Here is a 55,809-nt window from a genome sequence, read left to right on the forward strand (position 1 = left end):
CCGCCGCGAAGAAGGTCCCGGTCCTCACCATCGACCGCAAGCTCAACGCCACCGCCTGCAAGGACTACGTGTCCTTCCTGGGCTCCGACTTCGTGGAGCAGGGCAAGCGCGCCGCCGACGCGATGATCAAGGCGACCGGTGGCAAGGGCAAGGTCGCCATCCTCCTCGGCTCGTCGGGCAACGGCGTCACCACCGACCGCACCAAGGGCTTCGTGGACCAGCTCAAGGCCAAGGCCCCCGGCATGGAGATCGTCGCCCAGCAGACCGGTGAGTTCGCCCGCGACAAGGGCCAGCAGGTCACCGAGCAGCTGATCCAGTCCAAGCCCGGCATCACCGCCATCTACGCGGAGAACGACGAGATGGGCCTCGGTGCCGTCACCGCGGTGAAGGCCGCCGGCAAGAAGCCCGGCAAGGACATCAAGATCGTCTCCGTCGACGGCACCCGCAACGCCGTCCAGGCCATCGTCAACGGTGAGTACAACGCCGTCATCGAGTCCAACCCGCGCTTCGGTCCGCTGGCCTTCGCGACCGCCCAGAAGTTCTACGGCGGCGAGGAGATCCCCGAGAACGTCATCATCAGCGACCGCTCATACGACGAGTCCAACGCCAAGGCCACGATCGGCAACGCTTTCTGATCTCAGCCGGCCCCATCTGCCCGTACCGGCTCCGTCGGTTCACCGCCGCCGTGGCGCTCCCCGTCACGGCGGCCACCGGGCCCCCATCCTTGGAAGAGCGGAAGGCCAAGACCAGCCATGGCACCACCCGAAGCAGTACCGCAGCCGCCGGAGCCGGCCGCCGACGTGAAGGAGAGCAGCGCGACCGGAACGGCCCTCGCGGACGAGGCCGGAGCGGCACCCGCCGTCCTGGAGGCCCGCTCGGTCAGCAAGCGGTTCCCGGGCGTCGTCGCCCTCGACGGCGTCTCGTTCTCCCTGCGCGCCGGCGAGACCCACGCCCTGGTGGGGGAGAACGGAGCCGGGAAGTCCACCCTCATCAAGGTGCTGACCGGTGTCTACCGCCCCGACGAGGGCGCACTGCGGCTGGCCGGTGAAGAGGTCTCCTTCAACCGGCCCTTCGAGGCCCAGCAGGCCGGGATCTCCACGATCTACCAGGAGGTGAACCTCGTCCCGCTGATGAGCGTGGCGCGCAACATCTTCCTCGGCCGCGAACCCAAGAACCGCTTCGGCCTGATCGACTTCCAGCGGATGTACCGCGAGGCGAGCGAACTGCTCGACGGCTTCGGCGTCCGCGTCGACCCGAAGCGCCCCCTGCACACCCTGGGCATCGGCACCCAGCAGATGGTCGCCATGGCCCGCGCCGTCTCCGTGAACGCCCAGGTCGTCATCATGGACGAACCCACCTCCTCGCTGGAGCCGCGCGAGGTCGAGACCCTCTTCCGGGTCATCGAGGACCTGCGCGGCCGCGGCATCGCCGTCCTCTACGTCAGCCACCGCATGGACGAGCTGTACCGGATCTGCGACCGGGTCACCGTCCTGCGCGACGGCAAGCACATCCACACCGGGGACCTCGCCGACCTCGACCGGATGCAGCTCGTCTCGATGATGCTCGGCCGCGACATGGCCGAGGTACGCCGCGAGGGGCTCACCAACTTCGGCTCCGAGGGTCACGAGGCCGCACGCACCCCCGTCCTCACCGCCACCGGCATCTCCCGCGACCACCAGCTGCACGACATCTCCCTCGACCTGTACGCGGGTGAGGTCATGGGCCTCGGCGGACTCCTCGGTTCCGGGCGCAGCGAGACCGCGAAGGCCATCGCCGGAGCGCTCTCCCTGGACTCCGGCGAGGTGAGCATCGCCGGACGCGCCCTGCGCCGCCTCACCTCGGCCGGTGCCATCCGGGCCGGGATCAGCCTGCTGCCCGAGGACCGCAAGGCCGAGGGCATCGTGCCCGGCCTCTCGGTCCGCGAGAACATCGTGCTGGCGGCGATGCCCCGGCTCTCCCGCGCCGGCATCGTCTCCCGTGCCAAGCAGGACCGTATTGTCGACATCTTCATGAAGCGACTCCGGATCAAGGCGGCGAGCCCCGAGCAGAAGGTCGGCGAGCTCTCCGGTGGCAACCAGCAGAAGGTGCTGCTGGCCCGCTGGCTCTGCCTGGAACCCAAGGTGTTGCTGCTCGACGAACCCACCCGGGGCATCGACGTCGGCGCCAAGGCCGAGGTCCAGAGCCTCATCGACGACCTCGCCCGCGAGGGCCTGGCCGTCCTGCTCATCTCCTCCGACATCGAGGAACTGATCGAGGGCGCCGACCGGATCGTCGTCCTGCGCGGCGGAGCGGTCGCGGGCGAACTGGCGGGCGACGAGGTGGCGGAGAGCCATCTGCTCGAAGTGCTCGCCGACCACTCACCGGCTGCCGCGGACAAGGCGCCGGCCGCGAAGGAGGACCCCCGATGACCCAGGCCGCAGTCACCACCCCCGCAGCCCGGCCGTTCGCCCGGCTGCGCGACCCCGCCTGGTACCAGGAGTACGGCGTCTACCTCGCCGTCGCGGTCGTCCTCGTCTTCAACGCCCTGCTCACCGAGCACTTCATGACGGTGGACAACCTGCGCACCCAGCTCGTCCAGGTCGCCCCGATCGTCATCGTCGCCCTCGGCATGGCGCTCGTCATCGGCACCGAGGGCGTCGACCTCTCCGTCGGCTCGACCATGGCCGTGGCCGCCGCGCTGCTGCCGCTCTACCTCGGCTACGGGCTGGTCCCCGCACTCGTCATGGCGCTGCTCGCCGGCGCCCTCGTCGGAGCGGTCAACGGCACCCTGGTCTCGCTCGTCGGCCTCCAGCCGATCGTCGCCACACTCGCCCTGTTCGTCGGCGGCCGGGGCCTCGCCCTGGTCATGGCGGACAGCCAGCTCAAGCAGATCGTCAACCCCGACCTGCTGTCCCTGGGCACCGGCTCGTTCCTCGGCATCCCGCTGGTCGTCCTCATCGCCGGTGTCCTCGCCGTCGCCGTGGCCTTCCTCGTCACCCGGACCACGTTCGGCCGCCAGGTCGTCGCCATCGGCGGCAACCGCTCCGCCGCCGCCCTGGCCGGGCTGCCCGTGCGGCGGGTGCTCATCGGGGTGTACGTGCTCTGCGGGGTGCTCGCCGCCCTCGCCGGAGTCCTGGCCACCGCCCGGCTCACCGCCAGCGACCCCTCCTCGCTCGGCACCCTCATGGAACTCTCCGCCATCACGGCGGTCGTGGTGGGCGGCACCCCGCTCAACGGCGGCTCCATCCGGGTCCTCGGCACCGTCGCCGGCGCCCTGCTGATGCAGCTGCTGCGGGCCACCCTCATCAAGCACGACCTGCCCGACTCCACCGCACAGATCGCCCAGGCGGCCATCATCATCGCCGCCGTCTACGTCGCCCGGGAGCGTCGGTCCCGATGAACGAAACCTCACCTGCCCCGGCGCCCTCCGCCCCGGCCCCGCGCAAGACCTCCGGCGCCACCACGCCGGCGCCCGGTGCCGGATCACCGCGCGCGACCGGCGGGCGGATCGCCGAACTCCTGCAACGCCAGGGCGTCCTGGTCGTCCTCCTGACGGTCGTGATCGTCGCGTCCTGCATCTACCCGACGACGTTCTCCACCCTGGACAACGCCCGCGGGGTGACCGTCCAGGCATCGTTCCTGGCCGTCGTCGCGCTCGGGATGACGATGGTCATCATCACCGGCGGCATCGACCTCTCCGTCGGCTCCGTCTTCGCCCTGGGCGGGGTGCTCGCCGCCTGGGCCTCCCAATGGGGCATCCTGCCCGCCCTGTTGGTGCCGCTCGTGGTGTGCGGTGCGATCGGCCTGCTCAACGGCTTCCTCGTGGCGCGCGCCGGAATGGCCCCGTTCATCGTCACGCTCGCCACCCTCCTCGGGGCGCGCGGGCTGCTCCTCGCGATCACGGACGAGGGCGCCACCACCTACCTGGTGCCGAAGGACTCGGCCTTCGCGGAACTCGGCCAGGGCGCGATCTGGGGCTTCGGCTACCCGATCTTCATCGCCCTCGCGCTGTTCGGCCTCGGCGGACTCCTCCTCCAGCGCACCTCGTTCGGACAGTCGATCTTCGCCGTCGGCGGCAGCAGTGACGCGGCCACCCTGATGGGCCTGCCCGTCGCCCGTACGAAGATGCTCGTCTACACGCTCAGCGGACTGCTGGCCGGGCTGGCCGGCGCGCTCAACGCCGCCCGGCTCTCCTCCGGCGTCACCATCCTCGGCGTGGGCATGGAGCTCGACGCGATCTCCGCCGTCGTCATCGGCGGCACCCTCCTCATCGGCGGCGCCGGCTCCATCAGCGGAACGCTCTGGGGCGTCCTGCTCCTTCAGGTCATCCAGAACCTGATCAACCAGATCGGCTCGCTGAACTCCTCGTACCAGTCGGTCGTCAGCGGCGGCTTCCTTATCGTTGTCGTCGTGGCCCAGCGCTACCTGGCGCGCAGCCGCAGAACCACCTGAACCGGTGCCGGGGCCCCACGGCCCCGGCACCGTTCGAGCCGATCGAGCCGAACCGGCGGGAGCCGGGCCACCGCGCCTCACCGCGCGACAAGTCGATTCAGGGAGTGCCGTGGGCGTCAGCCTCAAGGACGTTGCGCAACGGGCGGGCGTGTCCATCAAGACCGTGTCGAACGTGGTGAACAACTATCAGCACGTCACACCGAAGATGCGCGCCAAGGTGCAGCAGGCCATCGACGAGCTCGGCTACCGGCCGAACCTCACCGCCCGTCATCTGCGCAAGGGCCGCACCGGGATCATCGCGCTCGCCGTCCCCGAGTTCGGCAACCCGTACTTCGCGGAGCTGGCCGGCGCGGTGGTCGACGCCGCCGCCCGGCACGACTACACCGTCCTGGTCGACCACACCGGCGGTCTGCGCGAGAAGGAACTCCTCGTCAGCCAGGGGTTCCGGTCCCACGTCATCGACGGGCTCATCCTCAGCCCGATCCACCTGGAGACCGAGGACCTGATGGCGCGCACCGAGACCGCGCCCCTGGTCCTGCTCGGCGAGCGCGAGTACGAGGCCCCGTACGACCACATCGCCATCGACAACGTCGCCGCGGCGCGCGAGGCCGTACGCCACCTCATCGAGCTCGGCCACCGCCGGATCGCCTTCCTCGGCTCCCGCACCGGCCGCGAACGCCAGCCCGCCCACCTCCGGCTGCGCGGCTGGCGCGAGGAGCTGGCCGCCGCCGGCATCGAGCCCGACGAGGCGCTGGTCGTCGTCACCGACGGCTACGGCCGCGAGGACGGGGCCTCCGGCATGGCCGCGCTCCTGGACCGGGGCGAACGGCCCGACGCCGTGTTCGCGTACAACGACCTCATCGCCGCCGGCGCCATGCGCACCCTCACCGAGCGCGGCCTGCGCATTCCCGAGGACGTCGCCGTCGTCGGCTTCGACGACATCGAGGAGAGCCTCTACGGCGCGACCACGCTCACCACCGTGGCGCCCGACAAGGAGGCCATCGCCCGGCTCGCCGTCGACAGCCTGGTCGAGCGCCTGTCCGGCGAACCGCCGGCGGAGCCCAGACGGCCCCGGCCCGGCTACCGGCTCGTCGTCCGCGAATCCACCGTTCCCCGGCCCGCCGCCGGACCGGCGGCACCGTAGCCACGGGCCGGACTCCCCGCCACCCCTGGGGAGTCCACCGCCCACGGCCCGCCCGTCCGGCCGCTCCGGCCTTCCGATCGCCCCAAGGATCATTGATGCCTCGCCCCACCGTGCACAGCAAACCGTTCGGCGCCCACGGACCCACGGACGTCGACATCTGGACGCTCGACTCCGGCACCGGAGTCCGGGCCGAGATCCTCACCTACGGCGGCATCCTGCACCGGCTCACCGTGCCCGACACCGCCGGCACCCCGGCCTCGGTGGTCCGCTCGCTGCCCGCCCTCGACCACTACACGGGCAAGAACCCGTTCTTCGGCGCCCTGGTCGGCCGTTACGCCAACCGCATCGCGCACGGCAGGTTCACCCTCGACGGCACGGAGCACCAGGTCCCCGCCACCGACCGGGGCCACGCCCTGCACGGCGGGCCCGACGGCTTCCACACCCGGATCTGGCAGGCCGAAGCCACCACCACGGACGAGGCGGCCGTCCTGCGGCTCACGCTGCACAGCCCCCACGGCGACATGGGCTTCCCCGGCGCGCTGGACGTGACCGTGACGTACACCCTCGACGCGGCCGGCACCCTCGCGCTCGACTACGAGGCCACCACCGACCGCGCCACCGTCGTCAACCTCACCAACCACGCGTACTTCGACCTGACCGACCGGGGCGACATCCTCGGCCACACCCTCCAGGTGGACGCCGGGCACTATCTCCCCGTGGACGACGAGGGCATCCCCGAGAGCCCCGCCGCGCCCGTCGCCGGCACCCCGTTCGACCTGACCGAGCCGCAGACCCTCGCGGACCGGATCGCCCTGCCGCACGAACAGCTGCGCCGGGCGGGCGGGTTCGACCACTGCTGGGTCCTCGACGGGCCGGACGCACCGGCCGCTCCCCGCCGCGCCGCCCGCCTCACCGCACCCGGCGGCGGGCGCGTCATGGAGGTGTGGACGACTGAACCGGGCATCCAGGTCTACACCGCCAACCAGCTGGACGGCACCCTCGCCGACCCCGACGGCGGCCACCACGAGCGCCACAGCGCCGTCTGCCTGGAGACCCAGCACCTCCCCGACTCGCCCAACCGCCCCGACCAGCCGGCCACCGTCCTGCGCCCCGGCGAACACTTCCGCAGCCGTACCGAGTACCGCTTCCCGCACCTGGCGGCCCCGCAGGGGTGAGGGGGCAGTCGAATTACGACGAGTCTCGTAGTATGGGAGCCCCGGACGGAGCGACGATACGGAGAGCGACCGTGACCCCTGCCAGCACCACCGACCCGGCAGCGGGCGCGCGCACCCTGCCCCACCCGGCCCGTGAGGAGATCCGGCTCGAAGCGGTTCTGCACGCGCTCTCGGACCCGGTGCGGCTGTGCGTCGTACGCGAACTGGCCGCCGCCGAGGCCGAGCTCACCTGCTCCTGCTTCGACCTGCCGGTCACCAAGTCCACGACCACGCACCACTTCCGGGTGCTGCGCGAGAGCGGCATCGTCCAGCAGACCTACCGGGGCACGTCCAAGATGAACGGGCTGCGCCGGGACGACCTCGACGCGCTGTTTCCCGGGCTGCTCGACCGCATCCTGGAAGCGGCGGCCTGCCAGGCGGCGCGCCTCGGCGAGAGCTGAGGGCGGGGCCCGGCACCGTACGGCCCGGGCGCATCACGGACCGTGATACTTCATTGACCGATCAGCCGCGACGGGACATGCTGTACCCCCGCCACGGACCGGTTCCGGCGACGCAGGGGATCGCCGGAACCGGGACGTCTCAGAACGTCGGCCGCTCGCCGCCCCCGGTCGCCGCGGCCCACTCGACCAGCAGGCGCTGGTACTGCTCCTCGTCCTCCGGGGACAGGTGACCGCCCGAACGCCGCCACAGGTCGCGAATGTCTTCATTCACCACTGCTGCGGGGCGCACGGAATCGGACGGGCACGGAGTCGGGGACATGTTCTCCAGGCTAAGGCCACGGTGTGACCATCCGACCCATTGCGCGTCAGGGACATCTCTCACATGTGTCTCAGGCAACCTTCTCGGTCAGTCCGAGCTCCCGAAGCCCGTCGGGCCGCTCATCCACCGGCAGATGGCGTACAAAACGCACCTCGCAGCCCAGCGCCGCGGCCCCGCCGTCGGCGTGCCGGTCGTCACCGACCATCACCACATCCGCCGGATCCTGTCCGAGAAGTGTGCACGCGGTGCGGAAGAGGCGTGCGTCCGGCTTCTGGACGCCGTGCTCGAAGGAGAGGACGTACGCATCCACGTAGCGGTCCAGGCCGTGCGCGCGGAAGACGGGGCGCAGGTCCCAGCCGATGTTGCTGACGACCCCGATCCGGACACCGGCCGCGCGCAGCCCGTCCAGCACCTCCGCCGTGTCCGGGTAGGGGCGCCAGGCGTCCGGGCGCAGATGCCGGTCGTACAGGGCGTCGTACAGACCGGGGTCGGGCAGCGCGACCTGGCGGGCCAGGCCGGTGTACACCGCGCGGTGCAGCTCGGCGCTCTCGTCGCGGTGCGCCCAGGCGTCCGCCAGCTCCTCGGGCATCCGCTTCGGGCCGGGCCCGCCCGGCAGCGCGCCGAACGCCTCCAGCTCCGCCGCGTACCGCTCGAAGGCGGCCCCGTCCACGCGCACCCCCCGCTCGGCGAGGGTCGCGGCGAGCCAGGAACGGACCGGCTCGATCCGGAACAGCGTTCCGGAGAAGTCGAAGAGGGCACCCTTGATCGGCATGGCACCGATCCTCGCCGAACCGGTGGACCCCGGGCAAGGGCGCCTGTCCGGCGGTGACGGCGCCCGGCCCGGTCAGAGCCGCCGGCGGGCGGGCGCGGCGGCGCACCAGCGGTCGAAGCCCCGGATCGCGAAGGCGGTCAGCGCGGCCCCGAGGAGCCACCCGCCCAGCACGTCGGACGGCCAGTGCACGCCCAGGTACAGCCGGGTCAGCCCGACCCCGAGCACCGAGACGGCCGCCGCGCCCACCGCCGCACGCCACACCCCGCGCCGCACGCCGGACCGGTGCAGCAGCCACAGCAGCAGCCCGCAGCTCACCGTCGCCGTCATCGCGTGCCCCGAGGGGTAGGCCGCGTAGTGGGCCGAGTCCACCGGGTCCGTCCACTGCGGCCGGTCCCGGCCGACGGCAGCCTTGACGCCCTGCTGGACGAGCGCCGAGAGCAACGTCGTCGCCACCACCCACACCGCGAGCGGCCGGGTCCCGCGCCACCACAGGACCACCACCGCGACGGCGATCAGCGCGCGGAACGTCCACGGGTCCCACAGCCAGTCCGTGAGCAACCGGTTGACATGGACGAGGCCGGGCTCGGTCACCGCCCGCCGGTGCAGCGCCTCCGCGATCCGCTCGTCCAGGTCCACGAGCGGCCGCCACCGGGCGACGACCAGCGCCGTCACCGCACCTCCGAGCACCGCGCAGACCGCGCCCGCCCGCGAGAGGCGCGAAGCGGCGCGGACCCGGCCGACGGGGGAGAGCAGCGGAATGTGCATGGCACGATCCTCGCCGACGGGCGCCCCCTCCGGCCGTTTCAGCGCGCCCGAAGAGCCCGTTCGCTACTTCAGGGCGCTGAGCCCCGGGACGAACGCCACCAGCAGCGGGACCACGGGCACCAGCGCCGCCGCCGCGGTCAGCCGCAGCCGCCGTCCTGCCGTGAGCCGGCCCGCCGGGGCCAGCAGCCGGTTCACCCGCAACGGCAGCTCCGCGTCCGCGGCCGAGGACGGGCCGAACACGCCCCGGTCCTCGTTGAGTTCGACCAGGGCGAGGGCGATCGTCAGCCGGCCGAAGCGCCGTGAGGCCACGTCGTCGGCCGCCAGCTCGACCAGCCGGTGCATCTCGTTGCGGAAGGCCGCGAACACCGGCACCTGCGGGAAGCCGGTCGCCAGCGCCCCCGAGCAGTTGAGCAGCCAGTCGTGCCGGGCCTGCGCGTGGCCCTGCTCATGCGCGAGGACCGCGTCGAGCTGGCGTCCCTTCAGCCGCCCCAGCGCGGCCGTGGTGATGACGAGTTGGGGCGCGGAGCCCGGCAGCCACCAGGCGTCGGGGCGCTCACCCTCCAGCACGACGAGGCGCCCGGACCCCGGCTCCTCACCGGGCATCAGCGGGGCGCGCACCAGGAGTTCGGTCCGCCGCCGCCTGCGCCGCAGCTGCGCCCGGCGGATCTCCCGGGCCAGCATGGCGGCCGTCCACACCCCGCCCAGGGCCAGCAGGACGGCCATCACCGCCGACCACGCCCCGTGGCCCGCGAGCGCGTACGCCTCCACGACGGCGTGCGGCGCGGGCGCGAAGACATGGCCGCGTACCGCCTGCCAGGCGGCTGCCGCGCTGAACGTCATGGAGAGGGCGAACGAGAGCAGCACCGCGGCCACCACGCACTGCCACACCCACAGCGCCACCACCGGCTCGCGCTCGGGCCACTCGGCCCGCGCCATCAGGCGCGGGGTCACGACGGCGGCCAGTGCACCGAGCAGCAGCAGCGCTAGGGAGACCCACATGGCATCAGCCTATGAGGGCCGCGCCACACACGGATATGGCTCCGCGCGCCAAGTGACGCACACCACGAAGGGCGGCCCTTCCCGTCTCACAGGGTGAGCAGCATCGCGAACATGGCTATGCCCATGGTCAGCCGGCACGCCAGCGCCAGCTCGGGGCGCGCCCCCCAGCCCCCGGGCGCGGGCCCCCCGGCGGTGGCCGCCGCGGCCACCGGCACCAGCCGGGCGCCCAAGCGCAGCACGTACACCGCGTAGTAGACGAGGAGCAGCCCCGTGAGCAGGGGTATGCCGCCCGCCCCGGCCATGCTGGGGGAGCCCATCGCGTGCGAGCCATGGCCACCGCCGTGCCCGCCCGCCCCGGCCCGGGCCATCACCACCGCCATGTAGACCATTGCGGAGGAGCCGACCAGATGGTGCAGATGGTGCCCGCTGCGCCGCGAGAACCACAGCGCCCGCAGCGCCGCGACCCCGAAGAACACCGCGTACACGCCCCACCCCCACGCGGGCGGTGCGACGGCGGCCGCCGGGACCGCCATCGCGGCCATGCCGAAGCCCATCAGCGCCTCGGCCCGCGCGGCTCTGCGCTCCTCCGCGCTCCCCGTACGGGTGCGCAGCAAGCAGTACGAGCCCGTCACCGCGCACAACGCCATCAGCAGCCATCCGGACATCGACGGTCCGTGCACAGCGGCCCTCCCCCCGGGCGAACGACATCGCCGTCGTCCAGTAGATGCCCGGGGCCGGACACCCGTACGCGGCGCACGGAGGTGCAGGGGGAGCGCGCGACGGGAGTGTTTCTGTGATGCGCGCGGTGTGCGCCCCCGCGCGCCCCGTGAGGGCCGCCGGGAGCCCCGGCGCCGCCCTCGGAGTTACGCTGCTCCGGCACCGCCCCCGCACAGAATCCGGAGACACCCCGCCATGGACACCGCCCCGCCCCGGGACACGGGAGAGCTGACGTTCCGCGACGCCACCGAAGCGGACATCCCCGCGCTCGTCGAGCTGATCGAGTCGGCCTACCGGGGCGACAGCAGCCGCACCGGCTGGACCACCGAGGCGGACATCCTCCAGGGGCAGCGCACCGACCCGCAGGGCGTGCGGGCGGTGGTCGAGAGCCCGGGCAGCCGGCTGCTCGTGGTGGAGCGCGACGGCGCGCCGGTCGCCTGCTGCCAGTTGGAGCACCGCGGCGAGGCCGCGTACTTCGGCATGTTCGCGGTCCGTCCCGCGCTCCAGGGCGCCGGCCTCGGCAAGGTGATCATCGCCGAGGCCGAGCGCACCGTCCGGGAGAGCTGGGGCGTGCGGGAGATGCACATGACCGTGATCTCCGTCCGCGAGGAGCTCGTCGCCTGGTACGAGCGCCGGGGCTACCGCCGCACGGGCAGGCTGTCCCCGTTCCCGTACGGCGACGAGCGCTTCGGCATCCCCCAGCGCGACGACCTGGCCTTCGAGCTGCTGGTCAAGGAGCTCGAAGGCTGACCGCTACGCGGGGGCGCCGCCCCCGCGCTGGATGTCGGGGTGGTCGGTGGTCACGCCGTCGAGCCCCAGCCCCTCGGCCAGCCGCAGCTGCTGCTGGGTGTTGACCGTCCAGCCGAAGACCGTCAGCCCCTCGGCGTGGGCCTTCTCGACCAGTTCCCGCGTGATGCGCCGGATGTTCAGGATCAGCCGGGTCGCGCCCACCGCCTTCGCGCGGTCCAGCAGGTCCCCGCCCCAGCGGCTGGCCACCAGCGCCGTCCGCACGCCCGGGACCAGCTGCGCGATCTCGGCGATCGCCTCGTCGTGGAACGAGATCACCTCGACGCGCTCCACGAGGTCGCGCTCGTGCATGACCCGGGCCAGGGTGCGGGCCGCGGCCACGTCCTTGATCTCCGCCTGGAGCGGGGACCGCACGGCGTCCAGGACCTCCTCGAAGACGGGCACCCGCTCGCCCAGACCCGCGTCGAGCGCGCGCAGCTCGGCGAGCGTCTTCTCCGCGATCGGGCCCTCGCCGTCGGTCGTACGGTCCACCTCCGCGTCGTGCATGACGGCCAGCGCGCCGTCCTTGCTCAGATGCAGGTCCAGCTCGATGAGGTCCACGCCCTCCTTCTCGGCACGGACGAACGAGCGCAGGGTGTTCTCCGGCTCGAAGCCCGGCGCTCCGCGATGACCGATCGTGAGAATGGACAAGGCCCGCTCGCTTCCGTCGACGCTCAGTTCCCGAGGCAGCCTAGTCGCCCCGGAACGTCGTACGGGGGAGGGGCGGGCCCAGCTGTGCAGCGTCCCGTGAAACCCCCGAAGAAGCCGCCTCGGCGGTGTATCACAGGAAAAATGACGGTGACCATGGGGGTCGGCAGGATAATTTCCACAATCCCACTTGTCCCAGGGACTCGCACGCGGATACGGTGGACAGACGCGAGGTTCTCCCGTGGAGGAAGTGTGATGACGGAAATTCTTGTGCACGACGCCGCATCCGGCGACATAGCTGCCGCCCCACGGGTGATCGAGCACCCGGCCTGGCCCGCGCTCAAGAACGCCGTGGAGGAGATCCGCCCCTGGCAGTCGAAGGACGGTTCCGTCGACTTCGACGCCGAGGGCGCGCCCGCTCCGGCGCGCGCCGAGGCCGCCGTGGAGCGGGTGATCGACGCCGTCGAGGAACTGTCCCCGCTGCTGCCGCACGACGCCGCGTACCACCGCGCCCTCGTGAAGGACCTGCGCGGCTGGGTGGGCGGCGGTTTCGACGTCCCCGACTTCCTGGACTCCCTGCTGGCCTTCCAGCCGGCCAAGGGGCGTGCCGACGGCCTCCAGCACCTGGTCGTCTTCGCCATGTACACCCAGAACGGCAACCCCGACCGCAATCTCGAAGCGGTCGTGCTGCGGATGGTCTGGCCGGACTGGCTCGCCGAGCTGGAGGCCGGCCGCTACGACAACCCGATGTTCTGCGGCATCACCTTCGAGGACTTCACCTCCGGCTACGACACCAACTCCGCGGTGCTCTTCCCGGAGACCATCGCCGTCCGCGAGGCCCCCGAGCGCTTCAGCTGGGGCGGCATCTTCTGCGACCGCGAGGCCGCCCGCTTCCGCCGCGTCACCGAGGCGGCCGTCGACCTCCTCGGCGTCGAGCTGCCCGACGACATCCGCGCGATGATCGGCGACCAGCAGCGCTGCGAGCAGGCGTTCGTGCTCTGGGACATGGTCCACGACCGCACCCACAGCCACGGCGACCTGCCGTTCGACCCCTTCATGATCAAGCAGCGCCAGCCGTTCTGGATGTACGGCCTGGAGGAGCTGCGCTGCGACCTCACCGCCTTCAAGGAGGCCGTGAAACTGGAGGCCGAGGGCAACCCGCACGGCCGCGACGTGCAGTACGCCGTGCTCTTCGACCGGATGTTCCGCTTCCCGGTCACCGGCGAGCGCGTCCGCAACTACGACGGCCTCGGCGGCCAGCTGCTCTTCGCGTACCTCCACAAGCACGACGTGGTCCGCTGGACCGACAACACGCTCCGGATCGACTGGGAGCGCGCCCCGCAGGTCACCAACCAGCTCTGCGCCGAGATCGAGAAGCTGTACCGGGACGGCATCGACCGCCCCAAGCTGGTCCACTGGTTCGCCGCGTACGACCTCGTCTCCACCTACCTCGCCCCGCACCCCGGCTCCCGCTGGGCCAAGGGCCCCGACGCCCTGGACCTCTCCCAGCCGCCGCGGAAACTCGTGGACGACGTGCTTCCGGACGAGTTTCCCCTGAGCATGTTCTATGAGGCCCTCTCCAAGAAGCTGAAGAGCGTGATCGCCTCGGCCAAGGGCATCACCGGCTCGGACGCGGGGAAGGCTGCCGCGTGAGCACAGGTCCCAAGGAGGCGGAGGCCATGAACGGAACAAGCACGGGCGACGCGGACGGCGCGCTCGAAGGCGCCGTGGTCGCCGTCGCGGGAGCCGCCGGACCGGCCGGCCGGGCCACGCTGCTGCGCCTCGCCGAGGCGGGCGCGGTCGTCGTCGCCTCGGACTCCCACCCCACCAGGCTCGCCGAAGCCGTCGACGCGGCGCGCTACGCCCACGGCGGCGCGACCGTCACCGGCGACACCGTTGACCTGCTCGACCTCGGCGCCACCCGGGAATGGGCGGCCAAGACGGAGAAGGAGTTCGGCCGCGTCGACGGCGTCGTCCACCTCGTGGGCGGCTGGCGCGGCAGCGCGACCTTCGGCGAGACCGATCCCGCCGACTGGACGCTGCTGGAGAAGCTGCTGATCCGCACGGTGCAGAACACCTCGCTGGCCTTCCACGACTGCCTGCTGCGCAGCGACCGGGGCCGCTTCCTGCTGACCAGCGCGGCAGGCGCCGGCAAGCCCACCGCGGGCAACGCCGCCTACGCCGCCGCCAAGGCGGCCGCCGAGGCGTGGACCCTCGCCCTGGCCGACTCCTTCCGCAAGGCGGGGGGCGAGGACGGCCCCCGCAGCGCGGCTGCGATCCTGGTCGTGAAGGCACTGGTGCACGACGCGATGCGCGCCGAGCGCCCGAATGCGAAGTTCGCGGGCTTCACCGACGTCAAGGACCTGGCCGATGCCATCGCCGGCGCCTGGGACCGGCCCGCCCCGGAAGTGAACGGAAAGCGCCTGTGGCTGACCCCGCAACCGTAAGGACCGACGCGCGTCGCCATCACGACCCGCAGGTCCGCGGTTTCGCCAGTGACAACTACGCGGGGACGCACCCCGAGATCCTCGCGGCGCTCGCCCTCGCCAACGGCGGCCACCAGGTCGCCTACGGCGAGGACGACTACACGGGCCATCTCCAGCGCGTCATGCACAGCCACTTCGGGCCCACCGCCGAGGCGTTCCCGGTCTTCAACGGGACCGGCGCCAACGTGGTATCGCTCCAGGCCATGACCGACCGCTGGGGCGCGGTCATCTGCGCCGAGTCCGCGCACATCAACGTGGACGAGGGCGGGGCGCCCGAGCGGGTCGGCGGCCTCAAGCTGCTCACCGTCCCCACCGAGGACGGCAAACTCACCCCGGAGCTCATCGACCGGCAGGCGTACGGCTGGGACGACGAGCACCGCGCCATGCCGCAGGTCGTCTCGATCACGCAGAACACCGAGCTGGGCACCGTCTACACCCCCGACGAGATCCGCGCCATCTGCGAGCACGCGCACGGGCACGGCATGACGGTGCACCTCGACGGCGCCCGCATAGCCAACGCGTCGGCGTCCCTGGACGTGCCCATGCGTACGTTCACCAACACCGTCGGCGTCGACGTGCTCTCCTTCGGCGGCACGAAGAACGGGGCCATCTTCGGCGAGGCCGTCGTCGTCCTGAACCCCGACGCGGTCCGCGCCATGAAGCATCTGCGCAAGCTGTCGATGCAGCTCGCGTCCAAGATGCGCTTCGTCTCCGTGCAACTGGAGGCGCTGCTCGCGGGCGACCTGTGGCTGCGCAACGCCCGGCACGCCAACGCGATGGCCCAGCGGCTGGCCGAGGGCGTGCGCGGGATCGACGGCGTGGAGATCCTCCACCCCGTCCAGGCCAACGCCGTCTTCGCCCGGCTGCCGCACGCGGTCACCGAACGGCTCCAGAAGCGCTTCCGCTTCTACTTCTGGGACGAGCAGGCCGGGGACGTGCGCTGGATGTGCGCCTTCGACACCACGGAGGAGGACGTCGACGCGTTCCTCCTCGCACTCAAGGAGGAAATGGCGGACAGGCCCTAGTAGGGCCTGTCCGAGCGGCGCCGGGGTGCGGACGGACCGTCCGCACCCCGGCGTGACGTTTCAGCCGCGCTCGCGGACCTCGGCCGGCGTCGGAGCCGTACCGCCCAGGTGCGCGGGCACCCACCACGTGTCACTCGCGTCCTTCGGCCGGACCGGATAGGCCCGCTGCGCCGCTTCGAGCAGCTCCTGCACCCGCTCGCGCAGCCGCCGCGTGATGGCGCCCGCGTACTGGTCGGTGGGGGCCTCCACGGGCTCGCCGACGCGGATGGTGACCGGGATGTGGTTGCGCTTGAAGCTGCGCGGCCGGCCCTTCGTCCAGAGCCGCTGCGTGCCCCACAGCGCCATCGGGATCAGCGGTACCCCGGCCTCCTGCGCCAGGCGCGCGGCACCGGACTTGAAGCTCTTGAGCGTGAACGACTCCGAGATCGTCGCCTCGGGGAACACCCCGACGATCTCGCCGGACCGCAGGGACTCCAGCGCGTGCGCGTAAGCGTCCTCGCCCTGCTTGCGGTCGACGGGAATGTGCTTCATGCCGCGCATCAGCGGCCCGGAGACCTTGTGCCGGAATACCGATTCCTTGGCCATGAAACGCACCAGCCGCTTCTGCGGGAGCGCGGCGAGGCCACTGAAGACGAAGTCCAGATAACTGATGTGGTTGCTGACCAGAACAGCGCCACCGGTCTTCGGGATGTGCTCCGAACCCTGAGTGTCGATCTTCAGGTCGAGCGCCTTGAAAAACGTGCGAGCGGCGCCGATGACCGGCCGATAGACGAGTTCTGCCATCTGGGGAAGACCCTTTCTTCAGCGCCCGCGGATGTTCTCCCGGCGGAAGTTACGCAGCCGTAGGTTTTCGGCATTGGGGCGATCGTGCCCCATACGGTGACGCGGTGGCCAGTCCCGGCGGCGCCGGGCCGCGAGATTCTCGTCACGTAGGGCGCCCGGGAATGCCCGCGGCGTCGCGGACGCTGACCCCTTGCGTAGAACTCTGACAGGAGGCCGAAGGTGGACGGGCAGGCAGGCGCCGAGAGGCTGGACGCGGCACGACTGGGCGCGGAACTGGGGGAGCGGGCCACACTCGTCCAGTTCTCCACCGCCTTCTGTCAGCCGTGCCGGGCCACCCGCCGCACCCTGGCGGAGGTGGCCGGAATGGTCGAGGGGGTCGCCCATGTGGAGATCGACGCGGAGGCGCGTCTCGCGCTCGTCCGCGACCTCGGCATCAGCCGGACCCCGACCGTCCTGGTCCTCGACGCCGCGGGCCGGATCGTCCGCCGCGCCGAGGGGCAGCCCCGCACCGTCGACGTCGTCGCCGCCCTTGGCCGGGCGATATGACGGACCGTGATGCTTCTCCCACCTGAGGAGACGCCCTTGACTGCACGGACCGCGCATCGTCAGTCTGACGTTATGCCGTCAGACCCCCTTCTCCACGGCCGGGTGTACATCGACCTCGCCCGCACCGCCGGCGCGTGCTGTCCGGGTGCCTGAGCACCCACGACCCCGCATTTCCGACGCGCAGAAGGACCTCTCCATGACGGCATCACCCGGGCTCGGCAAGGCGCGCACGGCATCCCCGGACCTCCTGCGCTCCGTGTTCCGCCGGCATGCCGCCGGAGTCGCCGTGATCACCGCCGCCGGGGAGGGCCCGGTCGGCTTCACCGCCACCTCGCTCAACTCCGTGGCCGCCGAGCCGCCCCTCGTCTCCTTCGGCGTCGGCACCTCGTCCTCCAGCTGGCCGGTGCTGGCCGAGGCCGAGCACGTGGGCGTGCACATACTCGGCGAACACCAGCGGGAGCTGGCCGCCACCTTCGCCCGGAGCGGCGCCGACCGGTTCGGTCCTTCCACCTTTTGGCGCAGCGGCCCGGAGGGCGTTCCGCTGCTGGACGACGTGCTGGCGTGGCTGGTCTGCCGCGTCGTGGCCCGGGTTCCGGCGGGCGATCACCACATCGTGATCGCGCAGGTGGTCGAGGGCGACCCGGTCGGTGTCGGCCGGCCGCTCGTTTATCACCAGGGCCGGTTCACGGCTCTGCGGGACTGACGCGAGGCCCGGGGGTCCCCGGGCGGATCGCGTTGGGCAGATCACAGTGCGGAGCGCTTGCTCATTGGGCACACGCTGGATGTACTGGCGAGTAATATGACGGTCGGAGCGTCGGTCGCCCCGACCGGAAAACGCCCCATCAGGCGCCTATGCTGCGTGCAACAAGGCAGCCCGGAAATGACGATGCAGTAGGAGAGCCGGCGTGAGCTTGAGGATCGTTGTCACTGTGAAGTACGTGCCCGACGCGACCGGTGACCGGCATTTCGCCGATGACCTGACGTTGGACCGTGAGGATGTCGACGGTCTGCTGTCGGAGCTGGACGAGTACGCGGTCGAGCAGGCGTTGCAGATCGCGGGGGCGGCTGATGATGCGGAGGTCACCGTGTTGACGGTGGGTCCGGAGGATGCCAAGGACGCGTTGCGCAAGGCGTTGTCGATGGGTGCGGACAAGGCGGTTCACGTCGAGGACGACGATCTGCACGGTACGGACGCGCTGGGGACGTCGCTGGTGCTGGCGAAGGCGATCGAGGAGACCGGGTACGACCTGGTGATCTCGGGGATGGCGTCGACGGACGGCACGATGGGTGTGGTTCCGGCGCTGCTCGCGGAGCGGCTGGGTGTGCCGCAGGTGACGCTGTTGTCGCAGGTGTCGGTCGAGGGCGGTGTGGTGCGGGGCCGTCGCGACGGGGACAGTGCGTCGGAGGAGCTGGAGGCGTCGCTGCCGGCGGTGGTCTCGGTGACGGACCAGTCGGGTGAGGCCCGTTACCCGTCGTTCAAGGGGATCATGGCGGCGAAGAAGAAGCCGGTGAAGTCCCTGGACCTGGACGACCTGGGCATCGACGCGGACGAGGTCGGTCTGGCGGGTGCGTGGACCGCGGTCGACTCCGCGACCGAGCGTCCGGCCCGCACCGCGGGGACGATCGTGAAGGACGAGGGCGAGGGCGGCAAGCAGCTGGCCGAGTTCCTGGCCGGCCAGAAGTTCATCTGAGACCCCGGCGTCCCCTCACCGCCCCCGCCTACTTCGTACACGCAGGAGATTGAAGTCCCATGGCTGAAGTTCTCGTCTATGTCGACCACCTGGACGGTGCCGTCCGCAAGCCCACCCTGGAGCTGCTGACGCTCGCCCGCCGCATCGGCGACCCCGTCGCCGTCGCCCTGGGCAACGGCGCCGCCGACACCGCCGACGTGCTCGCCGAGCACGGTGCGGTCAAGGTGCTGACCGCCGACGCCCCCGAGTTCGCCGACTACCTCGTCGTACCGAAGGTGGACGCCCTCCAGGCCGCCTTCGACGCCGTGTCCCCGGCCGCCGTGCTGCTGTCCTCCTCCGCGGAGGCCAAGGAGATCGCGGCCCGCCTCGCGGTGCGTATCGGCTCCGGCATCATCACCGACGCCGTGGACCTGGAAGCCGGTGACCAGGGCCCGGTCGCCACGCAGTCCGCGTTCGCCGCCTCGTACACCACCAAGTCCCGTGTCTCCAAGGGCGTTCCGGTCATCACGGTCAAGCCGAACTCGGCCCCGGTCGAGGCGGCCTCGGCCGCCGGTGCCGTCGAGACCCTCGCGGTCTCCTTCTCGGCGCAGGCCACGGGCACGAAGGTGCTGTCGCGTACTCCGCGTGAGTCGACCGGGCGCCCGGAGCTGACGGAGGCGGCGATCGTGGTCTCCGGTGGCCGTGGCGTCAACGGTGCGGAGAACTTCGCGATTATCGAGGCCCTCGCCGACTCGCTGGGTGCCGCGGTGGGTGCGTCGCGTGCCGCGGTGGACGCGGGCTGGTACCCGCACACCAACCAGGTCGGCCAGACCGGCAAGTCCGTCTCCCCGCAGCTCTACATCGCCTCGGGCATCTCCGGCGCGATCCAGCACCGGGCGGGCATGCAGACCTCGAAGACCATCGTCGCGGTCAACAAGGACTCCGAGGCCCCGATCTTCGACCTCGTGGACTACGGCGTCGTCGGCGACCTCTTCGACGTCGTCCCCCAGCTCACCGAGGAGATCAACACCCGCAAGGGCTGATCGCGGACGGTTTCGTACGAGCAACGGCCCGGGGCCGCACGGTGAACGCACCGTGCGGCCCCGTGGCGTTCCCGGTCACCGTTGACTCGGATGCGAGCGCCTTATAACTTCACTATACGGATTGTTGTTTCCGGGAAGCGGAAACGACCGGAGTGTGGAGGGTGCGGACGATGGGTCAGCAGGAGAAGGTGGCGACGAGCCTCGCCGGTGCGGTCAGCGACGGGATCAGCGCGTCCCTCGCGCCGGTGGACGCCGAACTCGCCCGCCGCTACCCGGGCGACCCCGGCACCCGCCAGCCCGTGCACACGGTCTACGTACCGGGCGACACCTTCACGGCAAGCACCCTGCGCACCTGGGGCGACGAGGCGGTGAAGGCGCTCGACCAGCACGCCCCCGACGCGGCGGCCCTCGCCGGAGTCCTCGGCATCCCGGACGAGCTGGCCGGGCCGGTGTACGACCGCGTACGCGCCAAGCTGGAGCGCGAGCCGGTCGAGGACCTGAGGATCGACTTCGAGGACGGCTACGGACCCCGCTCCGACGCCGAGGAGGACGAGGCGGCGGCCCGCGTGGCCCGGCTCGTCTCGGAGGCGTACGCCGACGGAACGGCCGCCCCGTACATGGGCATCCGGATGAAGTGCATGGAAGCCGCCGTCCGCGACCGGGGCATCCGCACCACGGACGTCTTCCTCACCGGCCTCATGCGGGCGGGCGGGCTCCCCGACGGGCTCGTCCTCACCCTCCCGAAGGTGACGTACCCCGAGCAGGTCACCGCCTTCGTCCAGCTCCTGGAAGCCTTCGAGCGGGCACACGGGCTGCCCGACGGGCGCATCGGCTTCGAGATCCAGATCGAGACCAGCCAGTCCATCCTGGCCGCCGACGGCACCACCGCCGTGGCCCGCATGATCGACGCGGCACGGGGGCGGGCGACCGGACTGCACTACGGCACGTTCGACTACAGCGCCTGCGTCGGCGTCAGCGCCGCGTACCAGGCGAGCGACCACCCGGCCGCCGACCACGCGAAGGCGGTCATGCAGGTCGCCGCCGCGGGCACCGGCGTACGCGTCTCCGACGGCTCCACCAACGTCCTGCCCGTCGGGCCCACCCCGCAGGTCCACGAGGCGTGGCGGCTGCACTACGGCCTCACGCGGCGCGCCCTGGCCCGCGCCTACTACCAGGGCTGGGACATGCACCCGGGCCACCTGCCGACCCGTTACGCGGCGGTCTACACGTTCTACCGCGAGGGCCTGGAGCAGGCCGCCGCCCGGCTCGCCGCGTACGTGGCCAAGGCCGGCGGCGACGTGATGGACGAACCGGCCACCGCCAAGGCGCTCAGCGGTTACCTGCTGCGCGGCATCGACTGCGGTGCCCTGGACACCGACGAGGTGGCGAAGCTGACCGGGCTGGCCCGCGCCGACCTCGACGCCTTCGCCTCGCCCCGGCGCGGCACCCTGACGGTCACCGCGCCCTGAGCGGCGTCGCTCAGGCGGCCGGCGGGATCTCTCCCGAACCGCGGGCGATCAGCCGGGTCGGGAGCTCCACGCGCGCCGGGGGGTGACCGGACCCGTCCAGGCGCCGGAAGAGGTGCTCGGCGGCGGTGCGGCCCACCGTCGCCGCGTCCTGGGAGATGACGGTGATGCCGAGCAGGTCCGCCAGCTCGATGTCGTCGAAGCCGACCAGGGCGACCGGCCGCTCCCGGTCCGCGAGGACGCGCACCACCGTCACCGTCACCCGGTTGTTGCCGGAGAAGAGCGCCGTCACCGGCTCCGGACCCGTGAGCATCGCCTCGGCGGCGGCGCGGACGCGGTCGGGGTCCGTGGAGCCCAGCGAGACCCAGGAGTCCTCGACGGTTATCCCGGCCTCCGCCATCGCCGCGTGGTAGCCGCGCAGGCGCTCCGTCGCGGTGTGGATACGGGGCTGGTCGCCGATGAAGCCGATACGGCGGTGGCCGTGCGCGAGCAGATGGGCGACGCCCTCGCGGGCCCCGCCGAAGCTGTCCGAGAGCACCATGTCCGCCTGGATCTGCCCGGCCGGGCGGTCCACGAAGACGGTCGCGACGCCGGCCTTGATCTCCGGCTCCAGATAGCGGTGGTCGTCGGCGGCCGGGATCACGATCAGCCCGTCGACCCGGCGCGCGCACAGGGCGAGGACCAGCTCCTGCTCGCGCTCCGGGTCCTCGGCGCTGGAACCGTTGATGAGCAGGGCGCCGTGCGCGCGGGCCACCTCCTCGACCGCGCGGCTCAGCGGCCCGTAGAAGGGGTCCGCCAGATCCTCCAGGACCAGGCCGATGGAGGCGGTCCGGCCCTTGCGCAGTACCCGCGCGCTGTCGTTGCGGCGGAAGCCCAGCGCCTCGATGGCCTCCTGCACCCGGCGCTCCGTGTCCGGGGTGACCCCCGGCTCGCTGTTGACCACGCGCGAGACCGTCTTCAGACCCACCCCGGCCCGGGCGGCCACGTCCTTCATGGTCGGCCGGTTGCCGTAACGGGGCTCGGGATGACGAGTGGTCTCGGCCACGATGCGCTGTCCTGTCGTCGGTCGGGCGGTCCCGGCGGGCCACGGCGGCTGCCGTGGGGGGCTCCCGGAGGGTGTGGCGTCGAGCATAGGCCCTGGACAACGTTGTCAAGGGAATGGAGACTGGGCAGACTGTGCACCTGAGCCGCAGGTCCCGCCCACACCACCCGGAGCCACACCGATGCAGACCCACCTCGTCGCCGCCCTGGACATCGGGGGCACCAAGATCGCCGGCGCGTTGGTGGACCGGGACGGCGGGCTCCTGGTGCGCGCCCAGCGGGCGACGCCCGCCCGGGAGAGCGGCGAAGCCGTCATGGCGGCGGTCGGCGGCGTCCTGGCCGATCTGGCCGCGTCCCCGCACTGGGGCGACGCGACGGCCGTCGGCATCGGCAGCGCGGGCCCGGTGGACGCCGCCGGAGGGACGGTCAGCCCGGTCAACGTGCCCGGCTGGCGGGGCTTCCCCCTGGTCGAGCGGGTCGCCGACGCCACCGGCGGCCTTCCGGTCACGCTGGTCGGCGACGGCGTCGCGATCACGGCGGCGGAGCACTGGCTCGGCGCGGCGCGCGGCCATGAAAACGCGCTGTGCATGGTCGTCTCGACCGGCGTCGGCGGCGGGCTCGTCCTCGGCGGCGCCCTGCACCCCGGCCCCAGCGGGAACGCCGGCCACATCGGGCACATCAGCGTGGACCTCGACGGCGACCTCTGCCCGTGCGGGGCGCGCGGCTGCGTCGAGCGCATCGCGAGCGGCCCCAACATCGCGCGCCGCGCGCTGGAAGCCGGCTGGCGGCCCGGCCCGGACGGCGACGCGACCGCGGTCGGCGTCGCGGCCGCCGCGCGGGCCGGTGACCCTGTCGCCCTGGCCTCCTTCGAACGCGCCGCGCAGGCCCTGGCGGCGGGGATCGCCGCGACGGCGACCCTGGTCGAGATCGACATCGCGGTGATCGGCGGCGGGGTGGCCGGCGCGGGCGAACTGCTGTTCGCCCCGTTGCGCACGGCTCTGCGCCGGTACGCCACGCTCTCCTTCGTCCAGCACCTGACGGTGGTGCCCGCGGTCATGGGCAACGACGCGGGCCTGGTCGGTGCGGCGGCGGCCGCGCTGGCCGCCGCCCGGCCGCTCGCGGACCCGCTCAGCAGGTGATCCGCAGGTCCCCCCAGTCCGCGTGGTCCGAGTCGTCGCCGTCGCCGCCGTCCGTGACCACCAGCCGGACGACCTGAGCCCCGGTCACATCCGCCGAGAGGGGCTGCGGGGCCATCGCGTTGGTCAGGACTCCGGTGGACGCGGCCTTCTTGCCGTCCGCCCAGATCTCGAAGGTCACGCTGCCCTTGGCGCCCTTCTCGTCGTCCACTCCCACCTGCGCCGTCACGCCGGTGCACGCGCCGCCCGCGTAGTACTCGACGCTGCTCGCCGCGTGCGCGCCGAGCCCCTTGGCGTACACCTGGCCGCCGATGGTCAGCGGGTGGCCGTCGCCCGCGGTGCTCTCGCCGTTGCTGGTGTCCTTCTCGACGGGGCCGTAGCCGTTGGAGGCGCTCAGCTGCGGCAGGTCGCTGAGGTAGCCGCCGCCGGCCGGGGGCGGCACCACCACATGGGCCTGGAACGGGACGGTGGACCGGATCCGCTCACCGGTGGTGGGGGAGCGGTACCGGGCGGTGAGCGTCAGGTCGTAGCTGCCGGGGGCCGTCGCGGCGGGGGCCGTCACCCGCCACCGGGTGGCCAGCGCGCGGCCGGTGGGCAGCGCGGGGGTCCGCGTCGGCGATGCGGACTCCACCCGCCAGCCGGCCGGGCCGGTGAGCGCGGCGGACACGGTGAGCGCGGGGGTGCGGCCCAGGTCGGTGACCTCGGTCGTCAGCGTGGCGGTGCGGCCCGCCTCGACCAGCGGGCTCCCCTCCAGGGCGAGTTCGACGGCCGGCGGGTGCACGGCCCAGCGGGGGTCGGCGGCGACGCGCAGCAGGACGGTGCCGTGCGCGGGCACGGTCGCCGAGAGGCCGCCCGCGGTGTTGCGGGTGGCGTGCTCCCACAGGTCGCGCACGGTGTACCCGGAGGCGCGCTCCAGGCCGACCGCTGCGGCCGTGGTGGCGATCCGCTGCGCGCTGCCGGTCTCGTTGAACAGGGCCACGGCCCGGGAGCCGTCCGCCATCTCCTTGGCGACGACCCAGCGCCCGCCCTCGGAGGAGAGCACCTCGCCCTGCCGGCCCAGCGGGTCCTGGTCGACGGCGATGACCTCCTCGTTGGAGAGGATGTCGAACGTCTCCCGGGAGGCGGTGCGCAGGTCGGAGCCGATGAGCAGCGGCGCCGCCATCACCGACCACATCGAGAAGTGGCTGCGGTACTCGGTGTCCGTCATCCCGCCGTTGCCGACCTCCAGCATGTCGGGGTCGTTCCAGTGGCCCGGGCCGGCCGCGGCGGCGAGCGGGAGGTTCTGCTTCATGATCGACAGCATGCTGCCCCAACTGTCGTTGATGTCACCCGTGGTGCGCCAGAGATCGCCCAGCTCCGCGGCCCATTCCCAGGGTTTGTTCTGCCCCCATTCACAAATGCTGTAGACGATGGGCCGCCCGGTCGCGACGAGCGCGTCACGCATGGTCGTATAGCGTTCCTTCGCGTCCACGCCCTGGTTGTTGCAATTGTCGTACTTGAGGTAGTCGACGCCCCAGTCGGCGAACTGCTGCGCGTCGCTGAATTCATGGCCGAGCGCCCCGGGGATACCCACGCTGTCGCAGGTCCTGGTACCGGCGCTGGTGTAGATCCCCAGTTTGAGGCCCTTAGCGTGCACATAGTCCGCGACCGCCTTAATGCCATGCGGAAAGCGCACCGGATCCGGTACCAGCTTTCCTTCCGCATCGCGCTCCGGCACCGCCCAGCAGTCGTCCAGATTGACATACTCGTACCCGGCGTCCTTCAGCCCCTTTTCCACGAAGATATCGGCGATGCCCTTGACCATGTCCTCGTTGAACTCGGCGCGGCAGTGCGTGGAGTTCCAGTTGTTGAAGCCCATGGGCGGGGTGAGGGCCAGTCCGTTCGCGGCCCGGGTCCCGGCGGCCGGTGCCGGTGCGGGGGAGTGCGCGGCGGCGGGCACCACGGCCCCCGCCGTGCACAGGAGGCCCGCGACCAGGGCCCCGAGGACTCGGTGGCGGTTCGTTCGGGTGGGACGGCTTGGAAGATGACGCATCGTTACGTTCCTCCGTACTCGTGCCGGATCAGGTGGCGACATGTGCACGCCAAGACGAGCGAATACGTTAAAGCGTGTTGAAGTCTGTTGGAAGAGGGCGGGCGCCCGGTCGGCCACATCTCGTCAAAACCCTTGACTGCGCCCCATGTTGGGGGTGAGATCCAAGCGCACGTTCGGTTGTGTTCGGTTGCCTTCCGGAGGACGGGGTCATGGCACACTCGTACAACAGATCGGATCTGCCCGGCAGCGTCGCGGGACACGGGATGTCCCGGCGGAGCCTGCTGCGCGGCGCGGCGCTCGGTGCCGGCGCGGTCACGCTTCCCGCCCTGCTCGCCGCGTGCGGCGGCGGACCCGGTGGGGACGGCAAGACCGTCACTCTGGGTTCGAATGCGTCCGACCCCGTTCCCAAGAAGGCATTCGCCGACGCGTTCAAGGCGTACGCCGCGCAGTCGGACGGCCGGAAGGTGAAGGTCAACACCGTCGACCACAACACCTTCCAGGAGAACATCAACCGCTATCTCCAGGGCAAGCCGGACGACGTCTTCATGTGGTTCGCCGGATACCGCATGCAGTTCTTCGCGAAGAAGGGCCTGCTGTACGACATCAGCGACAACTGGCAGCACTACACGGGATTCTCCGACGCCCTGAAGGACCAGTCCAGCGGCGAGGACGGCAAGCAGTACCTCACGCCGTACTACTACTATCCCTGGGCCGTCTTCCACCGGAAGAGCCTGTTCACCGAGCGCGGCTATCAGGTGCCCAAAACGCTTGACGAGTACGTGGCGCTCGCCAAGCAGATGAAGAAGGACAAGCTGGACCCCATCGCGTTCTGCGACAAGGACGGCTGGCCCGCCATGGGCACCTTCGACTACATCAACATGCGCACCAACGGATACGAATTCCACAAGAGCCTCATGGCCGGTGAGGAAGCCTGGACGGACAAACGCGTCCGGGACGTCTTCGACACCTGGCGGCGCCTTCTTCCGTACTGCCAGCCCGGCGCCAACGGCCGTACCTGGCAGGAGGCCGCCACCAGCCTCCAGAAGCGCGAGGCGGGCATGACCGTCCTCGGCCTGCCGCACCCCGGCGCGCAGTTCCCCAAGGACGAGCAGGGCGACCTGGACTTCTTCCCGTTCCCCGAGATCAGCCCCGAGCACGGCCAGGACGCCGTGGAGGCGCCCATCGACGGGTTCCTGCTGGCCAAGAAGTCCAAGAACCTGAAGAACGAGAAGACGCTGGAGAGCGCCAGGGACCTGGTGAAGTGGCTCGCCACCGGCAAGGCCGAGGACATCTACCTCAAGAGCGACCCCAACAACATCGCGGTCAGCGAGGAGGCGGACACCTCCGGGTACTCCGCGATCCAGAAGAAGGCCGTCGAACTGGTCTCGGGCGCCCAGCAGATCTCGCAGTTCCTCGACCGGGACACCCGTCCGGACTTCGCGTCCACGGTCATGATCCCCGCGATCCAGAAGTTCATCAGCAGCCCCAATGACGTGGACGGCCTCGTCAACGACATCGAACGGCAGAAGAAGACCATCTTCGCCTCGGACTGAACCGGGAGTACGCCGTGCCGTTCATCTCGGGGAGGCGCACCGGACGACGGGGCACGCGGCGGTACACCCGCCGCGACCTCGTCGTGCTCGGTGTGCTGCTCGGTCTGCCCGTCCTGCTCGACCTCGCCATCGTCTGGGGCCCGACCCTGGCCTCCGTCGTCCTCTCGTTCACCAGCTGGGACGGGATCGGCGACATCGAGTGGGTCGGGACCCGCAATTACGTGAACCTCTTCACGAACTACCCGCAGTTCTGGCCCGCCGCCCGGCACAACCTGCTCTGGCTCGCCTTCCTCGGCCTCGTCGCCACCCCGTTCGGGCTGCTCCTGGCCGTACTGATCGACCGGGGCGTGCGGTTCAGCCGCTTCTACCAGTCCACGCTGTACATGCCCGTCGTGCTCTCGCTCGCGGTGGTCGGCTTCATCGCCCAGCTCGTGTTCTCGCGGGACCAGGGCGCGCTCAACGCCGTCATCGGCGACACGGAGACCCCGACGGACTGGCTCGGCGATCCGGACCTCAACATCTGGATGATCCTGCTGGCCGCCGCCTGGCGGCACACCGGCTATGTGATGATCCTCTACCTCGCCGGGCTCAAGGCCGTCGACCAGTCCCTCAAGGAGGCGGCGGCGATCGACGGGGCGAGCGAGGCGCAGACCTTCTTCCGCGTCGTCTTCCCGACCCTGCGGCCGGTCAACGTCATCGTCGGCGTCATCACCGTCATCGAGTCGCTGCGCGCCTTCGACATCGTGTACGCGGTCAACCACGGCCGCAACGGCCTCGAACTGCTCTCCGTGCTCGTCACCGACAACATCATCGGCGAGGCCAGCCGGATCGGCTTCGGCTCCGCGATCGCCGTCGTCCTGCTGACCGTCTCCCTCGGATTCGTGGTGACGTACCTGGTCCAGGAGCTCCGAGGGGAGAAAGACCGATGACCACCACGCAGGCCCACCCCGTACGCCCGGCGCCCGCCGCCCCCGTCGCGGCCCGCCGCAGGCTCCGCCCCGGCCGGCTCGGTGTGCACGCCTTCCTGATGACGGTCTCGCTGGCCTTCCTCGCCCCGCTGCTGCTCGCGGTCTACGCCTCCCTGCGGCCGTACGACGAGACCTCCGAGTACGGCTACTTCTCGCTGCCGCGCCATCTCTCGCTGGACTACTACCGGCAGGCGTTCACCGACTCCGGCATGACGAAGTACTTCGTCAACACCCTGATCATCGCGGTACCGGGCGTCCTGGTCACCCTGTTCCTCGCCTCGTTCGTGGCCTTCGCGCTCGCCCGGCTGAAGATGCGCGGCGGGCTGGTCCTGCTGATGCTCTTCACGGCCGGCAACCTGCTCCCGCAGCAGGTGATCGTCACCCCGCTGTACGTCGTCTTCAACCGGATCCCGCTGCCGTACTGGATGTCCGACTCGATGACGATGTTCGACTCCTACTGGGCCGTCGTCCTGGTGCAGATCGGCTTCCAGATCGGCTTCTGCGTGTTCGTCCTGGCCAACTTCATGCGCACCCTCCCGTCGGAGATCCTGGAGGCGGCGGTGGTGGACGGGGCCGGGGTGTGGACGCGGTTCTGGCGGATCACCCTGCCGCTGTGCCGCCCGGCGCTCGCCGCGCTGGGCACGCTCCAGTTCACCTGGATGTACAACGACTTCCTGTGGGCGCTGGTCTTCATCTCCGACGGCGACAAACTGCCCATCACCTCCGCGCTGAACAACCTGCGCGGGCAGTTCTTCACCGACTACAACCTGCTCGCCGCCGGTTCGGTGATCGTCGCGCTGCCGACGCTCATCGTCTTCCTGCTGCTGCAACGGCACTTCATCGCCGGACTCACGCTGGGGTCCGGCAAGGGGTGACGGGGTGCCCGGGGAAACGGCCGGGCGCCCCGTCACCACGCCCTACTCGCAGGCCACGCCGTCCCCGTCGCGGTCGAGATGACGGCCGTACCCCGGGTCGCCCCGGTGGATCGGGTCCGCCCCGGCCGCGCGGACGGCGGTGCAGTTCGCGTAGTACGCCGAGCCGCCGCCCGAGCCCCCGCCGCTCGAACCGGAGTCGTCCGCACCGGAGTCGTCCGAGGTGCCGGCGGGGGCCCCGGGCGCGACGGTGACCTTGACGGTCTTCGTCTTCGTGACGGTCGGCACCGGCTCGGGGCTCGCGGTGACCGTCTCGGTCACGGCGGGCTCCGGCGCGGGCGTGACCGAGACCGTGGCGGTGACGGTCGGCGCCGGCGAGGACTTCGCCGCGGCCTCGGTCCGGTCCGCCCCCGCATCCCCGCCGGCGGCACCCATGCCCACACCGATGAGGAAGAGAACGGCCGCCGCCGGGATGACGACGCGTTTCCTCGCCCAGCGGGGCGCGCCGCCCGGGCCCTGCGGGCCGAACGGGGAGGGCCGCGGCGGCGGCCCCCAAGGCGGTGGCTGCGGCGATGGGTTGTGCGACATGGGACCCCCCAGGGTTGCGTGGAGGGACGACCGTAACCAGGGCGCCGAACGCAGGGGAGGCCAATCCTCCGTAAGTGATGGAGTTGTGACCATCGCGTGAAGCCGGAGACCCGCCACGGTCCGCGCGGGCCCGCCGTTGTCAGTGCCGGGTGCGATCCTGCACGCATGGACGAGATCATGAGACGGCGGGTGTACGGCGCCGACCACGAAGACCCCGACCCGGGTCCCCGGCCGGGCCGTGAGTACCGGGAACTGGTCGGCGGACCACTCGACGGACTGCTCCTGGACGTGACGGGGTGGACGGCGGTGGCCCTCGCGGACGGCTCCGCCCTGGTCACCGAGATCGGCGCCTACGGACCGGGCGGCCGAGCCGAGTACGGGCCGCGCCAGGACGAGCCGGACAAGTGGGACTGGCGGGGTGATACGCCGTAGTCGGATCGTGGCCGCCCTCACTCCCGTACGCGCAACGCATCGCCCCGGGCGGGTTTTCGCGGCAGGGTGTTGCGGGCAAGCCACAGGGGGCTGCTACGGAAGAGGGGGAACCGTGATCGTCTGGATCAACGGTGCGTTCGGCGCCGGAAAGACCAGCGCCGCGCGTGAACTGATCGATCTGATCCCGAACAGCACCTTGTACGACCCGGAACTCACCGGGACGGGGCTCAGAAGCCTGCTGCCCCAGAAGAAACTGGCCGAGGTGACGGACTTCCAGGACCTGCCGATCTGGCGGCGTCTGGTGGTGGACACCGCCGCCGCGCTCCTCGCCGAGCTGGGCGGGGTCCTCGTCGTGCCGATGACGCTCCTGCGGCAGGAGTACCGCGACGAGATATTCGGCGGGCTCGCCGCCCGGCGCATATCGGTGCGCCATGTACTGCTCTCACCTGAGGAAACGATCCTGCGCGCGCGCATCGCGCACCGGGCCGAGTTCCCCGGTGACGCGGAGGGCGTGGACCCGACCGGCCGCTGGGCGTACGACCGTATCGAACCGTACCGATCGGCCCTCGGCTGGATCACCGGGGACGCCCACACCATCGACAACAGCGCGCTCACCCCGCGGGAGACGGCGGAGCGCATCGCGGAGGCCGTACGCACCGAAGCCGCCCCCGCCTGCGAGATCGTCCAGACTCCCGAGCCGACCGCGGAGACCGTCGCCTCCGGGGTGCTCCTCTTCGACGAACAGGACCGGTTCCTGCTCGTCGACCCCACGTACAAACCCGGCTGGGAGTTCCCCGGCGGCGTCGTGGAGGCGGGCGAGGCCCCCGCGCAGGCCGGCATCCGGGAGGTCGCCGAGGAGATCGGCATCCATCTCGACCGGGTGCCCAAGCTCCTCGTCATCGACTGGGAGGCGCCCGACCCACCCGGGTACGGGGGCCTGCGCCTCCTCTTCGACGGCGGACTGCTGCCCCGGGCGGACGCGGAACGGCTGCTCCTCCCCGGCTCCGAGCTGCGCGGCTGGCGGTTCGTCACCGAGGCGGAGGCGGCCACCCTGCTGCCGCCCACCCGCTACGAACGGCTGTGCTGGGCGCTCCGGGCCCGGGAACGCTCGGCCGTGCTCAACCTGGAGGCCGGCGTCCCCGTGGGCTGAGCTCCGTAGAGCCGCGGCGGCGTCCTCGGTGAGGGGGTCGCCGTGGCCGAAGCAGACCGTGGCCGGTTCCAGCGCGGCCAGCCTCCGGAACGAGGCCACGGCCTGCTCCCGGTCGATGTTGAAGACGCCCAGCATCACCTGCCCCACCCCGGCCACGCAGTCACCGGTGAACAGCACGCCGTGCCGGGGGAGATGCACACCGATGGAGCCGGGGGTGTGCCCGGGGGAGTGGACCACCCGCGCCCCGCCCCCGAACGGCAGCACCGCCCCGTCGGTCAGCTCGGAGTCGACCCGGGTCGGGGGAGCCGGGGGAACGGTCAGCGCGTGTTCGTACAGCGGGCGTTCCCAGTCCAGGAGCACCGGCTCCCCGACCTCCTCCTCGCCCCGGATCACCGCCGCGTCCAGCCGGTGCGCCAGAATCTCGGCGCCGTGCCGGCCGGCCAGCTCCTGGGCGGCGCCGTAGTGGTCCCGGTGGCCGTGGGTGACGACGATCCGCGCGATGTCGGCGGGGTCGTGGCCGAGGCCGCGCACCGCCTCCTCGATGGCGGGCGCCGCGTTCACGTCGCCCGCGTCGATCAGGGTCAGCTCCGTCCCGTCGCGCCAGAGGTACGCCTGGCCGATCGGGAAACGGAACATGTGCAACTGCGGAAGCACCTCTACGAGATCCATGCGGCGAACCTAAGCGGTCGCGACCGGCCACCGCATGGATCTACGCTTTCGGCGAGCTTCGCCCAACGCGTAGCCCGGGCCCCGGCGAGGACTCAGAGCGCCTTCGACGCCGCGTAGTTGCGCAGGAACAGCGCCTCGGTCACCGACAGCCGCTCCAGCTCCTCGGGCGACACGCTCTCGTTCACCGCGTGGATCTGTGCCTCCGGCTCGCTGAGCCCGATCAGCAGGATCTCCGCGTCCGGGTACAGCCCGGCCAGGGTGTTGCACAGTGGGATCGAGCCGCCCATGCCGGAGGACTGCATCTCCTGGCCCGGGTACGCGACCCGCATGGCGTCGGCCATCGCGGTGTACGCCGGGCTCGCGATGTCCGCGCGGAACGGCTGGCCCTGGCCGACCTGCTCGACCGAGACCTTCGCACCCCACGGGGCGTGCGCGAGCAGGTGCGCGGTGAGCAGCTTCGTCGCCTCGTCCGCGTTCTGCCCCGGCGGCACCCGCAGACTGATCTGGGCCCGGGCGCTCGCCTGCACGGAGGGCGTCGCGCCGACCACGGCCGGGCAGTCGATGCCGATCACGGTCACCGACGGCCGCGCCCAGATCCGGTCGGCGACCGTGCCGGTGCCGATGAGCCCGACCCCGTCGAGGACCTTGGCGTCCTTGCGGAACTCCTCCTCCGGGTACTGCAGTCCGTCCCACTCCTCGTCCGCGGTCAGACCGTCGACCGTGGTCGAGCCGTCCCCGGCGCGCAGCGACGCGAGCAGCTGGATCATCGCGGCGAGCGCGTCGGGCGCGGCACCGCCGAACTGGCCGGAGTGGAGGTTGCCCTCCAGGGTGTCCAGCTGGACCCGCAGCATCGTCATGCCGCGCAGCGTCGAGGTCACGGTCGGCAGCCCCACCCGGAAGTTGCCGGTGTCGCCGATCACGATGGTGTCGGCCGCCAGCAGCCCGGGGTGCGCCTCGGCGTACCGCTCCAGACCACCGGTGCCCTGCTCCTCCGAACCCTCCACGATCACCTTGACCGAGACGGGGACCCCGCCGTCCGCCTTCAGGGCGCGCAGCGCGAGGAGGTGCATGAGGAAGCCGCCCTTGCAGTCGGCCGTGCCCCGGCCGAACCAGCGCCCGTCACGCTCCGTCAGCTCGAACGGCGGGGAGATCCAGGCGGCCTCGTCCAGCGGCGGCTGCACGTCGTAGTGCGCGTAGAGCAGCACGGTCGGCGCGCCGTCGGGCCCGGGCAGGAAGCCGTAGACGGACTGGGTGCCGTCCGGGGTGTCGAGCAGGGCCACGTCCTGGAAGCCCTCGGCGCGCAGCGCGGCGGCGACCCACTCGGCGGCGCCCTCGCACTCGCTCCTCGGATAGACCGCGGGGTCCGCCACCGACTGGAAGGCCACCAGCTCGGTCAGCTCCGCCTTGGCACGGGGCATCAGCGAGGCGATGGTCTCGGGAATCGGATGGCCGGTCATGGGGCACGCTCCTGGTAGGTGCGACGTTATGTGTACGTTTCCGGGTACGCGTACGCCTGGAGTGCGGCGTCGCGGGTACGTCGGAGACTCGGCCGATCCTCCCACAGCGGTTCTCGGCCACAACGCGCCGTAGGATGCCGTGAGCAGCTTGGGCCACTGGTCGGATCGGGAGCAGAAGCACATCGTGAGCAGCGAGAACGCAGACGCCGGACATGAGCACGAAGAGTCGTCCGTGTGGGACGTCGTCGTAGTCGGCGCCGGACCGGCGGGAGCCTCCGCGGCATACGCGGCGGCCGTCGCCGGCCGTAAGGTACTGCTCCTGGAGAAGGCGGAGCTGCCCCGTTACAAGACGTGCGGCGGCGGCATCATCGGATTTTCGCGCGACGCGTTGCCGCCCGGGTTCGAACTGCCCCTGAAGGACCGGATCCACGCGGTCACCTTCTCGCTCAACGGCAGGCTGTCGCGCACCCGCCGCTCCAGGCGCATGCTCTTCGGCCTCATCAACCGCCCGGAGTTCGACGCGGGGCTGGTCGAGCAGGCGCAGAAGGCCGGTGCCGAACTGCGCACCGGGGCGACCGTCGCGCGGGTGGAGCAGCACGGTGCCGCGGTGCCCGACCGGCGCACGGTCGCGGTCGTGCTGGCCGGAGGCGAGACCGTCCTGGCCCGCGCGGTGGTCGGCGCGGACGGCAGTGCCGGCCGCATAGGAGCCCATGTCGGGGTCAAGCTCGACCAGGTCGACCTCGGCCTGGAGGCGGAGATCCCGGTGCCGCCCACCGTGGCGGAGGACTGGGCGGGCCGCGTCCTCATCGACTGGGGCCCGATGCCCGGCAGTTACGGCTGGGTCTTCCCCAAGGGCGACACCCTGACGGTCGGCGTGATCTCCGCGCGCGGCGACGGCGCCGGCACCAAGCGGTACCTGGAGGACTTCGTCGCGCGGCTCGGCCTCGCCGGCTTCGAGCCCAAGATCTCGTCCGGCCACCTCACGCGCTGCCGCAGCGAGGACTCCCCGCTCTCGCGCGGCCGGGTGCTGGTGTGCGGTGACGCGGCCGGCCTGCTGGAGCCGTGGACCCGCGAGGGCATTTCCTTCGCGCTGCGCTCGGGACGGCTCGCCGGTGAGTGGGCGGTGCGCGTCGCTGAGGCGCACGACGCGGTGGACGCCCGCCGCCAGGCGCTCAACTACGCCTTCGCCATCAAGGCCGGGCTCGGCGTCGAGATGAGCGTGGGCCGTCGCATGCTGAAGCTGTTCGAGCGGCGCCCGGGTGTGCTGCACGCCGTCCTGACGGGCTTCCGCCCGGCGTGGAACGCGTTCGCGGGCATCACGCGCGGCACGACCTCGCTGGCCGAGCTGGTCCGTTCGCACCCACTGGCCCAGCGGGCGCTCTCGGCGATGGACCGTTAGGGCCGTTTCCGGGGTCCGGTCTTACGGGGGCTGACGCGCCGTCCGGTGCGTCAGCCCCCCTCGCTGATCCGGAAGACCGGGTGGTCCGGGCAGGCCGCCAGGATCTCGGCGTCCGTGGACTTCGCCGTGACGCCCTGGAAGTACTGGTTGACCTCCCAGCCCCACCGCTCCAGGTAGGCGCGGATGACGGTCGCCTTGTGCGCGTCGTCCGCGATCTCCACCGCCGAGAAGTGCCGCGTCCGGCGGCCGCGGCGCAGCTCCCCGCCGCCCGCCTCCCGCATGTTGCGCACCCACTGCGAGTGCCCGCGGGCGGAGACCAGGTACCGCACACCCTCGTAGGTGTGCGGGTTGACCGGGACGCGCTGCATCTTGCCGCTCTTGCGGCCCCGCACCGACAACTCCTGCGAGCCGAGCAGGCTGATTCCGTGCCGCGCGAGCCAGCCGACCAGGCTGTTGAAGCGGACGTTGAGCGGGCTGGCCTGCAGGTAGTACGGCTGCGTCTGCGACATGGTGTGACCCCCACGGTGGAGAGAGCATTTCCGAGAGCACTGCTCTCGCTTGAGATCAGTGTGCACGGAAGTGGCGCTCAAAAGCAAGAGCACTGCTCTTGTTATTGGTCGCTGCTCTGCGCGCATGGCAGACTGAACCCCATGAGCGCTATCCGGGGAGCCAGGGAACGGGCCCGTATCGAGGTCACCGCCGCCATCAAGGACGAGGCGAGGAAACAGCTCGCCGCCGAGGGCGCCGCGAAGCTGTCGCTGCGCGCCGTCGCGCGCGAGCTGGGCATGGTGTCCTCGGCCCTCTACCGCTACTTCCCCAGCCGGGACGACCTGCTGACCGCCCTCATTGTCGACGCGTACGACGCGGTCGGCGAGGCCGCCGAGCGGGCCCAACGTGCCGCCGCCGCGCCCCCCGGCGCCCCCGCCACCGGTCTCACCCGCTGGGTCGCGGTCGCCTGTGCCGTACGCGACTGGGCGCTGGCCCACCCCCACGAGTACGCGCTCATCTACGGCTCGCCGGTGCCCGGCTATTCGGCGCCTCAGGACACCGTCGGCCCCGCCGCACGCGTCGGCATGGTGCTCATCGCCATCGTGGAGGAGGCCCGCCGCGACGAGGGCCTGGCGCTTCCGCCGCTCCCGGACGAGCTGCGCCCGGAGGCCGAACGGCTCGCCGCCGATGTGGCCCCCGGGCTGGCTCCGGCGGTGGCCGCCCCGCTGGTCGCGGCCTGGTCCCAGCTGTTCGGGCTGATCTCCTTCGAGGTGTTCGGCCAGTTCAACCGGGTGGTGGAGGCGCGCGAGGTCTTCTTCCGCCAGGCCGTCACGGAACTGGCCCGCGCCGTGGGCCTCCTGGGCCGGCGCGGCTGAGCCCGGCTACCGGGTCATGACCAGGTGATCGAGGAGTTGTCGCGCCAGAGCCGGGCCGGCTCCGCGTCGCCCGTCACCGTGAGGGCCGTGAGCGGAAGTCGGTTCCACAGGGCGAGGTAGAGCGTCTGGGCCGGGCCGCTCAGCTCGCAGTCCACGGCGGATGTCAGGTCCGGCGCCTCCTCGCGCACCGCCACCGGCGGTTCGGCGGACAGCTGTACGGTCCACACGGCATCCATGTCCGTCGCCCGGATCCGCAGCGTGCGCGGGGTCCCGGTACGCACCCGGCTCTTCGGGCGGGCGTGCATCCCCCGCAGCAGTTCGTCAATGCCGTCCAGCGCGTGGGCGGGCGCGACGGCGGAGAGCTCGCCACCCCGCGCGGACTCGGCGTCCACCCGGTGGATCGTCGTCTCGTGGGCCTGGCGGCGGGCCCAGAAGGCGAGCGGCGACGGCGCGGGCAGGAACGACCAGCACTCCACGTCCTGCGGCGCCTTCTCCAGCGTCTCCACCAGGAGCCGGTGTCCCTCGCGGAAGTGGGCCAGCAGCTCCGGTCCGTCCAGCTCCGGTTCGCCGCCGTCGGGGACGTACGAGGTGTGTCCCTCGCGGACGAAGGCGGCGGCCCAGGCGTGCACCATCGCGGTGTGCCTGAGCAGGTCGCGCACCCGCCAGTCGGGGCAGGTCGGCACGGGGGCCCCGGAGCCCGCCTCGCCGGCCGCGTCCGCCAGCAGGCGCCCCTCGGCGGCCAGGGCCGCTATGTGTTCCGTGATCTTCATGGACGGATTGTGCCAGCCGGGCGGGCCCCGAAGGGCCGTCCGGTCAGGCTCCCTGGGGGTGGGCCGTACGGTGCCGGCGGGCGCCGCCGCGTACCAGGCGGACGAACCAGCCCAGCGCCAGCGACTGCACCAGTACGGACACCGTCAGCGCCAGGTACATGAACCAGGCCGGGCCGAAGGATTCCGCCCCGGCCAGCGAGCCGCCGAGCAGGAACACGAACACGGTCGGCGCCGCCAGCAGGAACAGCCAGACACCGGCGAACGAGGCGTCGTCATGGGCGACCAGCAGGGTGTCCACGGTGACGAACACGGCGGCCGCGGCGACCGCGCCCAGGTAGACCAGGGACGCGGCGTTCCCGAAGGTGAGCCGGGCGAGCGTGCGGAGCGCCTGCTGGTCGATGGACGGCTTGTTCATGGTGTGTTCCCCCTTGAATGGCTGTTCCTCCATCGTGCGCGCGGGGAATCGTTCCTGCCTGAGTACCGCTACTCATTCGGTCAGGTGCGTGCCGCGTTGCGGGCCCCGTAGCCCAGGGCCGCCGCCGCACCCGCCAGCACCGCCACCGTGGTCAGGGCCACCGGCAGCGAGAACCAGTCGGCCAGGAAGCCGATCGCGGGCGGCCCGAGCAGCATGCCGCCGTAACCGAGCGTCGAGGCCGCCGCGACCCCGCCGGGTCCGGCCAGCTCGCCGGCCCGGCCGACCGCCACCGGGAAGATGTTGGCGAGGCCGATCCCGGTGACCGCGAAGCCGAGCAGCGCCAGCCAGGCCGTCGGGGCGAGCGCGCCCAGGAGCATCCCGGCGGCCGCCGTGGCGCCGCCCGCCACCAGCGTGCGGGTCTGCCCGAGGCGTTCGAGGAGGGCGGTGCCGCTGAGCCGGCCCGCCGTCATGGCCAGCGCGAACAGCGAGTATCCGGCGGCGGCGACCCCGGGACGGGCGTGCAGGTCCTGTTCCAGGTGGAGGGCGCCCCAGTCGGCCAGCGCGCCTTCGCCGTACGCGGTGCAGAGCGCGATCAGGCCGAACAGCAGCACCACCTTGCGCGCCCGCCCGGACAGCCGCTGCGCGGACCCGCCGGCGGGCGGGGCGTCCGCCCGCTCCGGGACCACGGGCGCCGGGTGCCGCAGGAGGACCGGGCCCGCGAGCGCGGTGACGAGCAGTCCGATTCCGGTCAGGAAGAAGAGGTGCGTCGCGGGCGAGAGACCGGCCGCGACGAGCCCGCCGAGCCCTGCGCCGAGCATCCCGCCGAGGCTGAACGCGGCGTGGAAGCTGGGCATCACGGGGCGGCGCAGGGCGGCGACCAGATCCACCGCCGCGCTGTTCATCGCCACGTTCATCCCACCGTACGCGGCACCGAAGACCAGCAGCACGAGCCCCAGCGAGAGGGCCGAGTGCGTCTGGGCGGGCAGTGCGATGCTGAGCGAGAGGAGAACCCCGCAGGCCACGGTCACCGCGTGGCTGCCGAACCGGCGGCAGAGCCGGCCGGTGAGCGTCATGGTGACCACGGCACCGGCGGAGACGCCGAGGAGCGCGAGGCCGAGGGTGGCGGCCGAGGCGCCGGTCTGGTGCTTGATGGCCGGGATACGGACCACCCAGCCGGCGAAGAGGAATCCGTCGAGGGCGAAGAACACGGTCAGCGCGGTACGGAGACGGGCCGGGGAGAGCGTGGCGGTGTTGCCGCCGAGGTCCCCCGGGAGTGCCGTCCGCAGTTTGTTTAGTTGCGGCACAAACTCAGCATAGGGGTGGCCCGACGGCTGGTGCAAGACGGATGTCACGCCCGGCCCGAAGCGCGGGGCCCGCAGGCGCACACCCGGGGCAAGTCGGCCACCACGGCGTCGGACGCACCTCCGGATCATGGGAGACTCGCCCCCATGAACGGCAAGGCGACCACCACCCGGACGAAGTTGGAGAGGGGCCGCAGCGCGCTCGGACCCGCTCTGGAACTGGTCCACACCGGACGCGCGCCCACGCGCGCCGTCCTCACCTCCGAGCTGGGGGTCACCCGCGCGACGGCGGGCGCAGTCGCCGCCGAGCTGGAAGCCCTCGGCCTCATCCGGGTCGACTCCAGCCCCGGTTCCGCGGCGGGTTCGCAGGGCCGGCCCTCGCACCGGCTCGCCGTACGGGAGTCCGGCCCGGTGGCCGTCGCCGCTCAGGTGCACGCGGACGGCTTCCGCGCCGCGCTCGTCGGCCTCGGCGGCCGGCTCGTCGCGACCGCCCCCGGCTGCGTCACCATCACCGCCGACCCGGCCCAGGTCATCGGCGAGGTCGTGGACCACTGCGCACGACTGCTCCGGGACAGCGGACTCCGGTGTGTCGGCGCCGGGCTCGCGGTGCCGTCGGCGGTCGCCGAACCGGAGGGCACCGCCCTCAACCCGCTCCACATCGCCTGGCCCGCCGGTGCCCCGGTCCGTGACATCTTCGCCACCTGCGTACGCGAAGCGGGCATCGAGGGACCGGCGTTCACCGGCAACGACGTCAACCTCGCCGCCCTCGCCGAACACCGGCACGGCGCCGGGCGCGAGGCCCAGCACCTGCTGTGCGTCGCCACCGGACACCGGGGCGTGGGCGGGGCGCTCGTCCTCGACGGCCGCCTGCACACCGGGAGTTCGGGCCTCGCCCTGGAGGTCGGCCACCTCACCGTCAACCCCGAGGGCCGCCCCTGCCACTGCGGCGGCCGCGGCTGCCTGGACGTCGAGACCGACCCGCTCGCCTTCCTCACCGCCGCCGGGCGCACCCCGGGCCCCGAGGAGTCGCTGCTCAAGCAGTCCGGGGACCTGCTGCGCAACGAGTACGGGGACCCGGCCGTGCGCACCGCCGCCGAGGAGCTGATCGACCGGCTCGGCCTGGGGCTCGCCGGTCTCGTCAACATCCTCAACCCGGACCGCATCATCCTCGGCGGGCTGCACCGCGCCCTGCTCGACGCCGACCCCGAGCGGCTGCGGGCGGTGGTGGCCGACCGCAGCCTGTGGGGCCGCAGCGGAAGCGTGCCGATCCTGCCGTGCACCCTCGACCACAACAGCCTGGTCGGGGCGGCGGAACTGGCCTGGCAGCCGGTCCTGGACGACCCGTTGGGGGCGCTGGTCTGAGGGCTCCCGGCGGGCTCAGGCGCCCGGCGAGGACCCGCCCTCCACCGGCGCATCGAACGCGAACGCCCGCGCCGGGTTGGCGACCAGCACCGTATCCATCACCGCGGCGCCCAGCACCTCTTCGAGGCGGGGCCGCAGCCGTCGCAGCAGGTGCGGCATGCCGGGGGTCTCCGGCACCGTCGTGTCACCGCCCAGCAGCAACTGCCCGGTGAACCCCGCACCGGCCAGCTCCGCCAGCTCCGCCGGAAGACGCCAGTCCGTCGCGTGGTTGGCCCGCGACGGCCCGTCGAACGCCAGGAAGGCTCCCGCCCGCGCCGCCTCCCGCTGCACCGCCCCGTCCGGGGAGCGGCCGAGGTGGCCGAGGATCACCCGGTGCGGCGGGACGCCCAACTCCCCGCACAGCAGGTCCAGGACGTCGAGCGCGGCCGTGCCCAGCTCCAGGTGGACGGCGATCGGCGCGCCCGTGCGGTGATGGGCCCCCGCCGCCGCGGTCATGGTGAGCCGGGCGTGCGCGTCGAGGGTGTGGAAGGCGCCGGCCACCTTGATCAGGCCCGCCCGCACCCCGGTGGTGCCGATGCCCTCGGTCAGCTCCGCGACGAAGAGCGCGGCGAGGTCGTCCTTGATCCGGTCCAGCAGCCCCGGCGGGTAGTGCGCCGCCTGGTGCAGGCCCGTCGCGGCGACCACATGCGCGCCCGTCGCCCGGGACAGCTCGGCCAGCGCACCGGCCCCGCGCCCCATGCCGTGCGGCGTCCACTGGACCACGGCCCGGCCGCCCAGCGCGTGGAAGGCGCGGAGCCGTCCGGCCGCCGACTCCGGGTCGTCCAGCTCCCGGCCCGGCAGCATCGGGCTGCGCAGGAAGAGGTGGTCGTGCGCGTCGCAGACCCCCAGCTCCCCGGGGGCGATGTCCCCGAGGACGGTACGGACGGCGGCTACCACTGGCGCCCCTTCGTGATCCGGTCCTGCTCGGGGCGGCTGAGGTGGAGCACCTGGTAGCGCTCGCCGGGCGCGGCCGGGGCGTCGTGGTCCCAGAGCGTGAAGTGCAGGAGCTCCCAGTGGCGGGGATCGGCCGCCAGCGCCGAGGCGACGGCGCCCGGTGCCTTCGCGAGCCGGCGGCTCTCCTCCAGCGCGGCTGCCACCGCGTCCGCGGGGGAGACCGACGGCGGTACGGGCGAGCGGTGGCGGGTCGCCGACCGGGGGAGTGCGGACGACGCGGGCCCCTCCTCGTAGGCGAGCCCGGTCCAGTGCTGCACCACGGGGCGGCCGAAGTCCTGGACCAGGCCCTGGAATCCGGGGCCCCAGAGGAAGGAGTTCATGCCCTCGGGCCGGGTCCACAGGTAGAACGGCGCGTACTGGTTGACCGGTGAGTCCTCGCCCCGCTCCCGCATCAGATACGCCTTGAGCCCGAGCCCCGGGAAGTTGTCCAGGAGATGGCCCCGGGTCGCCACCCGGTGGCGGATGACGCCCATGTCGTAATCGGCGGGCAGGGTGATCTCGTACTGCATGGCATGCATCGGAGGGCTCCTCAGGTCGCCGGGTAGTCGGCGACGTGTGCGTCGGTGTGCCAGTGGATGGTGCTGCCGTCCTCGGCGGCCTCGACCACCGCGAGATGGGTCATGAACGTGCGCGGCGAGGCCCCGTGCCAGTGCCATTCGTCCGGCTCGATCCACACGGTGTCCCCGGCCCGGATCGTCTCGACGGGACCGCCCCTGCGCTGCACCAGGCCCTCGCCCTCGGTGACGTGCAGGACCTGGCCGTGCGGGTGGGTGTGCCACGAGGTGTGGCCGCCCGGTGCGAAGTGCACGCTGAACATCCGCAGCCTGGAGGGCGGTTCGGGGGCGGCGATCTCATCGAGCCACACCGTGCCGTTGAAGTGTGCGGAGGGGCCCTGTCCGGTGTCGGGGCGGTTCCTGGTGATGCGCATGTGCGGCTGCTCCTGAAGCGGTCGATGGGGTCAGGCGGGCGGTGCGAGAAGGCTGAGCAGTCCCCGTACGCCCGCGTCGAAGGCGTCCGTCGAACCCGAGGCGCGGGCCAGCACATAGCCGCCCTGCACCGTCGCGACGACCGAGGCGGCGATGTCCTCGGGCACCACGCCGGGGGCGAACTCGCCGCGGTCGACGCCCTCGCGGACGATGTCGGCGATCCTGCCGCGCAGCCAGGCGATGGTCTCGTCCACCGGTTCCCGCAGCTCGTCGCTCGCGACGATGTCCGGGTCCATGGTCAGCCGCCCCACCGGGCAGCCGCGCAGCACATCGCGCTCGCGCAGCAGATAGGCCGAGATCCGCTCGTACGCCGTTCCGGGCGTGTCGAGCACCCGGTCCGCGGCCTCCCGCAGCTCGTCGGCCGTGCGGCGGATGGCGGTGAGGGCCAGATCCGGTTTGCCGGTGAAGTGGTGGTACATGCTGCCCTGGCCCACGTCGGCGTGCTGCTGGATGGCCTTGGGGCTCATGCCCACGTAACCGCGCTCCCAGAGGAGCTCCCGGGTGGCTTCGATCAGACGGTCCTGAGTGCTCATGCCAGCAGTGTACATACTAGTAGGTACAGAATGGGGGCCGCTGTCGCGCATACGTGAGCGGGGCACCCCCATTCGGGGATGCCCCGCGCCTGTCGTGTCAGCCCACCACGGCCGACCGCGACGCCGAGGGCGGTGAACCCTCCAGGTGTTTCAGGACGCTCAGATCGAACGGCCCGTCGGTCGTCGCCCCGTACACCACATGCGCGGGCGGGGCGGGCGGCGCGGCCGCGGGAAGCGTGAACCACACGACCTTCCCCGCGCCGCCCCGGGGGCGCACGCCCCAGCTCTCGCTGACCGCGGCGATCAGTGCGAGCCCGCGCCCCGACGTGCTGGAGTCGTCGGCCTCGCGCACGGTCGGCAGCCGTGGATCGTGGTCGTGGACGGAGACCGTGAGCCGTTCGAGCAGCAGCTCGATCTCGACGGTGCATGACTTGTCCGGCTGTGCGTGCCGGTGGACGTTGGTGAGGAGCTCGGTGACGCCCAGCGCTGTCTGGTCGATCAGAGAATCGAGATGCCAGTAGCGCAGTTGTGCCGAAATGATTCTGCGGACCTGACCGATCCGCGACGGCAGGGCCTGGAGCTCCACCGTGCAGTGCCTGCTTGGCTCGCTGATCACGGCTGCGACTCCCCGAAATAGGTCCGGAAGAAGACGAAGGAACGGATCCAGCACATGGCTCGCTGCTGAGTCCGGGCCGGCGGCCTGGATCACAGGGTGACCGCCGGTGCACCATGAGTGACGCGACTCCAATGTCGCTCAGGGCATACGGCTCCGCAACTCGCGGTGTCCCGCGCCCCACCCGCCTCAGGAGCGGCGCCCTCCCGCCCTGTACAGCGCCGCCAGGAACCGGTGCGAGGGCGCTGTGTCGCCGGGTTTGCCGGCCGGCCGCCGCATCGTCAGCCGGTATCGCGTCCCGTTGACCCGCGCCACCGTGGCGTCCGACCCCGCGAACCACGGTCTGCCCGCGCTCACCGTGCCCACCGGCGCGCTGTCGATCTCCCGCCCGTAACTCGTCAGGAGGGCCACCCGCCCGTCCTTCACGGTCACCTGCCCCGCCCTGGTGACCGAGCGCGCCCACCGGTCGATGCGCACGCCGGTCGCGCTGAACTCCGTCACACCCGTCGCCCCGAACTCCGTTTCCGACATGGCCCCTTCGCCCCCTTCGTCATGCCTCTGAGACGAAGTGTGCCCATCCCGGAGCGTGTGCACCAGAGCGGGACGGAACGTAAACGGCGCATTCGGGCCGTGTGGGGGCGCAGCGGTCCGGCCGCGACACCAAGGCACTGCTATGGACCATCAAAGTCAACGTTTGTGCAGGTGGGGGGCATATCGTGGGCCCCGCCGAAACCGGTCGTACGAGGAGAAGCGCGCAGATGGACACCACCGAGCACGGGCACGGCGGCGCAGCCGCGCCGACCGTCGACGTCGACCGCTCCGACCCGGCCTACCGCGCCTGGCTCAAGGAGGCCGTCCGCAAGGTCCAGGCCGACGCCAACCGCTCAGCCGACACCCATCTGCTGCTCTTCCCGCTGCCGGAGAGCTGGGGCATCGACCTCTACCTCAAGGACGAGTCGACCCACCCGACCGGCAGCCTGAAGCACCGGCTGGCGCGTTCGCTCTTCCTCTACGGGCTCTGCAACGGCTGGATCAGGCCGGGCAAACCGGTCATCGAGGCGTCCAGCGGCTCGACCGCCGTCTCGGAGGCGTACTTCGCCAAACTGATCGGCGTCCCGTTCATCGCGGTGATGCCCCGCACCACCAGCCCGGAGAAGTGCCGGCTCATCGAATTCCACGGCGGGCGCTGCCACTTCGTGGACGACTCGCGCCGGATGTACGAGGAGTCGGCGCGGCTCGCCGCCGAGACCGGCGGCCACTACATGGACCAGTTCACCTACGCCGAGCGGGCCACCGACTGGCGGGGCAACAACAACATCGCGGAGTCCATCTACCAGCAGCTGCGGCTCGAACGCTATCCCGAGCCCACCTGGATCGTCGCCACCGCCGGCACCGGAGGCACCTCCGCGACCATCGCGCGCTACGTGCACTACATGCAGCACGACACCCGGATCTGCGTGCCCGACCCGGAGAACTCCTGCTTCTTCGACGGCTGGACCCACCACGACCCGCACGCCACCAGCGACTGCGGCTCCCGTATCGAGGGCATCGGCCGGCCCCGGATGGAGCCCAGCTTCGTCCCCGGCGCCATCGACCGGATGATGAAGGTCCCGGACGCCGCGAGCGTCGCCGCGGTGCGCGCCCTGGAACGGGCCATCGGGCGCAAGGCGGGCGGCTCCACCGGCACCGGGCTGTGGAGCGCCTTCAAACTGATCGCCGAGATGGTCGCCCGGGGCGAGCGCGGCAGCGTCGTCACCCTGATCTGCGACCCCGGCGACCGGTACCTCGACAAGTACTACTCCGACTCCTGGCTGGCCGCGCAGGGCCTCGACATCGCCCCGTACACCCGGACCATCGACCGGTTCCTGGCCACCGGCGACCGGCCGGAGGCGTGAGACCTCAGCCGTACCGGCCCGCCGGGCGGTCCAGCATGGCGTCGAGCACCCGGCCGAACACCCGCTTCCCGGCACCGGCCAGCACCGGGTCGGCCCAGCGCGGCAGCAGCCGTACGCTCAGCTCCTCCACCCACACCACATGCGAGCCGGCCCGGTTCGGATACACGTCGATCGACGCGCGGCCCAGCACCACCCGGCCGCGCTTCTCCAGCCGGCACATCCCCGCCCGGCTCCCGGCCGGGGGCGACCAGCGGACCACTTCCATCGGATCGTCGAACGCCAGCGGACCCACCCCGGTGCGCGCCACGAACACCGTCCCGACCCGGGTCGGCAGCCCCGTCGGCACCGTGATCACGGTCAACGGCACCTGCGCGGCATGCCGCTCCCAGTCCGTCACCCGGCGCCAGGACTCGGCTGCGGGCAAGGAGGTGAAACGCTCGATCCGGAACACGGCCACACCGAGATCCTAGGGCGTGAAAGCCCTGTCGCGAGCGGAGCGGAATGCTCAGCCCTCGGTGGGCCCGGAGTCGCCCGCCACCAGCAGCCCCGGCAGATACTCCTCGATCTCCGCCCGGGCACCCGTCGGCAGCCCCGCGTCCGTGACGAATGTGCTCACCTCGTCCAGCGAGGCGAACGAGCTGAGACCGACCGTGCCCCACTTGGTGTGGTCGGCGACCACCACCACCCGGCGCGCCGACCGCACGAACCGGCGGTTCGTCTCCGCCTCCGCCAGATTCGGCGTGGACAGCCCCGCCTCCACCGAGATCCCGTGGACCCCGAGGAACAGCACATCGAAGTGGAGCGCCGCGATGGCCCGGTCCGCGACCGGGCCGACCAGCGAGTCGGAGGGCGTACGCACCCCGCCGGTGAGGACGACCGTCGCCGCACCCGGCCGGCCGGCCGCAGCGCCGGGCCGCTGCGCCGCGTGGAACACGTCCGCGACCCGCACCGAATTCGTCACGACCGTCAGATCCGGCACATCCAGCAGATGCTGGGCCAGCGCATACGTCGTGGTGCCCCCGGACAGGGCGATCGCACTGCCGGGCACCGCCATCGCGGCGGCGGTCCGGGCGATGTCCTCCTTGGCGGTCAGCTCCAGCGTCGACTTCGCCTCGAAACCGGGCTCGTGCGTGCTCGCCTCGACCACCGGCACGGCACCGCCGTGCACCTTCTCGATCACGCCCTGCCGGGCCAGCGCGTCCAGATCCCGGCGGACGGTCATGTCCGAGACATTCAGCTTCCGGGTCAGCTCGTTGACCCGCACCCCGCCGCGCCGGCGCACCTCTTCAAGGATCAGCGCGCGCCGCTGCTCCGCGAGCAGGTTCTGATTCTCGCTCAACGCCGGGCCTCGCCCTTCCCTCTGGCCGTACAGGAGTCCGTATCGACGGAGTCATCCTGCCACGCTCGGTGTCGCGGGCCCGCGCCCGGGGGAGATTCGTCAGTAACGGTGACCGGCCATCAGCCGCCGTCCCCCCCTGCGAGAGCGAGACGCACGTGCCCCCTCCCACCCCGGCCCCGCGCAGCCCCGGCCCCGCGCTGGAATTACTGGTCCACGGGGTGGGCGGGACCACCCCCCAGGACATGCTGACCGACCCGCGCACGGTCCGGGTCACCGGCGACACCACCGCCGCCATCTACCGGCGCTCCGCGGACGTCGACGCCGAACAGCACCCCGAGCGGTACCGCGACAAGCCCATCGCCGAGGCGTACTGCTGGTCCAACCTCACATCCGGCAACGGCTCCCGGGCGCTGTGGCTGGTGCTGCTCCCGTTCATGGTGATCAACCTCGCCCACTGGATGCGCCCCACCGCCCGGCGCCGCCCCCGCGCGATCCGGCTGTACGGCGTCCTCGTGCGGCTCATCGCGCTCAGCCTCACCGTGCTGCTGACCGCCGCCGCCTGCGAGGTCGCCCTCGACCTCACCGCCTGGCAGTGCGCGGGCGTCGCCGCCTGCTCCGAGAAGCGCTCCTGGCTCGGCTTCCTCGCCGCCGAACAGGGCGGCTGGTGGTCCCAGCCCGGCCGCCGCCTCGCCCTGGCCGCACTGGTGCCGGCCGCGCTGGTCGGGCTGCTCTGGTTCCTGTCCAACCGCACCTGGAGCGCCTACGAGTCCCAGCGCCCGCTGACCGAGGCGGACCCGGACGACGACGAGGAGGACGACGGCCCCGCACCCGCCGCCGAACCCGTCCGCCCCGCCCTCGGACGGCCCGGATTCTGGTACGGCCGCCGCCTCGTCGCCCGGCTGCGCGCCGCCCACACCGCGGCCGGCTTCCTCACCGTCGCCGCGGCCGTCTCGGAGGCCGCCGCCCGCCACGACCGCGCCGTCACCGGACCGGTCGCCCCGCTCCTGGGCCGGCTCATCGAAGGGGCCCTCGCCCTCGGGCTCGTCGTCGTGCTCCGGGTGGTCTGCCGCCGGGGCCGCAGCGAACGGCGCCTCGACAACCGGCTCGACCGGGCCGTCATCACCTGGCTGCCCGGCGCCGCGCTGGCCCTCCTCGTCCTCGCCGCCGTCCACGCCGCCTGGCCGCGCCCCGGCTGGACCTCCTCCGGGAGGCTCCCCGGCGACACCACGCTGTTCCGGGCGGTCAGCGTCACCGAAGGCATCCTGGTGGTCCTCCTCGCCGTGATCTCCCTCTACCTGTACCGGCGCTGCCCGGAGCCGCGCACCGTCCTGCGCGGCCTCGGCGGACCGGCCGTCGCGATGCTCGCGTGCGCGCTCGGCGGCGTGATGACCGGCGGCGTCGCCCAGCGCGTCGCCGACTGGCTCGACGGACCCGGCAGCCCGGGCATGGGGCGCAGCGCGCTGATAGAGGGACCGCCGGTGCTGCTCAGCTGGCAGGCGTCGGTCATCCCCGTCCTCCTCGTGCTGCTCCTGGTGCCGGGCGCCGTCCTCGGCGTACGGACCTGGCTGACGGCCCGGCGGCTGGAACCCGTGGTCGACGCGGAGTACGGCGAACCGTTCCCCGATCCGTCGCGGACCAAGCGGATCGCCCGCATCCGGGCCACGGCCGCGCTCACCGACTCGGCGCCCCGCGTGGTGGGGATCGTCTCCGGCGCCACCCTGTTCCTGGGCGCGGGGGCGGTCGCCGGATCCTGGGCCACCGGCGAGGTCCCCGGACTCGCGCTGGACGGCAGCGGCCCGTTCCTCGAATCGGTGGCCGAGGCGGCGCAGTCCACCGGCTCCTGGCTGATCGGCTTCGGCTTCCTCGTCTTTGTCGCCTGCGGCAGACGGGCCTACCGGGACGCGTCCGCCCGGCGCACGATCGGCATCCTCTGGGACGTCGGTACGTTCTGGCCACGCGCCGCCCACCCCTTCGCCCCGCCCTGCTACGCGGAGCGCGCGGTGCCCGACCTGGCCTCCCGCATGTCCGGCTGGACCGGCCGCACCCGGGGCCGGCTCGTCATCTCCGGCCACTCCCAGGGCAGCGTCCTCGCGGCCTCCGCGGTCTGGCAACTGCCCGCCCGCACCCGCTCCCGGGTCGCCCTGCTGACGTACGGATCGCCGGTCGAACGGCTCTACGGCCGCTGGTTCCCGGCCTACTTCGGGGCCGGGCAGCTCCACGGGCTGCACCGCTCCGTGCACTGCTGGCGCAATCTGTGGCGGGCCACCGACCCCATCGGCGGCGAGATCCGGCTCGGCGAGGAATCCGGCCCCGAGGTCGACCGGGGCCCGCTCAGGGACCCGCTGGTCTACGGGCGGACGCCCGAACACCCGCTGCCCGAGCCGGTGCTCGGCCACTCCGACTACCAGGCCGACCCCGTCTTCGCCGAGGAGCGCGCCGCCCTCCTGGAACGGCTCGACCCCGTCCTGCCCCAGCAGGCGGAACCGGTCGGCGAGGACGTCAGGGCAGTTCCGGGAGGTCCTCCGGATACAGCAGAGTGAGGTCGTCCGTGCTCGGATCGGCGAGCTGGGCGACCCGGCCGGCGTGCCGCTCGACCATCGACTCGAAGGTCTGGCGAGCGGTGCGCCCGTTGCCGAAGGCAGGCCCCTTGGGCAGCTCCGCGAAGTACTTCAGCAGCGCCTCACCGGTGCCCGACGCCAGGCTGTACTCGTGCTCCTGGGACTGCTGCTCCACGATCCGCAGCAGCTCGGCCGGCTCGTAGTCGCTGAACGTGATGGTCCGCGAGAAGCGGGACGCGACCCCCGGGTTGACGGTCAGGAACCGCTCCATCTCCTGGGTGTACCCGGCGACGATGACCACCACCGCGTCCCGGTGGTCCTCCATCAGCTTCACCAGCGTGTCGATCGCCTCCCGGCCGAAGTCCCGGCCGGAGTCCTCGGGCGACAGCGCGTACGCCTCGTCCACGAACAGCACCCCGCCGCGCGCCCGGTCGAACGCCTCCTGCGTACGGATCGCCGTCGAGCCGATGTGCTCACCGACCAGGTCGACCCGGGACACCTCGACCAGATGGCCCCGCTCCAGCACCCCGAGCGCGGCCAGGATCTCCCCGTACAGCCGGGCCACCGTGGTCTTGCCGGTGCCCGGGGAACCGGTGAAGACGAGATGGCGGCGGACCGAAGCGGCCTTGAGGCCCGCCTCCCGGCGCCTGCGGCCCACCTCGATCATGTCCGTGAGCGCCCGAACCTCCCGCTTGACGCTGTCCAGGCCGACCAGCGCGTCGAGCTCGCCCAGGACCTCGCCGGAGGTGCGCGCGGGCTCGGCGGGCGGCTCCGGTTCCACGGGGCGCGGCGCGGGGACCGAGCCGAGCAGCCCGGGCGAGGTCTGGGTGGCCGTCAGGACCGGGGCCGGCGGGGGAGTGGCGGTGCGCAGCCCGCTCTCGTCGCTCGTGCAGTCCTCCACGACCGGCCCGCTCCCCGTGCCGTTCCCGGAGGCGGTGCCCTCGGGGAACTCGTAACCGCCGCGCGCGCACCGCTCGGTGCGGCACCGGGTGAGCGTCGTCCGGCAGCCCTCCATCACGTGGAAGCCGTAGCCCTCGCTGCCCGTGACCCGGCAGGCGTTGAACGTCCCCCGGCCCTCGGCGGACACATAGAACCCTGCCTCGGCGGGGGAGGTCACCGTGCACCGCTCGATCACCGGGTCGGCGCCCTTGGTGACGATCACACCCGTCTGCACGGCGTCGACGGTGCAGTTGTTCAGCGTGCCGCCGCTGCCGTGGTCCCGGAACCAGGCACCGGTCGACGCCTCCCGGATGCGGCAGTCGTCCAGCTGCGCGGTCGCCCCGTCGCTGACGGAGACCGCGGTGTTGCGGACCTGGGAGAGATCGCTGTCCACGACATCGGCCCGCGAGCCCCGGTCCAGGACGAACAGGGCGTCCGGCACGTCGTGGACCCGGCAGGAATCCAGTATCACCGTCGCCCCGTCGCTGACCCAGACCGCCGGGTAGTCGCCCGTACTGTCGTGGATCTCGCACTGGTTGGCGTCCACCCGGGTGCCCGGGTCCCACACCGAGAGCCCGTTGCGGCCGAAGCGGCGCACCGTCGAGCGGGTCAGCGTCAGCACCGCCCGCGAACGCAGGTCCACCGCGTTCTCCGGGATGTCGTGGATGTCGCAGTCGGCGAGGGTGAGCACCGCGTCGGTGTCCAGCGTGACGCCGTCCGCCGAGGTGCGGTGCACCGTGCAGTCGGTGAGATGCGCGGAGGCGCGGGTGGTCACCTGGATCCCGCTGCCCTTGATCTCGTACACCTCGCAGCCCAGCGCCTCCAGGCCGCTGCCCTCGCCGGTGACCGAAAGGCCCGCGCCCGAGGCGTGGTGGACCCGGCAGCGCTCAAGACGCGGGTGCCCGCCGTCGCGCACGGCGACCCCGGACTGCCCGGCCGAGACGATCTCGCACTCCTCGAACACCCCGCCCGCGCCGTCCAGCACGGCGATGCCGACGCCGGCCGGATTGTCGACGGTGCACCGGCGCACGGTGGGCCGGGCCGCGCCGCGCACCTCGACACCGGCCGCCGAGCGGGTCACGATCCGTACGTCCGCTATCTCCGGTGCGCCGTCCTCGACCAGCACCGCCGGGGCCGCCGAGTCCTGCCCCTCCACATGGAGGTCCTGGACGACGGCGGAGGCGCGCAGCGTCAGCGGCACCCCGTCGGCGGGGGCGATGCGCACGGAGCCGACGGAGCCCTCGGGGCCGCGCAGCGTGACCGCGCGGGCGATGACCAGGTTCTCCCGGTAGGTGCCGGGCGCGACGGTGAGCACATCACCGTCCGCCGCCGCTTCGAGCGCCGCGGTGAGGGAGGCGTATTCGCCCGTGCGGCGCCGCCACCGCGATGTGCCGGTGTGCGTCACCTGGACCGTGCCCTGTGCCATGGCGCTGTCGTGCCCCCGCCTCGTGCGTGTGTGATGCCCGTGTCACCGGCCTCGCGGCAGCGACCAGCCGGGGTCCGCCTGCCGGAGAGCGACGGGCGGGCCGGTCCACCGTAGCGCGCGCGGACGCCGGGAGTTGACCCGATGCGCAGGTCCCGGCGGCTGCCCGGACACGCCTCAGCTGCTGCCGGTGCCCGTCCTGCCCCAGTCCGGTCCGACCGCCGCCCAGGCCCGGTCGAGCCGTTCGTACCGCCGCCAGGTCATGCGGCGGAGGACCAGGCGCCGGACGCACTCGATCAGCAGGGCGGACAGCATCGCGGCTCCGAAGCCGGCGAGCGCGGCATGCGTGTGCGCCGTCGGTATGTCCATCGGCCGGAGCACCGGGGCGCCTTCGCTGTCGGTCCAGATCCGGACCCGCGCTCCCGGCGACGCGTTGCGCGAGGCGGTCGTCACCGTCGCCGTGCGGGCCGCGCCGTCCGGGGTGTGCCACCGGGCCACCACCTCGGTCCGCCTCATGGAACCGCCCGATATCTCGGGATCGGACGCATAACGGGCGGCGGCCACCCGACGCACCACGACGGCCGCGGTGAGGTGGCGGTCCGCCCGCTGGGCGCGCACCGCCGCCTGGAGCGCCGCGTCCGTCCGGGCCCCGCAGAGCCAGCCCACCGCCGGAACCGCCAGCATCAGCAGCAGGAACGCGGCCAGGGCCAGCCACGCCTCGCACCGGTCCGTCGCCCGGCGCAGCGGATTGCCGCGCCAACGCCAGACGCCCGCCATCGCTCGCACAGTCCCCGCACCCCCTTCCGCACCCGTCCCCGCCCGGTACGGTGCCGCCCAAGCGCCGGGGCCGCGCGGTGCGGGCGGCCCACCGTGCTCAACGCGCGGCCCGCCCCCGTGAGTTCCCGGCACCCCCGGGCCGGTCACGCGGAGCGCGGAACGGCGCACGGACCCGTGTTGCCGGGCACCCCGCCCCGGGCCGTGCGCCGTCTGATCCGAAGGGTCTAGTAGCCCCGGCCGCCCTGGTAGGGCCGGCCGTACGGGTCCTCGTACGGGGACTGGGCCGGGACGGGACGGGCCGCGGCGGGGCGCATCGACTCGTAGCCCGAGGCCGGCGCCGGGCGCTGCTGCTGCGGCGGCGGGGGCGCCTGGTACATGCCGCGGCCGCCGGCGGGCTGCTGCGGGATGTACGGCGCCGGCGCGTGCTGGAGCTGCGCGGGCTGCATCGGTGTGTAGCCCTGCTGCGCCGCCGGCTGGGGGTAGCCGTAGGACTGCTGGGGCTGGGAGGGGGCCGCGGGAAGCGCCGGCAGGGCCGACGGGAGCGCCGGCAGATAGCTGTTGCCGGTGTCGTAGGCGGCGGGCACTCGGATCGGCGCGATCTGAGGGGTGCCCCGCTCCGCGACGAGGGAGTCGTAGATCGGGGTGTCGGCAAACGACGGCGCGGCGTAGTAGCCGCCGCCGTAGGTGGAGCGGGGGGAGGTCATGACACCTAAGTTAAGCCCACGATGTGCAGATTGGGGAGTCCCAATTTTGTGGTCATCGGATTTACCCTCGTCCTACCTGCCTGACCTGCGGAAACGCCGTTGTCTTACATGGCCCTTACCCACGGGAATCCCTCCCTTGATTCACTACTGATCTACGCGGTGCACGGGCGGTGCGATTTCCGGAGTGCAATTCGGGTGGGCGCCCCCACCGGGGCGGCAATGAGATGCCGAGAGGGCCGAGGGCCCGGCCCCGAGCCTTACCCGCTGTTCAACGAAGGCGGCAACACGTTCATCCGGGACGGCACTTACGGTGGATGATCCGGCGAAAGCCGCGTACACGCCGTCCGTTGACGCCAGGATGACGCCATGAAGAAACACGGTGTGCGCCCCGCCGCCCGGCCGGTGCTGGTGAGGATTCCGGTGGAGCCCGTCGAGGCCGCGATCGAGGCCGACGCCTTCGACGCGGCGTCGCGCAACAAACTGGCCGTCCGCGGACCGCTGTTCGGGGTGGCCTCACAGTCCGAGGCCGACGGACAGCGGTGGCAGGTGATCGCCGCGATCACCAACGGCTGCCCCCAGCAGGCCAGGGACGACCTGCAGTCCAAGCTGTGGTTCCGGGCCAAGGACGAGGCGGAGACCGAGGCGGAGCGGCGGGCCCTGCTCGGCGCGGTCGCCCGGCTGGAGACCGGGAAGCCGTCCGAGGTCACCGTCCTCGGCACGCGCTACCGCGTGGTGCGCGCCGAGGAGTACGCGGGCCTGGCCCCCGACGGCGGCGTCGAGCTGCCGCGCCCCACCGACCCCGAGCCCGTCCTGCCCGAGTGGACCCGCACCACGGAGACCGCCGCGGTCGACGACGGACTGGTCCTGGACCCGGACGCGCCCGTCACGCCCCTCCAGGCGGCGGAGATGCTGACGATGCGCTCCTTCGCGTACAAGGGGAGCCGGTACCCCGGCAACGTCCTGCGCGACTCCGCGCGCGCCGCGGACACCCATCCCGACGTCCTGCTCCTGCCGACCTCCTTCGTCGTCGTGGAACGGACCGGCGACGAGCGGTGGGGAGTCGGCGGCGGCCTGCACGCCACCCCGCAGGACGCCCGGCGCGCCCTCGACTTCTCGCTGACCTGGTTCCGGCCCCGGCAGGCGGGCGTCATCGAGGTCACCGCCGGGCCGGACGTGGACGCGCGCAGCCTCGTCGCCGAAGGCACCCACCCCGACCTCGCCGAGATGAAGGTCCTGGCCGACGCGGCCGACCGGCTGCGCGCGGGCCGGCTCAACGAGGTCCAGGTCGGTGACACCGTGTGCCGGATCGCCCGCTCACGGCGCCTGCTGCGCTGGGGGCCCGACGGCCCGGAGAGCCAACGGCCGTCCGACGTCACCATGGTGGAGCCGATGGCCCTCCACCCCCGCCTGGACGCGCACGGCGTCGTCCACAACCGCGAGGAGGGCACGCGGCCGGAGGACACCGACACCGCCTGATCCGGCGAAGAGGCGGGCTGGCGCCGCGTTTACGGGTCCGGGCGCCCATACCCGTACCTCGGTGGGTCCCGTGGCGGGACCGGCAGTAGGTTGACCCGGAAAGGTCTCGGAAGCGGACTCGTGATGGGGGCGAGCATGACCATGCAAAAGGGAACCAATGTCCCAGTGGCGGCCCAGGCCGTGCGTATCGAAATGGGGTGGCGCACCGCCCCGGGGACACCCGATGTGGACGCCTCCGCGCTTCTTCTCCTCGGCTCGGGCAAGGTGCGCAACGACGGCGACTTCGTCTTCTACAACCAGCCGGCCCACTCCTCCGGCGCCGTGCGCCACGAGGGCAAGCGCAACGCCGGCGGCGCGGCGACCGACACCCTCGCGGTCGACCTGGCACGGGTGGAGCCGGCCATCGACCGCGTGGTGCTGGCCGCCTCGTCCGACGGCGGCACGTTCGGCCGGGTGAGCGGACTGTACGTACGCGTCCTGGACTTGGCGAACGGCGCCGAACTGGCCCGCTTCGACAGCTCGGACGCCACCGTGGAGACGGCCTTCCTCCTCGGTGAGCTGTACCGGCGCCAGGGCGCCTGGAAGTTCCGGGCGGTCGGCCAGGGCTACGGCTCCGGGCTCGAAGGGCTCGCCACGGACTTCGGGATCTCCGTGGACGAACCCCAGCAGCCGCAGGCGTCACCCCGGCCCCAGCCCCACCCGGCCCCTCGGGTCACCGCCACCCCGCCGCCCCCGCAGTACCCGCAGGCGCAGCAGCCGACGCTCGCCGCGCCCCTGGCGCCCCCGATGGCCCCGCCGGTCCCCCCGGCCCCTGCGGCGCCGCCGGTCACCCAGCCCGTCCGGCTGACCAAGGTGACGCTCACCAAGGAGGCGCCGTCCGTCTCCCTCACCAAGCAGGGCGGCACGTCCGGCGCCATGCGCGTCAACCTCAACTGGGAGGTGCGCAAGCAGTTCAAGGGCTGGGGCAGCAAGCTCGGCCGGGCCGTGGCGAATCACTCGGACCTCGACCTCGACCTCTGTGCCCTGTACGAACTGACCGACGGCCGCAAGGGAGTCGTCCAGGCACTCGGCAACGCCTTCGGCGCACTCCACCAGCCGCCGTTCATGCAGCTCGACGGCGACGACCGCACCGGTGCCGTCTCCACCGGCGAGAACCTGACGATCAACCTCGACCACAAGGCGCAGCTCCGCCGGGTCCTGATCTTCGTCACCATCTACGAGGGCGCCCGCAGCTTCGCCGACCTGCACGCCACCGTCACCCTCCAGCCGCAGCACGGCGCACCGATCGACTTCTCGCTGGACGAGTGCACGGTCCCCTCGACCGTCTGCGCGCTCGCGCTCATCACCAACACGGGGAACGACCTCACCGTGCAGCGCGAGGCCCGCTACCTGGTGCCGCAGCGCGGGGTCAGCCCGCAGCGCACCATCGACCACGCCTACGGCTGGGGCATGAACTGGACCCCGGGCCGCAAGTGACCCCGCCCGGGTGCCGCTGAGTCACTGATCCGGTGCGGCCTCGGGACGGGCGTACGTACGCCCCTTCCAGGCCGCACCGCGCCCCCGGTAGTGCTGCACCGCCGAGTCGACGGTCATCAGCAGATACAGCAGCGCGGTGAACGGCAGCAGCGGGGCCGGCCACAGCGACTGCCGGTAGTAGCCCAGCATCGGCATGTACGTCACCGCCATGACCGCCCACGCGACGCCCCCGGCCCACCCCGCGACCGCGCTCCCGCCGACCACCCCGGCGACCATCGTCACCGGCGGGGCGAGGTAGACCAGCGCCAGCCCGAGCACCGTGCCGAGCAGCACCAGCGGATGGTGCCGCAGCTGGGCGTACGCGCTCCGCGAG

56 protein-coding genes and 2 pseudogenes (2 of these 58 running past the window's edge) are annotated in these 55,809 nt (G+C 72.2%); 30 read left to right on the top strand and 28 right to left on the bottom strand.

Annotation, left to right across the window (positions count from 1 at the left end; translation table 11 throughout):
- The 7 genes from OG867_RS29200 to OG867_RS29230 all read left to right on the top strand — a co-directional run.
- Window positions 1–635: the 3' portion of an ABC transporter substrate-binding protein gene (locus tag OG867_RS29200; protein ID WP_328898971.1), read on the top strand. It extends 454 nt beyond the left edge of the window; 635 of the gene's 1,089 nt are visible here — the last part of the coding sequence; the start codon falls outside the window, past its left edge; the stop codon is at window positions 633–635.
- 117 nt (window positions 636–752) lie between these two features.
- On the top strand, window positions 753–2,408 hold the full coding sequence (locus OG867_RS29205; RefSeq protein WP_328898970.1) for a sugar ABC transporter ATP-binding protein: 1,656 nt from the start codon (window positions 753–755) through the stop codon (window positions 2,406–2,408).
- Window positions 2,405–3,379, top strand: a complete 975-nt coding sequence (locus OG867_RS29210; RefSeq protein WP_406289860.1) for an ABC transporter permease — start codon at window positions 2,405–2,407, stop codon at window positions 3,377–3,379. The genes OG867_RS29205 and OG867_RS29210 overlap by 4 nt, the downstream gene beginning before the upstream one ends.
- Window positions 3,376–4,431, top strand: a complete 1,056-nt coding sequence (locus OG867_RS29215; protein WP_328898968.1) for an ABC transporter permease — start codon at window positions 3,376–3,378, stop codon at window positions 4,429–4,431. The genes OG867_RS29210 and OG867_RS29215 overlap by 4 nt, the downstream gene beginning before the upstream one ends.
- Window positions 4,432–4,540: 109 nt before the next feature.
- Window positions 4,541–5,575, top strand: coding sequence for a LacI family DNA-binding transcriptional regulator (locus OG867_RS29220; RefSeq protein ID WP_328898967.1), 1,035 nt, complete (start codon window positions 4,541–4,543; stop codon window positions 5,573–5,575).
- A 95-nt stretch (window positions 5,576–5,670) separates the two neighbouring features.
- Window positions 5,671–6,750, top strand: a complete 1,080-nt coding sequence (locus OG867_RS29225; protein WP_406289863.1) for an aldose epimerase family protein — start codon at window positions 5,671–5,673, stop codon at window positions 6,748–6,750.
- A gap of 71 nt (window positions 6,751–6,821) precedes the next feature.
- Window positions 6,822–7,190 carry an ArsR/SmtB family transcription factor gene (locus OG867_RS29230; protein ID WP_406289865.1) on the top strand — a complete coding sequence of 123 codons (369 nt, stop codon included), beginning with the start codon at window positions 6,822–6,824 and terminating at the stop codon, window positions 7,188–7,190.
- A 139-nt stretch (window positions 7,191–7,329) separates the two neighbouring features.
- Here OG867_RS29230 and OG867_RS29235 read toward each other — a convergent pair whose 3' ends face one another.
- The 5 genes from OG867_RS29235 to OG867_RS29255 all read right to left on the bottom strand — a co-directional run bounded on the left by OG867_RS29235 (window position 7,330) and on the right by OG867_RS29255 (window position 10,725).
- A complete protein-coding gene (locus OG867_RS29235; RefSeq protein WP_328898964.1) occupies window positions 7,330–7,509 on the bottom strand; it encodes a hypothetical protein in 180 nt (59 codons plus the stop codon).
- A gap of 70 nt (window positions 7,510–7,579) precedes the next feature.
- The gene (locus OG867_RS29240) at window positions 7,580–8,281 is read right to left on the bottom strand and encodes an HAD family hydrolase (RefSeq protein ID WP_406289867.1); all 702 of its coding nucleotides are present in this window, start codon (window positions 8,279–8,281) and stop codon (window positions 7,580–7,582) included.
- Between the two features lie 72 nt (window positions 8,282–8,353).
- Window positions 8,354–9,046, bottom strand: a complete 693-nt coding sequence (locus tag OG867_RS29245; protein ID WP_406289869.1) for a phosphatase PAP2 family protein — start codon at window positions 9,044–9,046, stop codon at window positions 8,354–8,356.
- Between the two features lie 63 nt (window positions 9,047–9,109).
- Window positions 9,110–10,045, bottom strand: coding sequence for a M56 family metallopeptidase (locus OG867_RS29250; protein ID WP_406289871.1), 936 nt, complete (start codon window positions 10,043–10,045; stop codon window positions 9,110–9,112).
- Window positions 10,046–10,131: 86 nt separating this feature from the next.
- Window positions 10,132–10,725 carry a DUF5134 domain-containing protein gene (locus OG867_RS29255; RefSeq protein ID WP_406289873.1) on the bottom strand — a complete coding sequence of 198 codons (594 nt, stop codon included), beginning with the start codon at window positions 10,723–10,725 and terminating at the stop codon, window positions 10,132–10,134.
- 232 nt (window positions 10,726–10,957) lie between these two features.
- Here OG867_RS29255 and OG867_RS29260 point away from each other — a divergent pair, with 232 nt between their 5' ends.
- The gene (locus OG867_RS29260; RefSeq protein WP_328898959.1) at window positions 10,958–11,512 is read left to right on the top strand and encodes a GNAT family N-acetyltransferase; all 555 of its coding nucleotides are present in this window, start codon (window positions 10,958–10,960) and stop codon (window positions 11,510–11,512) included.
- A 3-nt stretch (window positions 11,513–11,515) separates the two neighbouring features.
- Here OG867_RS29260 and OG867_RS29265 read toward each other — a convergent pair whose 3' ends face one another.
- On the bottom strand, window positions 11,516–12,199 hold the full coding sequence (locus tag OG867_RS29265) for a glycerophosphodiester phosphodiesterase (protein ID WP_406289875.1): 684 nt from the start codon (window positions 12,197–12,199) through the stop codon (window positions 11,516–11,518).
- A 252-nt stretch (window positions 12,200–12,451) separates the two neighbouring features.
- On the opposite strand from OG867_RS29265, the gene OG867_RS29270 reads away from it, so the two are divergent.
- From OG867_RS29270 to OG867_RS29280, 3 genes are read left to right on the top strand one after another with little or no spacing between them, the layout of a single operon-like run.
- On the top strand, window positions 12,452–13,849 hold the full coding sequence (locus tag OG867_RS29270) for a DUF6421 family protein (protein ID WP_406289877.1): 1,398 nt from the start codon (window positions 12,452–12,454) through the stop codon (window positions 13,847–13,849).
- A 26-nt stretch (window positions 13,850–13,875) separates the two neighbouring features.
- Window positions 13,876–14,643, top strand: a complete 768-nt coding sequence (locus OG867_RS29275; RefSeq protein WP_328898956.1) for an SDR family NAD(P)-dependent oxidoreductase — start codon at window positions 13,876–13,878, stop codon at window positions 14,641–14,643.
- Window positions 14,622–15,707 carry a low specificity L-threonine aldolase gene (locus tag OG867_RS29280; RefSeq protein ID WP_328898955.1) on the top strand — a complete coding sequence of 362 codons (1,086 nt, stop codon included), beginning with the start codon at window positions 14,622–14,624 and terminating at the stop codon, window positions 15,705–15,707. The genes OG867_RS29275 and OG867_RS29280 overlap by 22 nt, the downstream gene beginning before the upstream one ends.
- A 60-nt stretch (window positions 15,708–15,767) precedes the next feature.
- On the opposite strand, the gene OG867_RS29285 is transcribed toward OG867_RS29280, so the two are convergent.
- Complete coding sequence (locus OG867_RS29285) at window positions 15,768–16,490, bottom strand: lysophospholipid acyltransferase family protein (protein ID WP_406289880.1); 723 nt, start codon at window positions 16,488–16,490, stop codon at window positions 15,768–15,770.
- A 219-nt stretch (window positions 16,491–16,709) separates the two neighbouring features.
- On the opposite strand from OG867_RS29285, the gene OG867_RS29290 reads away from it, so the two are divergent.
- From OG867_RS29290 to OG867_RS29315, 6 genes are all read left to right on the top strand, one after another.
- The gene (locus OG867_RS29290) at window positions 16,710–17,036 is read left to right on the top strand and encodes a TlpA family protein disulfide reductase (protein WP_406289882.1); all 327 of its coding nucleotides are present in this window, start codon (window positions 16,710–16,712) and stop codon (window positions 17,034–17,036) included.
- A gap of 72 nt (window positions 17,037–17,108) precedes the next feature.
- Window positions 17,109–17,189, top strand: a complete 81-nt coding sequence (locus tag OG867_RS29295) for a putative leader peptide (protein ID WP_406291219.1) — start codon at window positions 17,109–17,111, stop codon at window positions 17,187–17,189.
- Window positions 17,190–17,232: 43 nt separating this feature from the next.
- Entirely contained in the window at window positions 17,233–17,739 is a 507-nt protein-coding gene (locus OG867_RS29300; protein ID WP_406289884.1) for a flavin reductase family protein, read from the top strand.
- Between the two features lie 202 nt (window positions 17,740–17,941).
- Entirely contained in the window at window positions 17,942–18,727 is a 786-nt protein-coding gene (locus tag OG867_RS29305) for an electron transfer flavoprotein subunit beta/FixA family protein (protein WP_406289886.1), read from the top strand.
- 59 nt (window positions 18,728–18,786) lie between these two features.
- A complete protein-coding gene (locus OG867_RS29310) occupies window positions 18,787–19,749 on the top strand; it encodes an electron transfer flavoprotein subunit alpha/FixB family protein (protein WP_406289888.1) in 963 nt (320 codons plus the stop codon).
- 170 nt (window positions 19,750–19,919) lie between these two features.
- Window positions 19,920–21,218, top strand: a complete 1,299-nt coding sequence (locus OG867_RS29315; RefSeq protein ID WP_406289890.1) for a DUF6986 family protein — start codon at window positions 19,920–19,922, stop codon at window positions 21,216–21,218.
- 10 nt (window positions 21,219–21,228) lie between these two features.
- On the opposite strand, the gene OG867_RS29320 is transcribed toward OG867_RS29315, so the two are convergent.
- Window positions 21,229–22,260: a LacI family DNA-binding transcriptional regulator gene (locus OG867_RS29320; protein WP_328898948.1), complete on the bottom strand. Its 1,032-nt coding sequence runs from the start codon at window positions 22,258–22,260 to the stop codon at window positions 21,229–21,231.
- A gap of 178 nt (window positions 22,261–22,438) precedes the next feature.
- Between OG867_RS29320 and OG867_RS29325 the strand changes: the two genes are divergently transcribed.
- The gene (locus OG867_RS29325; RefSeq protein ID WP_406289893.1) at window positions 22,439–23,395 is read left to right on the top strand and encodes an ROK family protein; all 957 of its coding nucleotides are present in this window, start codon (window positions 22,439–22,441) and stop codon (window positions 23,393–23,395) included.
- Here the strand turns inward: OG867_RS29325 and OG867_RS29330 are convergent.
- Window positions 23,385–25,424: an NPCBM/NEW2 domain-containing protein gene (locus OG867_RS29330; protein ID WP_406289895.1), complete on the bottom strand. Its 2,040-nt coding sequence runs from the start codon at window positions 25,422–25,424 to the stop codon at window positions 23,385–23,387. The two genes, OG867_RS29325 and OG867_RS29330, sit on opposite strands and share 11 nt — an antisense overlap.
- Before the next feature lie 263 nt (window positions 25,425–25,687).
- On the opposite strand from OG867_RS29330, the gene OG867_RS29335 reads away from it, so the two are divergent.
- Genes OG867_RS29335 through OG867_RS29345 form a run of 3 tightly spaced genes read left to right on the top strand, consistent with a single transcriptional unit; the run spans window position 25,688 to window position 28,820 of the window.
- Window positions 25,688–26,977 (top strand): ABC transporter substrate-binding protein, encoded by a 1,290-nt coding sequence (locus OG867_RS29335; RefSeq protein WP_328904238.1) that lies wholly within the window; start codon window positions 25,688–25,690, stop codon window positions 26,975–26,977.
- A gap of 14 nt (window positions 26,978–26,991) precedes the next feature.
- Window positions 26,992–27,906, top strand: coding sequence for a sugar ABC transporter permease (locus OG867_RS29340; protein WP_328898945.1), 915 nt, complete (start codon window positions 26,992–26,994; stop codon window positions 27,904–27,906).
- Window positions 27,903–28,820 (top strand): carbohydrate ABC transporter permease, encoded by a 918-nt coding sequence (locus OG867_RS29345; RefSeq protein WP_406289897.1) that lies wholly within the window; start codon window positions 27,903–27,905, stop codon window positions 28,818–28,820. The genes OG867_RS29340 and OG867_RS29345 overlap by 4 nt, the downstream gene beginning before the upstream one ends.
- A 42-nt stretch (window positions 28,821–28,862) precedes the next feature.
- Here the strand turns inward: OG867_RS29345 and OG867_RS29350 are convergent, their stop codons facing one another.
- Window positions 28,863–29,405: an excalibur calcium-binding domain-containing protein gene (locus OG867_RS29350; protein ID WP_406289899.1), complete on the bottom strand. Its 543-nt coding sequence runs from the start codon at window positions 29,403–29,405 to the stop codon at window positions 28,863–28,865.
- Between the two features lie 165 nt (window positions 29,406–29,570).
- On the opposite strand from OG867_RS29350, the gene OG867_RS29355 reads away from it, so the two are divergent.
- Together OG867_RS29355 and OG867_RS29360 are read left to right on the top strand one after the other, a co-directional pair.
- Window positions 29,571–29,837: a hypothetical protein gene (locus OG867_RS29355; RefSeq protein WP_406289901.1), complete on the top strand. Its 267-nt coding sequence runs from the start codon at window positions 29,571–29,573 to the stop codon at window positions 29,835–29,837.
- 112 nt (window positions 29,838–29,949) lie between these two features.
- Window positions 29,950–30,987, top strand: coding sequence for an NUDIX domain-containing protein (locus tag OG867_RS29360; protein WP_406289903.1), 1,038 nt, complete (start codon window positions 29,950–29,952; stop codon window positions 30,985–30,987).
- Here OG867_RS29360 and OG867_RS29365 read toward each other — a convergent pair.
- Window positions 30,976–31,656 (bottom strand): annotated as a pseudogene (locus OG867_RS29365) (MBL fold metallo-hydrolase); the annotation flags it as partial. The gene OG867_RS29360 and the pseudogene OG867_RS29365 overlap by 12 nt on opposite strands.
- Window positions 31,657–31,748: 92 nt before the next feature.
- Window positions 31,749–33,113, bottom strand: coding sequence for a dipeptidase (locus tag OG867_RS29370; protein ID WP_406289905.1), 1,365 nt, complete (start codon window positions 33,111–33,113; stop codon window positions 31,749–31,751).
- Window positions 33,114–33,297: 184 nt separating this feature from the next.
- Between OG867_RS29370 and OG867_RS29375 the strand changes: the two genes are divergently transcribed.
- Window positions 33,298–34,512 carry a geranylgeranyl reductase family protein gene (locus OG867_RS29375; protein ID WP_328898938.1) on the top strand — a complete coding sequence of 405 codons (1,215 nt, stop codon included), beginning with the start codon at window positions 33,298–33,300 and terminating at the stop codon, window positions 34,510–34,512.
- A 50-nt stretch (window positions 34,513–34,562) separates the two neighbouring features.
- Here OG867_RS29375 and OG867_RS29380 read toward each other — a convergent pair whose 3' ends face one another.
- The gene (locus OG867_RS29380) at window positions 34,563–35,021 is read right to left on the bottom strand and encodes a nitroreductase/quinone reductase family protein (RefSeq protein WP_406289907.1); all 459 of its coding nucleotides are present in this window, start codon (window positions 35,019–35,021) and stop codon (window positions 34,563–34,565) included.
- A 141-nt stretch (window positions 35,022–35,162) separates the two neighbouring features.
- Here OG867_RS29380 and OG867_RS29385 point away from each other — a divergent pair, with 141 nt between their 5' ends.
- Window positions 35,163–35,876, top strand: coding sequence for a TetR/AcrR family transcriptional regulator (locus OG867_RS29385; RefSeq protein WP_406289909.1), 714 nt, complete (start codon window positions 35,163–35,165; stop codon window positions 35,874–35,876).
- 14 nt (window positions 35,877–35,890) lie between these two features.
- Here OG867_RS29385 and OG867_RS29390 read toward each other — a convergent pair whose 3' ends face one another.
- The 3 genes from OG867_RS29390 to OG867_RS29400 all read right to left on the bottom strand — a co-directional run bounded on the left by OG867_RS29390 (window position 35,891) and on the right by OG867_RS29400 (window position 38,365).
- Window positions 35,891–36,646 carry a maleylpyruvate isomerase family mycothiol-dependent enzyme gene (locus OG867_RS29390; protein WP_406289911.1) on the bottom strand — a complete coding sequence of 252 codons (756 nt, stop codon included), beginning with the start codon at window positions 36,644–36,646 and terminating at the stop codon, window positions 35,891–35,893.
- Between the two features lie 43 nt (window positions 36,647–36,689).
- Window positions 36,690–37,061 carry an SCO4225 family membrane protein gene (locus OG867_RS29395; RefSeq protein ID WP_406289914.1) on the bottom strand — a complete coding sequence of 124 codons (372 nt, stop codon included), beginning with the start codon at window positions 37,059–37,061 and terminating at the stop codon, window positions 36,690–36,692.
- Window positions 37,062–37,141: 80 nt separating this feature from the next.
- Complete coding sequence (locus tag OG867_RS29400) at window positions 37,142–38,365, bottom strand: MFS transporter (protein WP_406289918.1); 1,224 nt, start codon at window positions 38,363–38,365, stop codon at window positions 37,142–37,144.
- A 144-nt stretch (window positions 38,366–38,509) separates the two neighbouring features.
- Between OG867_RS29400 and OG867_RS29405 the strand changes: the two genes are divergently transcribed.
- Entirely contained in the window at window positions 38,510–39,724 is a 1,215-nt protein-coding gene (locus tag OG867_RS29405; protein WP_406289921.1) for an ROK family protein, read from the top strand.
- A 15-nt stretch (window positions 39,725–39,739) separates the two neighbouring features.
- Here the strand turns inward: OG867_RS29405 and OG867_RS29410 are convergent, their stop codons facing one another.
- The 6 genes from OG867_RS29410 to OG867_RS29435 form a co-directional block, all read right to left on the bottom strand.
- Window positions 39,740–40,660, bottom strand: coding sequence for a phosphotriesterase (locus OG867_RS29410; RefSeq protein WP_406289924.1), 921 nt, complete (start codon window positions 40,658–40,660; stop codon window positions 39,740–39,742).
- Window positions 40,654–41,235: a DUF4865 family protein gene (locus tag OG867_RS29415; RefSeq protein ID WP_406289926.1), complete on the bottom strand. Its 582-nt coding sequence runs from the start codon at window positions 41,233–41,235 to the stop codon at window positions 40,654–40,656. Before OG867_RS29415 ends, OG867_RS29410 begins: the two co-directional genes overlap by 7 nt.
- Before the next feature lie 11 nt (window positions 41,236–41,246).
- On the bottom strand, window positions 41,247–41,645 hold the full coding sequence (locus OG867_RS29420) for a cupin domain-containing protein (protein ID WP_018102756.1): 399 nt from the start codon (window positions 41,643–41,645) through the stop codon (window positions 41,247–41,249).
- A gap of 30 nt (window positions 41,646–41,675) precedes the next feature.
- A complete protein-coding gene (locus tag OG867_RS29425) occupies window positions 41,676–42,251 on the bottom strand; it encodes a TetR/AcrR family transcriptional regulator (RefSeq protein ID WP_406289928.1) in 576 nt (191 codons plus the stop codon).
- 82 nt (window positions 42,252–42,333) lie between these two features.
- Window positions 42,334–42,852: an ATP-binding protein gene (locus tag OG867_RS29430; RefSeq protein ID WP_328898927.1), complete on the bottom strand. Its 519-nt coding sequence runs from the start codon at window positions 42,850–42,852 to the stop codon at window positions 42,334–42,336.
- Window positions 42,853–43,038: 186 nt separating this feature from the next.
- Complete coding sequence (locus tag OG867_RS29435; RefSeq protein WP_328898926.1) at window positions 43,039–43,380, bottom strand: hypothetical protein; 342 nt, start codon at window positions 43,378–43,380, stop codon at window positions 43,039–43,041.
- A 227-nt stretch (window positions 43,381–43,607) separates the two neighbouring features.
- Between OG867_RS29435 and OG867_RS29440 the strand changes: the two genes are divergently transcribed.
- A complete protein-coding gene (locus OG867_RS29440) occupies window positions 43,608–44,744 on the top strand; it encodes a PLP-dependent cysteine synthase family protein (RefSeq protein WP_406289931.1) in 1,137 nt (378 codons plus the stop codon).
- Between the two features lie 4 nt (window positions 44,745–44,748).
- Here OG867_RS29440 and OG867_RS29445 read toward each other — a convergent pair whose 3' ends face one another.
- Window positions 44,749–45,201 (bottom strand): SRPBCC family protein, encoded by a 453-nt coding sequence (locus tag OG867_RS29445; RefSeq protein WP_406289934.1) that lies wholly within the window; start codon window positions 45,199–45,201, stop codon window positions 44,749–44,751.
- A gap of 48 nt (window positions 45,202–45,249) precedes the next feature.
- Window positions 45,250–46,083 (bottom strand): DeoR/GlpR family DNA-binding transcription regulator, encoded by an 834-nt coding sequence (locus OG867_RS29450; protein ID WP_406289936.1) that lies wholly within the window; start codon window positions 46,081–46,083, stop codon window positions 45,250–45,252.
- A 242-nt stretch (window positions 46,084–46,325) separates the two neighbouring features.
- Here OG867_RS29450 and OG867_RS29455 point away from each other — a divergent pair.
- Window positions 46,326–48,610: pseudogene (locus OG867_RS29455) on the top strand (hypothetical protein); the annotation flags it as partial.
- Here the strand turns inward: OG867_RS29455 and OG867_RS29460 are convergent.
- The 3 genes from OG867_RS29460 to OG867_RS29470 all read right to left on the bottom strand — a co-directional run bounded on the left by OG867_RS29460 (window position 48,583) and on the right by OG867_RS29470 (window position 52,484).
- A complete protein-coding gene (locus OG867_RS29460) occupies window positions 48,583–51,006 on the bottom strand; it encodes a right-handed parallel beta-helix repeat-containing protein (RefSeq protein WP_406289939.1) in 2,424 nt (807 codons plus the stop codon). The pseudogene OG867_RS29455 and the gene OG867_RS29460 overlap by 28 nt on opposite strands.
- 174 nt (window positions 51,007–51,180) lie before the next feature.
- A complete protein-coding gene (locus OG867_RS29465) occupies window positions 51,181–51,780 on the bottom strand; it encodes a hypothetical protein (RefSeq protein WP_406289941.1) in 600 nt (199 codons plus the stop codon).
- A gap of 224 nt (window positions 51,781–52,004) precedes the next feature.
- Window positions 52,005–52,484, bottom strand: coding sequence for a DUF6643 family protein (locus OG867_RS29470; protein WP_406289944.1), 480 nt, complete (start codon window positions 52,482–52,484; stop codon window positions 52,005–52,007).
- Window positions 52,485–52,850: 366 nt separating this feature from the next.
- Here OG867_RS29470 and OG867_RS29475 point away from each other — a divergent pair, with 366 nt between their 5' ends.
- Together OG867_RS29475 and OG867_RS29480 are read left to right on the top strand one after the other, a co-directional pair.
- A complete protein-coding gene (locus OG867_RS29475) occupies window positions 52,851–53,960 on the top strand; it encodes a DUF5954 family protein (protein ID WP_406289946.1) in 1,110 nt (369 codons plus the stop codon).
- Window positions 53,961–54,083: 123 nt separating this feature from the next.
- Window positions 54,084–55,436, top strand: coding sequence for a TerD family protein (locus OG867_RS29480; RefSeq protein WP_406289948.1), 1,353 nt, complete (start codon window positions 54,084–54,086; stop codon window positions 55,434–55,436).
- A gap of 21 nt (window positions 55,437–55,457) precedes the next feature.
- Here OG867_RS29480 and OG867_RS29485 read toward each other — a convergent pair whose 3' ends face one another.
- Window positions 55,458–55,809, bottom strand: the 3' portion of a protein-coding gene (locus tag OG867_RS29485; protein WP_328898917.1) for a glycosyltransferase. Its footprint extends 821 nt past the window's final position; 352 of the gene's 1,173 nt are visible here — the last part of the coding sequence; its start codon lies beyond the right edge, outside the window; its stop codon occupies window positions 55,458–55,460.

This window comes from Streptomyces sp. NBC_00209 (assembly GCF_045206345.1).
In the GTDB taxonomy this organism is placed as follows: domain Bacteria; phylum Actinomycetota; class Actinomycetes; order Streptomycetales; family Streptomycetaceae; genus Streptomyces.

Coding starts and splice junctions, on each gene's coding strand:
- OG867_RS29205 (WP_328898970.1), top strand. CDS start 753: ATGGCACCACCCGAAGCAGTACCGCAGCCGCCGGAGCCGGCCGCCGAC.
- OG867_RS29210 (WP_406289860.1), top strand. CDS start 2,405: ATGACCCAGGCCGCAGTCACCACCCCCGCAGCCCGGCCGTTCGCCCGG.
- OG867_RS29215 (WP_328898968.1), top strand. CDS start 3,376: ATGAACGAAACCTCACCTGCCCCGGCGCCCTCCGCCCCGGCCCCGCGC.
- OG867_RS29225 (WP_406289863.1), top strand. CDS start 5,671: ATGCCTCGCCCCACCGTGCACAGCAAACCGTTCGGCGCCCACGGACCC.
- OG867_RS29235 (WP_328898964.1), bottom strand. CDS start 7,509: ATGTCCCCGACTCCGTGCCCGTCCGATTCCGTGCGCCCCGCAGCAGTG.
- OG867_RS29240 (WP_406289867.1), bottom strand. CDS start 8,281: ATGCCGATCAAGGGTGCCCTCTTCGACTTCTCCGGAACGCTGTTCCGG.
- OG867_RS29245 (WP_406289869.1), bottom strand. CDS start 9,046: ATGCACATTCCGCTGCTCTCCCCCGTCGGCCGGGTCCGCGCCGCTTCG.
- OG867_RS29250 (WP_406289871.1), bottom strand. CDS start 10,045: ATGTGGGTCTCCCTAGCGCTGCTGCTGCTCGGTGCACTGGCCGCCGTC.
- OG867_RS29260 (WP_328898959.1), top strand. CDS start 10,958: ATGGACACCGCCCCGCCCCGGGACACGGGAGAGCTGACGTTCCGCGAC.
- OG867_RS29270 (WP_406289877.1), top strand. CDS start 12,452: ATGACGGAAATTCTTGTGCACGACGCCGCATCCGGCGACATAGCTGCC.
- OG867_RS29275 (WP_328898956.1), top strand. CDS start 13,876: ATGAACGGAACAAGCACGGGCGACGCGGACGGCGCGCTCGAAGGCGCC.
- OG867_RS29285 (WP_406289880.1), bottom strand. CDS start 16,490: ATGGCAGAACTCGTCTATCGGCCGGTCATCGGCGCCGCTCGCACGTTT.
- OG867_RS29295 (WP_406291219.1), top strand. CDS start 17,109: ATGCCGTCAGACCCCCTTCTCCACGGCCGGGTGTACATCGACCTCGCC.
- OG867_RS29300 (WP_406289884.1), top strand. CDS start 17,233: ATGACGGCATCACCCGGGCTCGGCAAGGCGCGCACGGCATCCCCGGAC.
- OG867_RS29310 (WP_406289888.1), top strand. CDS start 18,787: ATGGCTGAAGTTCTCGTCTATGTCGACCACCTGGACGGTGCCGTCCGC.
- OG867_RS29315 (WP_406289890.1), top strand. CDS start 19,920: ATGGGTCAGCAGGAGAAGGTGGCGACGAGCCTCGCCGGTGCGGTCAGC.
- OG867_RS29325 (WP_406289893.1), top strand. CDS start 22,439: ATGCAGACCCACCTCGTCGCCGCCCTGGACATCGGGGGCACCAAGATC.
- OG867_RS29330 (WP_406289895.1), bottom strand. CDS start 25,424: ATGCGTCATCTTCCAAGCCGTCCCACCCGAACGAACCGCCACCGAGTC.
- OG867_RS29335 (WP_328904238.1), top strand. CDS start 25,688: ATGTCCCGGCGGAGCCTGCTGCGCGGCGCGGCGCTCGGTGCCGGCGCG.
- OG867_RS29345 (WP_406289897.1), top strand. CDS start 27,903: ATGACCACCACGCAGGCCCACCCCGTACGCCCGGCGCCCGCCGCCCCC.
- OG867_RS29350 (WP_406289899.1), bottom strand. CDS start 29,405: ATGTCGCACAACCCATCGCCGCAGCCACCGCCTTGGGGGCCGCCGCCG.
- OG867_RS29355 (WP_406289901.1), top strand. CDS start 29,571: ATGGACGAGATCATGAGACGGCGGGTGTACGGCGCCGACCACGAAGAC.
- OG867_RS29370 (WP_406289905.1), bottom strand. CDS start 33,113: ATGACCGGCCATCCGATTCCCGAGACCATCGCCTCGCTGATGCCCCGT.
- OG867_RS29380 (WP_406289907.1), bottom strand. CDS start 35,021: ATGTCGCAGACGCAGCCGTACTACCTGCAGGCCAGCCCGCTCAACGTC.
- OG867_RS29385 (WP_406289909.1), top strand. CDS start 35,163: ATGAGCGCTATCCGGGGAGCCAGGGAACGGGCCCGTATCGAGGTCACC.
- OG867_RS29390 (WP_406289911.1), bottom strand. CDS start 36,646: ATGAAGATCACGGAACACATAGCGGCCCTGGCCGCCGAGGGGCGCCTG.
- OG867_RS29395 (WP_406289914.1), bottom strand. CDS start 37,061: ATGAACAAGCCGTCCATCGACCAGCAGGCGCTCCGCACGCTCGCCCGG.
- OG867_RS29405 (WP_406289921.1), top strand. CDS start 38,510: ATGAACGGCAAGGCGACCACCACCCGGACGAAGTTGGAGAGGGGCCGC.
- OG867_RS29415 (WP_406289926.1), bottom strand. CDS start 41,235: ATGCATGCCATGCAGTACGAGATCACCCTGCCCGCCGATTACGACATG.
- OG867_RS29420 (WP_018102756.1), bottom strand. CDS start 41,645: ATGCGCATCACCAGGAACCGCCCCGACACCGGACAGGGCCCCTCCGCA.
- OG867_RS29425 (WP_406289928.1), bottom strand. CDS start 42,251: ATGTACACTGCTGGCATGAGCACTCAGGACCGTCTGATCGAAGCCACC.
- OG867_RS29435 (WP_328898926.1), bottom strand. CDS start 43,380: ATGTCGGAAACGGAGTTCGGGGCGACGGGTGTGACGGAGTTCAGCGCG.
- OG867_RS29440 (WP_406289931.1), top strand. CDS start 43,608: ATGGACACCACCGAGCACGGGCACGGCGGCGCAGCCGCGCCGACCGTC.
- OG867_RS29460 (WP_406289939.1), bottom strand. CDS start 51,006: ATGGCACAGGGCACGGTCCAGGTGACGCACACCGGCACATCGCGGTGG.
- OG867_RS29465 (WP_406289941.1), bottom strand. CDS start 51,780: ATGGCGGGCGTCTGGCGTTGGCGCGGCAATCCGCTGCGCCGGGCGACG.
- OG867_RS29470 (WP_406289944.1), bottom strand. CDS start 52,484: ATGACCTCCCCCCGCTCCACCTACGGCGGCGGCTACTACGCCGCGCCG.
- OG867_RS29475 (WP_406289946.1), top strand. CDS start 52,851: ATGAAGAAACACGGTGTGCGCCCCGCCGCCCGGCCGGTGCTGGTGAGG.
- OG867_RS29480 (WP_406289948.1), top strand. CDS start 54,084: ATGGGGGCGAGCATGACCATGCAAAAGGGAACCAATGTCCCAGTGGCG.